The 46,484-nt window shown below is 73.6% G+C and carries 40 protein-coding genes and 6 tRNA genes (1 of these 46 cut by a window edge); 30 read left to right on the forward strand and 16 right to left on the reverse strand.

Features of this window, described 5'->3' with window-relative positions; genetic code table 11:
• On the forward strand, positions 1 to 1,152 hold the final stretch of the coding sequence (locus ACWGKI_RS04290; RefSeq protein WP_452184961.1) for a hypothetical protein. It extends 1,983 nt beyond the left edge of the window; the window shows 1,152 of its 3,135 coding nt (coding positions 1,984-3,135); its start codon lies beyond the left edge, outside the window; the stop codon is at positions 1,150 to 1,152.
• Positions 1,153 to 1,186: 34 nt separating this feature from the next.
• Here the strand turns inward: ACWGKI_RS04290 and ACWGKI_RS04295 are convergent, their stop codons facing one another.
• Positions 1,187 to 2,137: a GlxA family transcriptional regulator gene (locus ACWGKI_RS04295; protein ID WP_452184963.1), complete on the reverse strand. Its 951-nt coding sequence runs from the start codon at positions 2,135 to 2,137 to the stop codon at positions 1,187 to 1,189.
• 123 nt (positions 2,138 to 2,260) lie between these two features.
• On the opposite strand from ACWGKI_RS04295, the gene ACWGKI_RS04300 reads away from it, so the two are divergent.
• From ACWGKI_RS04300 to ACWGKI_RS04345, 10 genes are all read left to right on the forward strand, one after another.
• Complete coding sequence (locus ACWGKI_RS04300; protein WP_452184965.1) at positions 2,261 to 2,893, forward strand: isochorismatase family protein; 633 nt, start codon at positions 2,261 to 2,263, stop codon at positions 2,891 to 2,893.
• 111 nt (positions 2,894 to 3,004) lie between these two features.
• Positions 3,005 to 4,066 carry a LacI family DNA-binding transcriptional regulator gene (locus ACWGKI_RS04305; RefSeq protein ID WP_452184967.1) on the forward strand — a complete coding sequence of 354 codons (1,062 nt, stop codon included), beginning with the start codon at positions 3,005 to 3,007 and terminating at the stop codon, positions 4,064 to 4,066.
• Positions 4,067 to 4,224: 158 nt separating this feature from the next.
• Positions 4,225 to 5,535 carry an ABC transporter substrate-binding protein gene (locus ACWGKI_RS04310; RefSeq protein ID WP_452184969.1) on the forward strand — a complete coding sequence of 437 codons (1,311 nt, stop codon included), beginning with the start codon at positions 4,225 to 4,227 and terminating at the stop codon, positions 5,533 to 5,535.
• A 70-nt stretch (positions 5,536 to 5,605) separates the two neighbouring features.
• Positions 5,606 to 6,490, forward strand: a complete 885-nt coding sequence (locus ACWGKI_RS04315; RefSeq protein WP_452184971.1) for a carbohydrate ABC transporter permease — start codon at positions 5,606 to 5,608, stop codon at positions 6,488 to 6,490.
• A gap of 4 nt (positions 6,491 to 6,494) precedes the next feature.
• Complete coding sequence (locus ACWGKI_RS04320) at positions 6,495 to 7,394, forward strand: carbohydrate ABC transporter permease (protein WP_452184973.1); 900 nt, start codon at positions 6,495 to 6,497, stop codon at positions 7,392 to 7,394.
• Positions 7,395 to 7,396: 2 nt separating this feature from the next.
• Complete coding sequence (locus ACWGKI_RS04325; RefSeq protein WP_452184975.1) at positions 7,397 to 10,015, forward strand: family 78 glycoside hydrolase catalytic domain; 2,619 nt, start codon at positions 7,397 to 7,399, stop codon at positions 10,013 to 10,015.
• Positions 10,012 to 11,049 carry a family 43 glycosylhydrolase gene (locus ACWGKI_RS04330; RefSeq protein ID WP_452184977.1) on the forward strand — a complete coding sequence of 346 codons (1,038 nt, stop codon included), beginning with the start codon at positions 10,012 to 10,014 and terminating at the stop codon, positions 11,047 to 11,049. Before ACWGKI_RS04325 ends, ACWGKI_RS04330 begins: the two co-directional genes overlap by 4 nt.
• Before the next feature lie 166 nt (positions 11,050 to 11,215).
• Complete coding sequence (locus tag ACWGKI_RS04335; protein WP_452184979.1) at positions 11,216 to 11,662, forward strand: hypothetical protein; 447 nt, start codon at positions 11,216 to 11,218, stop codon at positions 11,660 to 11,662.
• Positions 11,663 to 11,671: 9 nt separating this feature from the next.
• Entirely contained in the window at positions 11,672 to 12,772 is a 1,101-nt protein-coding gene (locus ACWGKI_RS04340) for a sensor histidine kinase (protein ID WP_452184981.1), read from the forward strand.
• Positions 12,769 to 13,413 (forward strand): response regulator, encoded by a 645-nt coding sequence (locus tag ACWGKI_RS04345; RefSeq protein WP_452184983.1) that lies wholly within the window; start codon positions 12,769 to 12,771, stop codon positions 13,411 to 13,413. The genes ACWGKI_RS04340 and ACWGKI_RS04345 overlap by 4 nt, the downstream gene beginning before the upstream one ends.
• Positions 13,414 to 13,473: 60 nt before the next feature.
• On the opposite strand, the gene ACWGKI_RS04350 is transcribed toward ACWGKI_RS04345, so the two are convergent.
• A tRNA-Val gene (locus tag ACWGKI_RS04350) sits at positions 13,474 to 13,545 on the reverse strand.
• Positions 13,546 to 13,606: 61 nt separating this feature from the next.
• Positions 13,607 to 14,473 carry an aminotransferase class IV gene (locus tag ACWGKI_RS04355; RefSeq protein WP_452184985.1) on the reverse strand — a complete coding sequence of 289 codons (867 nt, stop codon included), beginning with the start codon at positions 14,471 to 14,473 and terminating at the stop codon, positions 13,607 to 13,609.
• A 163-nt stretch (positions 14,474 to 14,636) separates the two neighbouring features.
• Here ACWGKI_RS04355 and ACWGKI_RS04360 point away from each other — a divergent pair, with 163 nt between their 5' ends.
• Both ACWGKI_RS04360 and ACWGKI_RS04365 read left to right on the forward strand, forming a co-directional pair.
• Positions 14,637 to 15,131 (forward strand): hypothetical protein, encoded by a 495-nt coding sequence (locus ACWGKI_RS04360; protein ID WP_380241224.1) that lies wholly within the window; start codon positions 14,637 to 14,639, stop codon positions 15,129 to 15,131.
• Positions 15,132 to 15,144: 13 nt separating this feature from the next.
• Positions 15,145 to 16,710, forward strand: coding sequence for a multicopper oxidase family protein (locus tag ACWGKI_RS04365; protein WP_452184987.1), 1,566 nt, complete (start codon positions 15,145 to 15,147; stop codon positions 16,708 to 16,710).
• A gap of 7 nt (positions 16,711 to 16,717) precedes the next feature.
• On the opposite strand, the gene ACWGKI_RS04370 is transcribed toward ACWGKI_RS04365, so the two are convergent.
• Entirely contained in the window at positions 16,718 to 17,317 is a 600-nt protein-coding gene (locus tag ACWGKI_RS04370; protein WP_452184989.1) for a dihydrofolate reductase family protein, read from the reverse strand.
• Between the two features lie 29 nt (positions 17,318 to 17,346).
• Positions 17,347 to 18,498 (reverse strand): chorismate-binding protein, encoded by a 1,152-nt coding sequence (locus ACWGKI_RS04375; protein WP_452184991.1) that lies wholly within the window; start codon positions 18,496 to 18,498, stop codon positions 17,347 to 17,349.
• Between the two features lie 146 nt (positions 18,499 to 18,644).
• On the opposite strand from ACWGKI_RS04375, the gene ACWGKI_RS04380 reads away from it, so the two are divergent.
• The 3 genes from ACWGKI_RS04380 (at position 18,645) to ACWGKI_RS04390 (ending at position 18,925) form a co-directional block, all read left to right on the forward strand.
• Positions 18,645 to 18,717 (forward strand) — tRNA-Gly (locus ACWGKI_RS04380).
• 54 nt (positions 18,718 to 18,771) lie between these two features.
• Positions 18,772 to 18,842 (forward strand) — tRNA-Cys (locus ACWGKI_RS04385).
• An 8-nt stretch (positions 18,843 to 18,850) separates the two neighbouring features.
• Positions 18,851 to 18,925 (forward strand) — tRNA-Val (locus tag ACWGKI_RS04390).
• Between the two features lie 29 nt (positions 18,926 to 18,954).
• Here ACWGKI_RS04390 and ACWGKI_RS04395 read toward each other — a convergent pair.
• A complete protein-coding gene (locus tag ACWGKI_RS04395; protein WP_452184993.1) occupies positions 18,955 to 20,199 on the reverse strand; it encodes a threonine/serine ThrE exporter family protein in 1,245 nt (414 codons plus the stop codon).
• A 396-nt stretch (positions 20,200 to 20,595) separates the two neighbouring features.
• On the opposite strand from ACWGKI_RS04395, the gene ACWGKI_RS04400 reads away from it, so the two are divergent.
• From ACWGKI_RS04400 to ACWGKI_RS04415, 4 genes are all read left to right on the forward strand, one after another.
• Positions 20,596 to 20,668, forward strand: a tRNA-Gly gene (locus ACWGKI_RS04400).
• Between the two features lie 41 nt (positions 20,669 to 20,709).
• Positions 20,710 to 20,784: transfer RNA gene (locus tag ACWGKI_RS04405), tRNA-Val, on the forward strand.
• Positions 20,785 to 20,906: 122 nt separating this feature from the next.
• Complete coding sequence (locus ACWGKI_RS04410; protein WP_452184995.1) at positions 20,907 to 21,233, forward strand: DUF2277 domain-containing protein; 327 nt, start codon at positions 20,907 to 20,909, stop codon at positions 21,231 to 21,233.
• A 10-nt stretch (positions 21,234 to 21,243) separates the two neighbouring features.
• On the forward strand, positions 21,244 to 21,570 hold the full coding sequence (locus ACWGKI_RS04415) for a hypothetical protein (RefSeq protein WP_452184997.1): 327 nt from the start codon (positions 21,244 to 21,246) through the stop codon (positions 21,568 to 21,570).
• A 20-nt stretch (positions 21,571 to 21,590) separates the two neighbouring features.
• Here the strand turns inward: ACWGKI_RS04415 and ACWGKI_RS04420 are convergent, their stop codons facing one another.
• Positions 21,591 to 21,827: a hypothetical protein gene (locus tag ACWGKI_RS04420; protein WP_452184999.1), complete on the reverse strand. Its 237-nt coding sequence runs from the start codon at positions 21,825 to 21,827 to the stop codon at positions 21,591 to 21,593.
• A 209-nt stretch (positions 21,828 to 22,036) separates the two neighbouring features.
• On the opposite strand from ACWGKI_RS04420, the gene ACWGKI_RS04425 reads away from it, so the two are divergent.
• Complete coding sequence (locus tag ACWGKI_RS04425) at positions 22,037 to 23,683, forward strand: hypothetical protein (protein ID WP_452185001.1); 1,647 nt, start codon at positions 22,037 to 22,039, stop codon at positions 23,681 to 23,683.
• Between the two features lie 23 nt (positions 23,684 to 23,706).
• On the opposite strand, the gene zapE is transcribed toward ACWGKI_RS04425, so the two are convergent.
• Positions 23,707 to 24,792: a cell division protein ZapE gene (zapE, locus tag ACWGKI_RS04430; protein ID WP_452185003.1), complete on the reverse strand. Its 1,086-nt coding sequence runs from the start codon at positions 24,790 to 24,792 to the stop codon at positions 23,707 to 23,709.
• Between the two features lie 38 nt (positions 24,793 to 24,830).
• Between zapE and ACWGKI_RS04435 the strand changes: the two genes are divergently transcribed.
• Positions 24,831 to 25,625 carry a dihydrofolate reductase family protein gene (locus ACWGKI_RS04435; protein ID WP_452185005.1) on the forward strand — a complete coding sequence of 265 codons (795 nt, stop codon included), beginning with the start codon at positions 24,831 to 24,833 and terminating at the stop codon, positions 25,623 to 25,625.
• 37 nt (positions 25,626 to 25,662) lie between these two features.
• The gene (locus ACWGKI_RS04440; protein ID WP_380245195.1) at positions 25,663 to 26,160 is read left to right on the forward strand and encodes a hypothetical protein; all 498 of its coding nucleotides are present in this window, start codon (positions 25,663 to 25,665) and stop codon (positions 26,158 to 26,160) included.
• A gap of 103 nt (positions 26,161 to 26,263) precedes the next feature.
• Here ACWGKI_RS04440 and ACWGKI_RS04445 read toward each other — a convergent pair whose 3' ends face one another.
• From ACWGKI_RS04445 to gndA, 3 genes are read right to left on the reverse strand one after another with little or no spacing between them, the layout of a single operon-like run.
• Positions 26,264 to 27,538, reverse strand: a complete 1,275-nt coding sequence (locus tag ACWGKI_RS04445; RefSeq protein ID WP_380243673.1) for a carboxylate--amine ligase — start codon at positions 27,536 to 27,538, stop codon at positions 26,264 to 26,266.
• A complete protein-coding gene (locus ACWGKI_RS04450; RefSeq protein WP_452185007.1) occupies positions 27,535 to 28,869 on the reverse strand; it encodes a carboxylate--amine ligase in 1,335 nt (444 codons plus the stop codon). The genes ACWGKI_RS04445 and ACWGKI_RS04450 overlap by 4 nt, the downstream gene beginning before the upstream one ends.
• Positions 28,870 to 28,876: 7 nt before the next feature.
• Positions 28,877 to 30,313, reverse strand: coding sequence for an NADP-dependent phosphogluconate dehydrogenase (gene gndA, locus ACWGKI_RS04455; RefSeq protein WP_452185009.1), 1,437 nt, complete (start codon positions 30,311 to 30,313; stop codon positions 28,877 to 28,879).
• Positions 30,314 to 30,527: 214 nt separating this feature from the next.
• On the opposite strand from gndA, the gene ACWGKI_RS04460 reads away from it, so the two are divergent.
• The 5 genes from ACWGKI_RS04460 to ACWGKI_RS04480 all read left to right on the forward strand — a co-directional run bounded on the left by ACWGKI_RS04460 (position 30,528) and on the right by ACWGKI_RS04480 (position 37,402).
• Complete coding sequence (locus ACWGKI_RS04460) at positions 30,528 to 31,166, forward strand: DUF3000 domain-containing protein (protein WP_452185011.1); 639 nt, start codon at positions 30,528 to 30,530, stop codon at positions 31,164 to 31,166.
• Positions 31,163 to 32,395 carry an HRDC domain-containing protein gene (locus tag ACWGKI_RS04465; RefSeq protein ID WP_380243677.1) on the forward strand — a complete coding sequence of 411 codons (1,233 nt, stop codon included), beginning with the start codon at positions 31,163 to 31,165 and terminating at the stop codon, positions 32,393 to 32,395. Before ACWGKI_RS04460 ends, ACWGKI_RS04465 begins: the two co-directional genes overlap by 4 nt.
• Before the next feature lie 267 nt (positions 32,396 to 32,662).
• Positions 32,663 to 33,913, forward strand: coding sequence for a thiolase family protein (locus ACWGKI_RS04470; protein WP_380243678.1), 1,251 nt, complete (start codon positions 32,663 to 32,665; stop codon positions 33,911 to 33,913).
• Between the two features lie 3 nt (positions 33,914 to 33,916).
• Positions 33,917 to 36,100, forward strand: a complete 2,184-nt coding sequence (locus ACWGKI_RS04475; protein ID WP_452185014.1) for a 3-hydroxyacyl-CoA dehydrogenase NAD-binding domain-containing protein — start codon at positions 33,917 to 33,919, stop codon at positions 36,098 to 36,100.
• A gap of 198 nt (positions 36,101 to 36,298) precedes the next feature.
• Positions 36,299 to 37,402 carry a carboxylate-amine ligase gene (locus ACWGKI_RS04480; protein ID WP_380243680.1) on the forward strand — a complete coding sequence of 368 codons (1,104 nt, stop codon included), beginning with the start codon at positions 36,299 to 36,301 and terminating at the stop codon, positions 37,400 to 37,402.
• A 12-nt stretch (positions 37,403 to 37,414) separates the two neighbouring features.
• Here the strand turns inward: ACWGKI_RS04480 and ACWGKI_RS04485 are convergent, their stop codons facing one another.
• From ACWGKI_RS04485 to dxs, 5 genes are all read right to left on the reverse strand, one after another.
• Positions 37,415 to 38,170 carry a PIG-L deacetylase family protein gene (locus ACWGKI_RS04485; protein WP_452185016.1) on the reverse strand — a complete coding sequence of 252 codons (756 nt, stop codon included), beginning with the start codon at positions 38,168 to 38,170 and terminating at the stop codon, positions 37,415 to 37,417.
• Positions 38,171 to 38,241: 71 nt separating this feature from the next.
• Positions 38,242 to 39,111 carry a pyruvate formate-lyase-activating protein gene (pflA, locus tag ACWGKI_RS04490; protein WP_452185018.1) on the reverse strand — a complete coding sequence of 290 codons (870 nt, stop codon included), beginning with the start codon at positions 39,109 to 39,111 and terminating at the stop codon, positions 38,242 to 38,244.
• 1 nt (position 39,112) lies between these two features.
• Positions 39,113 to 41,368, reverse strand: coding sequence for a formate C-acetyltransferase (gene pflB, locus ACWGKI_RS04495; protein ID WP_452185020.1), 2,256 nt, complete (start codon positions 41,366 to 41,368; stop codon positions 39,113 to 39,115).
• A gap of 99 nt (positions 41,369 to 41,467) precedes the next feature.
• Positions 41,468 to 42,133, reverse strand: a complete 666-nt coding sequence (locus ACWGKI_RS04500) for an HAD family hydrolase (protein ID WP_380243684.1) — start codon at positions 42,131 to 42,133, stop codon at positions 41,468 to 41,470.
• A gap of 67 nt (positions 42,134 to 42,200) precedes the next feature.
• Positions 42,201 to 44,093 carry a 1-deoxy-D-xylulose-5-phosphate synthase gene (gene dxs / locus ACWGKI_RS04505; RefSeq protein ID WP_452185023.1) on the reverse strand — a complete coding sequence of 631 codons (1,893 nt, stop codon included), beginning with the start codon at positions 44,091 to 44,093 and terminating at the stop codon, positions 42,201 to 42,203.
• A gap of 194 nt (positions 44,094 to 44,287) precedes the next feature.
• On the opposite strand from dxs, the gene guaB1 reads away from it, so the two are divergent.
• Together guaB1 and ACWGKI_RS04515 are read left to right on the forward strand one after the other, a co-directional pair.
• Positions 44,288 to 45,736: a GMP reductase gene (gene guaB1 / locus ACWGKI_RS04510; protein ID WP_380243686.1), complete on the forward strand. Its 1,449-nt coding sequence runs from the start codon at positions 44,288 to 44,290 to the stop codon at positions 45,734 to 45,736.
• Between the two features lie 4 nt (positions 45,737 to 45,740).
• Entirely contained in the window at positions 45,741 to 46,445 is a 705-nt protein-coding gene (locus ACWGKI_RS04515; protein WP_452185025.1) for an NUDIX hydrolase, read from the forward strand.
• Positions 46,446 to 46,484 lie beyond the last annotated feature (39 nt).

A 46,484-nucleotide genomic window follows, 5' to 3' on the forward strand; every position in this document is an offset into this window, starting at 1 on the left:
CGCGCCGTGGTCGCCGGCACCGATCCGGCCACGTGGCGGGACCCCGCCCTGCGCGAGCAGTTCCTCGCGGCGCTGGACTACGAGGTCGACCTGTTCACGGTCCTGGCCGACTACCGCGACGTCGTCCTCCAGCACGGCCGCTGGCTGGACACCGGAGCGTCTGACGCGCGAGGGGCGTGGGCGTCGGCGCGCGACGCCTACGAGTCCTCCCGCGCCCACCACGTCGAGACCTACGGCGACGACCTCTTCCTGCCCGCGTACACGTTCACCGCGGCCGACCTCGGCATCGAGCGCGCCGCCCGCGACCTGCCGGTGGCCTGGGTCGCGCGGGTCCTCGGGCTCCTGCTCGTGGTCGCCCTGCTGCTGGGCACCGAGCCCGGGCAGCGGCTGCTGGCCCGGGGGCGGTCCAGGCGCGGCGCCACCGCCCTGCGCGCCCTGTGGCTCGGCGCCACCCGGCCCTGGCGGGTCGCGCCGCTGGCCGCGGCCGCGACGCGCACCGATCGCGTCCTGGTCTGGACGCTCCCCGCCGCCGCCCTGGTGCTGAGCCGCGTGGCGTACACCTGGGCGCTGGGGTGGGTGCACCTGGTCCTCGTGCTCGGCGCCTGGGTCCTGTTCGTGGCGGTGCTGCAGGCTCTCGTCGGCCGGGGCGCCGCGTTCGCGGTGGCGGGCGCCGTCGGAGGCGCCGCGGTGCTGCGGACCGTCGTCCTGCTGGTCGCTCTCTCGTCCACCGGACCGGGCGGCTACTGGTACGGGCTGTGGGCGGACCCGACGTCCCGCGCCGTGTACGTGACGATCGCGTTCGCGGCGTTCTGCTGGGTGGTCGCCGCCGCCTGGTTCGCGCTGCGCTCCCTCGGGCTCGGACCGGCGGCGACCGCCGGACGCGTGCTGCTCGCGGTGTCGGCTCCGGTGCTGGTCGGCGGGATCGTGGTCGGCGCCATCGGGCTGGAGACGGTCCTGACGGCCTGGAACGACCAGATGATGGTGCTGCCGTGGGGGCTCTCGCGGATCCTCGGCCTCACGGTGCACCTCGGCATCCCGGTGAACCTGCCGTGGGTGACCGCGGGCCTCGGCGCCGCGATCATGACGGCCGGGGCGCTGCTGGTGGTCGCCGCCGCCGTCGTCGGGTCCAGGCGCGCGCGTCGCCGTTCCTGACCGCCGCCCCGGGGCACCTCGGCCGCAAGAAAGCTCACGACCCCGCTGTCGCGAACCTGGTCCGGTAGGACGTCGGCGTGGTGGAGAACCGTGCGGCGAAGTTCTGCCGGAACGTGACCACGCTGGCGAAACCGCACGCTGCGGCGACGCGACCGATCGGGAGCCCCGTGGTCTCCAGCAGTCCACGCGCCTCGTCGAGGCGGCGGTCCAGGACCCACCGCGCGGGCGTCATGCCGGTCGACTCGGCGAAGCGACGCGAGAAGTGCCGCGGGCTCATGCACGCCCGCTCGGCGAGCCGGTCGACGGACAGGTCTTCGTCGAGATGTTCCAGAGCCCAGGTCACGGTGTCGTGGAGCGGGCCGGGGTCGTCGCCGGGCAGCGGACGTTCGATGTACTGCGCCTGGTCGCCCTCGCGGTGCGGCGCGATCACCAGACGCCGCGCGACGTCCGCGGCGACCGCCGCGCCGAGCCGCTCGCGCACGACGTGCAGGCAGGCGTCGAGCCCCGACGCGGTCCCGGCGGACGTCAGCACGTCGCCGTGGTCCACGTAGAGCGCCTCGGCCCGGACGTCCACCCGCGGGTAGCGCCGCGCGAGCTCGGCCGCCGCCGCCCAGTGCGTGGTCGCGGTGCGCCCGTCGAGCACGCCGCTGGCGACCACGGGGAACGCGCCCAGGCACAGGCCGACGATCCATGCGCCACGCTCGTGCGCCCTGCGCAGCGTGCCGACGAGCGTGTCGTCCGGATCGGGGTACTCGGCAGGCCAGGAGGGCAGGACGAGCAGGTCCGCGGTCTCGGCCGCCTCCGGTCCGTGCAGGTCTCCCACCGACAAGCCCTCCGAGGTCAGCACGGGCCGTGCGTCGTCGCTCCAGACCGTCGTGGTCCAGCCGGCCCCCGGCTGCTGGCGGGACGCCTCGCCGAACACGAGCAGCGGCGACGCCAGGTGGAACGCCGTGATCCCGTCGAAGGCACGAACGGCTACTCGCATGGGCATGTCCTGATCTCATCGACAGTGTGCTTGTCTGCCACTCACGCTAGCGCCCTCGAGACCACGACAGTGGGACGCGGCGGCGCGACCTCGCGCCGCACCGCCCCACGAAGGAGAACGCCAGTGCCTGTCCCCCGCCGCGCCCTCGTCGTCGTCGATGCCCAGCAGGAGTACTTCGACGGCGGAGCCCTGCCCGTCCAGTACCCGCCGCGTGAGGGCTCGCTCGCCCGGATCCTCGAGGCCCTCTGCGCCGCCGACGCCTCGGACGTCCCCGTCGTCGTCGTCCGCCACGAGCTGCCCGCCGGCTCGCCGGTGTTCGCCGCGGGCTCGGCGACCTGGCAGCTGCACCCCGAGATCGAGCGGCGAGCGGCATCAGCCGCCGCCCGTGTGACGAAGAGCTACTCGAGCATCTTCGCCGGCACCGAGCTGGAGTCCTGGGCCCGCGAGCACGATGTCGACACGCTCACCCTGGTGGGCTACATGACGAACAACTGTGTGCTCGCGTCGGCGGCCGCCGCCGAGCCGCTCGGGCTCACTGTGGAGGTGCTCTCCGACGCGACCGGCGCCGTCGACCTCGCCAACGAGGCCGGCACGGCGCCCGCCCGCCAGGTGCACGAGACCCTCATGACTCTCCTGCACTCCAACTGGGCTCGCGTGGCCGACACCACGACGTGGGCCGCCGCCGTGAAGAACGGGCACGAGCTCGAGGGCAGCGACCTCGGCACGTCCGCCGCGCAGGGGCGGTCCGCCCGCTGACCTCTCTCCGGCTCGGACAGCTCGTCGACTGCTGGATGGTGCCGTCCGGTGTGCCGAGGCGCGGGTAATCTTCGTGACGACGACGGAGAGCACGTGGGCGAAGGAGCGACGGTGGGCACGAGGCACGCGCCGAGCATCTCGGACGTGGCGCGCGCGGCCGGGGTGTCGATGGGCACCGTCTCCAACGTGCTCAACGGCACCGCCCGCGTCGCCCCCGCGACACGCGAACGCGTCGAGGCCGCCATCGCCAGCCTCGGGTTCGTCCGGAACGGGGTGGCGCGTTCGCTGGCCGCCGGGCGCAGCACCACCCTCGGGTTCGTCATCATCGACCTGTCCAACTCCTACTTCCTCGACATCGCGCGCGGCGCCGAGGAGGCGGCCGGGACGGCGGGCTTGAACCTCTTGCTGGCCAACTCGGACCTGTCGGAGGACAAGCAGCGGACCTACTTCGACCTGTTCGTCGAGGAACGCGTCGCGGGGATCCTCATCGCGGCAAACCACGGATCCACCCAGGACCTGCACCACAGTGCCCGCGGACTGCCCGTCGTCCTGGTCGACGCCCCCGGGGACCACTCGGACATCTGCTCAGTGGTTCCGGACAACGAGCTCGGCGGGTACCTGGCCGCCTCGCACGTCATCGAGCAGGGCCGCACCCGGCTGCTGTTCGCCGGGACCACCGAGCTCGTGCCGGTACGCGACCGGCTGGCCGGCGTGGAGCGCGCCGTCGCCGAGCATCCCGGCGTCTCGCTCGAGGTCGAACGGACCCACGACGTGCGCGTGGAGGACGGCCGGCGTGTGGGTGACGAGATCGCCGCACGCACCGCGGACCTGCGACCGGATGCGGTCGTGGCGGCGGCGGACCTGCTGGCGCTGGGCGTCCTGCAGTCGGTCCTCGTGGGCTCGTCCCTGCGCGTCCCCCAGGACCTCGCGATCATCGGTTACGACGACAACCGCGCGGCCTGGGACTCGACGATCCCGCTGTCGACGGTGCGCCAACCGGGCGAGGAGATCGGCCGGGAGGCGACCAAGCTCCTTCTCGAGGAGATGAACGCCGCGACGTCGCCCGGGCACCGGCACCGACTCGTGACCTGCCAGCCGCAGCTCATCGCTCGCCCCAGCACGGTGGGCTGGGCGGCGCGGCAAGCGATCACCGTGCGCCCCACGCCCGGATAACGATCGGGCAACGAACGATTGACAGCCGGCGGACCTCTCCGCCATCGTGTCACTGAAGCGATTCAACGTCGCGCTTCGGATCAGCATTGAAGCGGTTCAAGAACACCGTCTGGCGCCGCGATGAAGCGCTCCAAGATGGACCCTTTCAAGGAGGAAACGTGTTCACTACCCAGCGAGTCAGCCGCATCACCGCGGCCGTCGCGACCGCAGGCATCTCCGCGCTCGCCCTGACCGCCTGCTCCGGCAGCGACTCCGGCGGCGGCGCCGGCGCTGGCAGCGACGAGTTCACTTACCTCGGCTCCAACGACAACACCACCATCGTCGGCACGCTCAAGTCGCTCGCCGCCGACCAGTGCTCCGCCGAGAACGACGCGGCCCCCCTCACGCCGGACGCCATCGACGGTTCCAACTGGGACCAGCAGATCCAGCTCCTCGCGGGCCAGGACGCCCTGTCCAACATGTCGATGGCCGGCGGCACCCCGACGATGATGCAGGAGCTCATCGACGCGGGCCAGGTGGTGAACCTCAGCGAGGAGCTCGCCGACCTGGGCGTCGAGGACAAGGTCCTGCCCGCTGCGGAGTCCACCATCAAGGCGCTCTACGGGTCCGACGACCTGTACGCCCTGCCCAGCGAGTTCAACATCGAGGGCTTCTGGTACAACAAGCAGATCCTGGCCGACAACGGCATCGAGCCGCCGCAGACCTGGGACGACCTCGTCGCCGCGGCCAAGAAGCTGGACGCCGCCGGCGTGCAGCCGTTCATCGCCGCCGGCCAGGACGGCTGGCCGGTCACCCGCCTCGTCGGCAACTACATCTTCCGTGACCTCGGTCCTGACGCGCTGCAGAAGGTGGCCGACGGGGAGGCCTCCCTGACCGACCCGGAGTACGTCGCGGCTGCCGATGCCGTCGCGGACCTGGGGCGCGCGGGCTACTTCGGCGACGCCGCCGGGTCGATCGACTACAACACCTCGCTCAGCCAGTTCCTCACCGGCAACGGCGCCTTCCTCTACATGGGCTCCTGGGCCGTGGCGAACTTCAACGACCCCGAGCAGAACCAGATCGGCGTCGACAACATCGGCTTCGCACCGTTCCCGGCGGTCGAGGGGGGCGCCGGCAGCATCGACGCGGTGCCCGCCAACGTCGGCATCCCCGTCATGTTCACCACCGCCCAGTACGGCAAGGCTCAGAAGGACTGGCTCGGCTGCGTCGCAGAGAACTACGGACAGACCGCCCTGGACGAGTTCGGCCAGGTCACCGGCTTCGAGGTCACGAAGGCCGAGGGCCAGAGCGACCTGACCACCCTCGTCCAGGACACGATCGCCGACGCCCCCAGCTCGGTGCTGTGGTTCGAGGCGCTCTTCTCGCCGGAGGCGACCACGGTCAGCCAGAGCAACGGCGGCGGACTCGCCACCGGCGACCTCACCGGCCAGGAGTTCATGAAGCTCGTCCAGGACGCCAGCGGCAACTGACCACCGCCGCGCGGGGGGTGGACACGTCCGACGCCCTCCACCCCCCGCACCGATCACGGAGAGCCCACCCATGCGACAAGTCCTCGGGGACCGCCGCGCCGTCGCGCTGCTGCTCGGTCCCGCACTCCTCGTCTACACCCTCGTCATGCTCGTCCCGATCTTCTGGTCGGTCGGCTACACCTTCGCCGACGGCAACGCCATCCGCGGATTCGAGTTCGCCGGACTCGGCAACTTCGTCAAGTTCTTCGGTGACCCCACCGCCCACGACGCTGTCCTGTTCACCATCAGGTACGCACTCGTGCTGACGATCCTGCAGGTCGGCCTCGGCTACGCGCTGTCGCTCCTGTACGTCTTCCACCTCAAGCGGTCCTCGGCGGTGGTCCGTACCCTCGTCTTCTTCCCGGTCATCCTGCCCACCGTGGCCGTCGCGCTGCTCTTCCGGCGCTTCTTCGAGGCGGCACCCACCGTGGGACCGGTCAACACGATCATCCAGGCCCTCGGTGGCCCGAACATCGACTGGTTCGGCGACCCGACCGCGGCATTCTGGGTGATCATCCTGCTGGATCTGTGGCGCTCGATGGGGTTCTACGCCGTGCTGCTCTTCGCGGGCGTCGTCGAGATCCCTGACGAGGTCATCGAGGCCGCACGGATCGACGGCGCCGGCGGGTGGCGCCTGGTGCGTTCCGTCGTCGTCCCGCTCTCCGCGCCGGTCCTGATCTCCGCCGTGATCTTCTCCATCAACGGCACCCTGAAGGTCTTCGACACCATCGTCGCGCTGACCAACGGCGGGCCCGGCAGCTCCACCACGCCCCTGACGGTCTACATGTTCCAGACCGCGTTCAGCTACGGCAACTACGGGTACGGCTCCACCATCGCCCTCATGCTGACCATCCTCTGCCTCGTCGTCACCGTCGTGATCTTCAACTCGACGCGCCGCGACCTCACCAAGGGGTGACCCGATGACCACCGACACGCTGCGCACCCCGCAGCTCACCCCCGCGCCCACCGTCACCCGTCGGCCCCGGCGCGCCCGCCGCACCCTGCGGAACCTGCCCGTCCACATCGGCGTCACGCTGCTGCTGATCGTCGTGGTCTACCCGCTGGTGTGGCTGCTCCTGGGCTCCTTCAAGACGCAGAACGAGTTCCTCTCCGCCCCGTTCTGGTCCCTGCCCCAGCAGTGGAGCCTCGACAACTACGTGGAGGCGTTCGTCGGCGGCGGGCTGGCCGGTTACATCGTCAACTCCGTCCTCGCCGTCTTCCCGTCCCTGGCCCTGATCGTGCTGCTCGGCACCGCGGCGGGGTTCGCGCTCGAGGTCATGGTGTGGAAGGGCCGCGGCCCCGTGCTGCTCCTCTTCCTCGCCGGGATCATGGTCCCGGTCCAGATGATCCTGCTCCCGCTGTTCACGATCTACTTCAACCTGGACCTCACCGGCACCCTGTGGCCGCTGATCATCACCTACGTCGCCATCGGCATGCCGTTGACGGTGTTCATGATGGCGACCTACTTCCGCGCCGTGCCTCGCGAGGTCTTCGAGGCGGCCACCATCGACGGCGCGAACGTCTACCGGTTGTTCTGGTCCGTCGGCCTGCCCCTGGTGCGCAACGCCGTCTTCACCGTGGCGCTCGTGCAGTTCTTCTTCCTGTGGAACGACCTGCTGATCTCGATGACCTTCGTCAACAGCCCCGGACTGCGGACCATCCAGGTCGGACTGCTCAACTTCACCGGCTCCTACGGCTCGGTGGACTACGGGCCCATGTTCGCGGCGATCTCCGTGAACGTGCTGGGCACGCTGCTGCTGTACCTGTTCCTCAACCAGAAGGTCATGAAGGGCCTCACAGCAGGCTCGGTGAAGGGATGACGATGCGCACCACCACGCCACGCGTGGAACACCGTCGCGACGGGTTCGGTCTGGGCACCTCGGTGCCACGACTGAGCTGGACCGTCGAGGGCGGCACCGGGACCCAGGCTCGAGCCGACGTCGAGGTCGTTCGGCACGGACGGCGCGAGACCGCCGTCGTGCACGGGCCCGACCAGGTGCTGGTCGACTGGCCGTTCGCCCCCCTGGCCTCCCGCGAGCAGGTCGCCGTGCGGGTGCGGGTCACCGCCGACGACGGCACCGTCGCACGCTGGAGCGATTTCCTGACCATCGAGGCCGCCCTGCTGGACCGAGCCGACTGGAGGGTCCCGCTGGTCGTGCCGTCGCCGAGCGCGATGCGCGGCGTCGGCCCGCGCCCCGCCCATCTGCTCCGTGCCCAGTTCACCGTGGAGCGGACCCCGGTGCGCGCGCGCCTCTACGCCACCGCGCAGGGGGTCTACCGCGCCGAGCTGAACGGCGCCGAGGTCGGCGACCAGGATCTCGCGCCCGGATGGACCAGCTACGACCACCGGCTGCGTACCCAGACCTACGACGTCACCCCGCTCCTGAGGTCCGGTGACAACGCCCTCGGCGTCGAGATCGCCGACGGCTGGTTCCGCGGCCGGATCGGGTTCGACGGCGGCGTGTGGGATCTGTACGGGTCGCACCTGGGCCTGGTCGCCCAGCTCGAGCTCACCGACACCGACGGTGCGGTGCGCATCGTCGACCTGGACTGGCGGACCACGGCCGACGGCCCGACCGTCGCGACGGCGCTCTACGAGGGCGAGACGTACGACGCGCGCCGCCACGACCCGGCCTGGTCGCTCGCGGGGTTCGACGACACGACCTGGCGTCGGCCCGAGATCCGCCCGCTCGGCTCGGTCACGGCGCGGCTCGAGCCGGCGGTCGGAGACCCGGTCCGGCAGGTCGAGCGACTCGCCCCGGTCGCGGTGGAGCGCCGCGCCAACGGGCGCATCCGGCTCGACTTCGGGCAGAACGTCTCCGGACGCGTGGAGATCCGGGTGTGCGGGGCGGCGGGCGCGACGGTGCGGCTCCATCATGCCGAGGTGCTCGAGAACGACGAGCTCGGCACCCGTCCCCTGCGCACGGCCACGTCGACCGACACCTACGTCCTGCGTGGCGAGCCGGGAGGCGAGGTCTACCAGCCGCGGTTCACGGTCCACGGCTTCCGTTACGTGGAGCTGGAGGGCTGGCCCGGAACGTTCCAGCGCAGCGACGTGCATGCCGTCGTCGTGCACACCGACATGGCACGCACGGGCTGGTTCGCCGCGAGCGACCCGCTGCTCGAGAAGCTGCACGAGAACACCGTGTGGTCGATGCGGGACAACTTCGTCGACCTGCCCACCGACTGCCCGCAGCGCGACGAACGGCTGGGCTGGACGGGCGACATCCAGGTATTCGCCCCAGCCGCGACCTACCTGTACCGCAGCGGCGGGGTGCTGGACAGCTGGCTGCGCGACGTCGCCGACGAGCAGGGGCCGGGTGGGTCCGTCGAGGGCGCACCCGACGGTGCGGTGCCCAACTTCGTGCCGTGGGTGCCGTGCGGCTTCCCGTCCGACTCGACCGCAGCCTGGGGCGACGCGGCCGTCGTCGTGCCCTGGACCATGTACGAGCGCTACGGCGACGCCGGCATCCTCGCCCAGCAGTTCGACTCCATGTCCGGGTGGGTCGACCACCTCGCCTCCCGTGCCGACGACGACGGGGTGGTGCGGTCCGGGTTCGGCCTCGGCGACTGGCTCGACCCGGCCGCGCCGCCGGACGATCCTGGAGCCGGCCGCACCGACAAGCACCTCGTCACGACCGCCTACATCGTCCGGTCGGCTCGGCTCCTGGTCCAGGCCGCCGAGGTGCTGGGCCGCGATGACGTCGCGGCCCGCTACCGCAAGGTCGGCGAGCGGTCCGCTGCCGGCTTCCGGACCGCCTACGTCCTGCCCGACGGACGCCTGGCCCACGAGTCGGTCACGGGCTACGCGCTCGTGATCGCGTTCGGCCTGCTGGCCGACGACGGGCAGCGCGAGGTCGCGGGACGCCGGTTGGCCGAGCTCGTCCGGGACGGTGACCACCGCATCCAGACCGGGTTCGTCGGCACGCCGATCGTCTGCGACGCCCTGGCCGACACGGGGCAGATGGACACCGCCTATCGGCTCCTGCTCGAGCGGGCGTGCCCGTCGTGGCTCTACCCGGTGACGATGGACGCCACCACGATCTGGGAACGGTGGGACTCGATGCTCCCGGACGGGAGGGTCAACCCGGGCGACATGACCAGCTTCAACCACTACGCCCTCGGCGCGGTGGTGGACTTTCTCCATCGCGTGGTGGCCGGCCTCGCACCCGCCGCCCCGGGCTACCGGCGCGTCCGGGTCGCACCGCGGGTGGGCGGCGGGCTGACCAGCGCCTCGGCGCGCCTGGACAGCCCGTACGGTCGGATCGAGACCGGTTGGACGCGGCGGGGCGACGAGGTCGAGGTCCTCGTCGAGGTGCCGTTCGGTGTCCGGGCCGACGTCGTGCTGCCCGACGGCGCGACGCACGAGGTGGGAGCGGGACGGCACGTGTGGACCGCCGCCGTGATCGAGGACGTACCCACCGTGGAGGAGGCGCGATGAAGGACGCGATCACGCCCGGCGAGGTGTGGCTCGACACCGACGGCAAGCGGATCCACGCCCACGGAGGCTCGATCATCACCGTCGGTGACACGTTCTACTGGTACGGCGAGAACAAGGAGCTCTCGACGCCGGGCAGCGGAATCTGGCACTGGGGGGTGCGCTGCTACTCCTCGACCGACCTGTACCGCTGGACCGACCGCGGGCTCATCGTGCCGCCGGAGCCGGACGACCCGGACTCGCCACTGCACCCCAGCACGGGCATGGACCGGCCGCACATCGTCTACGACGAGAGCACCGGGCGGTACGTGTGCTGGCTGAAGGTGATGTCCAAGGGATCGGTGCAGCGGTCCACCGTCCTGGTCGCCGACGACATCCTCGGGCCGTACCGGCGCGTGCGGTCCGGCCTGCGCCCTCTCGGGATGAGCGCCGGGGACTTCGACCTCGTCGTCGACCCCCACGACGGCAAGGGCTACTACATCTTCGAGCGGGTGCACTCGGAGATGATCGTGGCGGACCTGAGCGACGACTACACCGACGTCACCGGGTACTACTCGACGCACTTCCCCCAGCCGCAGCCGCCGCTGGTGCGCGAGGCGCCGGCGTACTTCCACCGGAACCGCAAGCACTACCTCCTCACCTCGGGCACCACCGGCTACTACCCGAACCCGTCGGAGGCGGCCGTGGCGGACACGTACCACGGCCCCTGGACCGTGCTCGGGGACCTGCACCCCACCGACACCGACCGGAACTCCTTCCGGTCGCAGATCAGCTCGGTCTTCAAGCACCCGGGCAAGGAGGACCTGTACATCGCCCTCGGCGACCGGTGGCTGCCCCGGTACACGGCGGACTCGTCCGAGGCGATCACCGCCTTCACCGAGCACTTCGCCCCGGGAAGGGACGGTGACGAGCCCATGGAGGAGTTCGCGCACGTCGACCCCTCGGTCGCCGACTACGTCTGGCTGCCGATCCGGTTCGACGGGGATCGCCCCGTCATCGAGTGGCACGACGAGTGGCGCATCGAGGACTACGCCTGAGGTCCACGCCACCACCCGCCGCGTGCTGCTCGCCGTCGCGGCGCCGTGGGCCGTCGGTTGCCGGCGCCAGCCGTCCTCGCGGTCCGTCCCGGCACCAGCCGATCGATGGTGAGGTCGCACCGATCGGTCGATCCACGGTGACGGCCCCCGCACGCAGCATGAGGGCATGACCCAGAACCTTGCCGCCGCTCACGCTGCCGCCGATCGTGTTGCGGCCGATCTCGCCCGCCGCGCCGCCTTCCGCCCGATCCTGCGCCTGCTCGTCGCCTTCCTCGGGCTCAGCGCGACGATGATCGTCGCCCTGATCGTCACGACGCTGCTCGTCGGGCCCGTCGACGTCGCCGTGTGGATCCGGTGCTCGTTCGTGCTCGCCAGCGCGATCGTGCAGCTCCTGTTCGCCCGCGGCGCGGCCCGCGGCTCGCGTGCCTCCTGGGCACGTCTCGCGATCATCGCGCCCGTCATCGTGGTCGCGGTCGTCGTGGTCGTCTCGATCCCAGACTTCCTGCCCGCCTGGGTCCGCGTCGAGCAGGCCGTGTGCGGCGCGATCGTGCTCCCCGTGGCGGTCCTCGCGCTGCTGCCGCGCGTCCGCACCCTGTTCCCCCGACACGCGTAGGGTCGGGCCGTGTCCGCACTGCACCCGCGCTGGCGCGTCGTCCTCACGACGACGCCGTACGTCCTGCTCGGCGTCCTGGCGCTGTTCACCCTCGTGATGCAGTGGGGCCAGTGGGCGCAGCTCGGCCCGACGCTGGCGCTGTGCGCCGGCACCGCCCTGTGGGTGCTGGTCCTGCGCGACCTGCCGTTCGGGTGGCACGGGCACCCGACGACGAGCGCCGTGCTCGTGGGCGGCATGATCGTCCTGAACCTGCTGCTCGTGCTGCGCGACGGCTGGTTCGGGTTCCTCACCGTGGCGACCTTCTCGTTCGCGTACTCGATGGTCCCGTGGCCGTGGGAGCTGCTTCCCGTCGGCGCCACCGCGGTCGTCGCGGGCTGGGCCCAGAGCTCGGGCTTCGGGCACGACACCGTCGGCATCGTCGCGACGGCAACCGTGGTCACGCTCAACGTCGTCGTGATGTGCGGGCTGTCGTGGGGCCTCAGCCTCGCCCAGCGCCAGACCCAGCAGACCGCCACCGAGGCTGAGCGAGGGCGACTCGCCCGCGAGATCCACGACACCCTCGCGCAAAACTTCGCCGGCATCGTGACGCAGCTTCAGGCGGCGGAGCAGGCGGTCGACGACGGCACGCGAGCAAGGCACACGGATGCCGCGCTCGCGCTGGCACGCGACGGCCTCGCCGAGGCCCGCCGCTCGGTGCAGGCGCTCAGGCCGCCCGCCCTCGACGCCACCCGACTGCCGGAGGCGCTCGCGAACGTCGCACGCACCTGGTCCGCCCGCACCGGTGTCCCCGTCGAGGTCGTCACCGGTGGCGGCGCGCAGCTGCGCACCGAGACCGAGGTGGCCCTGCTGCGCACGGCGCAAGAGGCGCTGGCGAACGTCGACAGGCACGCGGCGGCGCACCGCGTGTTGCTCGAGCTGCGCACCGTCGGCGGCCGCGCCCGGCTCGAGGTGCGCGACGACGGCTGCGGCTTCGACGCATCCGCCGACCCCGCCGGCGCCGGCTACGGCCTGCTCGCCATGCGCGAGCGCATCGAGTCGCTGGCCGGCGCGCTCGTCGTGGAGTCCCGGCCCGGGCTCGGCACCGCTGTGCGCGCGGAGGTGCCCGCATGAGCGGTCACGTCGCAGCGCCCGTGCGCCTGCTCGTCGCCGACGACCACCCGGTCGTGCGCGACGGGATCGTCGGCATGGTCGCGACCGACCCCGGGGTCGAGGTCGTCGGTGAGGCGTCGGACGGCTCCCAGTCGGTCGCCCTCGCGCGCGTGCTCGACCCCGACGTCGTGCTCATGGACCTGCGGATGCGCGGCATGGACGGGGTTGCCGCGATCCGCGAGTTCGGCCGGCTCGGCATCCGCGCACGCGTCGTCGTGCTCACCACCTACGACGCCGACGCCGACGTGCTGCCCGCCATCGAGGCGGGGGCGACTGGCTACCTGCTGAAAGACGCACCGCGGGACGAGTTGCTGCGCGCCATTCGCGCGGCCGCGGTCGGCGACGCGGTGCTCGCGCCCTCGGTCGCGTCGCGGCTCGTGCGCAGGGTGCGCTCGCCGGAAGCATCCGTTCTCACTCCCCGCGAGCTCGAGGTGCTCGCGCTCGTCGCCGACGGCACGACGAACCGCGCCGCCGGAGAGCGCCTGCACCTCAGCGAGGCGACGGTGAAGACGCACCTGATCAGCATCTACGCCAAGCTCGGGGTCGGCGATCGCGCGGCCGCGGTCGCCGTGGGGTTCCGGCGCGGCCTGCTCGAGGGGTGAACGCGACAAGAAGGCCCTCCGACCAGCGCTTCTGCTGGTCGGAGGGCCTTCTCTCGCGGGTGGGCGATACTGGGTTCGAACCAGTGACCTCTTCGGTGTGAACGAAGCGCGCTACCACTGCGCCAATCGCCCGGTGCGTGGACGATATTAGCCACAGATCGGGCGGCGGACCAAACCGGCGCCTCCGGCACCGTCAGGGGTCGAGGCGCTCGCGGCAGTTGCGCTCGAACACCTCGCGCGCGGCGCGGGACACCTCGCCCACGGCGACGTCGGCGCCGTCGAGCCACACGACGGGCTGCACGTTGCGCCCCGAGGACGTGAGCGTGAGCTGCGACCGGCCCTGGGTCACCTCGTCGAGGACGGTGAACGGCAGCTCGCCCTCCTTCGCCTCGCGCACGGGCAGCCCCTCCTCGGCCGACCACTCCAGCACCAGGGCACGCGTGATGCCGGCGAGGCACCCGGACTCGAGGGTGGGCGTGACCAGCTCGCCGTCCCGCTCGACGAAGACGTTCGACCCGGTGCCCTCGCACAGGTCGCCCACGGTGTTGGGCAGGATCGACTCGTCGCCGCCCTTGCGCACGGCGTCCGCGAGCGCCACGACGTTCTCGGCGTACGACGTCGTCTTGAGGCCGGCGACGGCGGACCTCTCGTTGCGCGGCCACGGCGAGCGGGCGGAGCGCGAGGTCGGGGCCATCGCCGAGTCCTGCACGGCGACGACGACCGTCTGCGGGGCGTCGACCCGCCCGGACCCGAGCGGGCCGATCCCTCCGGTCACGGTGATGCGCAGGCGGCCGTCGAACGGGCCGTCGGCCCGCACGGCCTCGGCGAGGACGGCGGCCACGCCGTCGCGCACCTTCTGCTCGTCGGGCGCCGCGAGGCCGAGGCCCTGCGCCGACCGCGCGAGCCGCCGCAGATGGCGGGTCAGCGCGAACGCCTGCCCGTCGAAGACCGTGCACGTCTCGAAGACGCCGTCCCCGACCGTGATGCCGTGGTCGACGGCGCTCAGCGCCGCCTCTCCCTGACCGACAAGGCGGCCCTCCGCCCAGATCACCAGACTCATGAGGGCCAGTGTGCCGGACGTCGCACGCCTTCGGCATGATCCTCGTGCCCCCAGTTCACCCGCGCGTTCACCCCGGGTGGTCGTATCGCGTGCGGGGCGGGCGCCTCACCATCGGAAGGAGGGGCCGCGACGGCGCGGCCCCGGTGACTTCGAGGTGATCTCAGTGAGACAGGTCTTCCGCACTCTGGCGTACGTCGTCGCCGCGGGCGTCGTCGTGCAGGCCGCCGTGATGGTCTATGCCGTCGCCGGGCTGGGGCTGTTCATCGACGACGGCGGCGTGCTCGACCAGGCCGCGATGGAGCAGAGCGGTTCCGGACCGTCGCTGTTCCCGGAGGAGGTCGGGTTCATGCTCCACGGCGTGAACGGGACGATGGTGCTGCCCGTCGTCGCGATCCTGACGCTCGTCGCGTCCTTCTTCGCCGGAGTCCGGGGTGCCTGGCGGTGGGGGCTCGCGATTCTGCTGCTCGTGGTGCTGCAGGTGACGCTCGGCCTGGCCGGGCACAGCGTCCCGTTCCTGGGCGCGCTGCACGGCGTCAACGCGCTCCTGCTGTTCGGCGTCTCTCTGTACACCGGGTGGCGGGTCGCGGCGCGCGGCAGGCTGCCTGGCACGGCGCCCGCTGCGACCGGCGGCGCGCCGGTCGAGGGCCTCGCGTCCTGAGGGCGGCGGGACGATGACGGCGCGTGCGTCCGCGATCCTGCGGCGCGTCGTCGCGGTCCTGCTCGCGGCCGCCGTCCTCGTCCCGCTCGCGCTGCTCTGGCAGACCAGCCGGGTCCCGGGGAGCTTCTCGGTGGCCGACGCCGGCGCACCCGAGCGCGGCAGCGGACCGCGCGTGACCAGCCTCGACGCTCATGGTGGACATGGCGGCCACGGCAGCGATGGCCGCGACCGCGGCCATGGCGCCTCGGCGGCAGCAGTAGGCGTCGACGAGCTCACCGCGCCGTCGGGACCGGCGGACGTCCGGCTCACCCTGACGGCGCGGTCCGAGCAGGTGGAGATCGCGCCGGGTGTCACGATCGACGCGTACACGGTCAACGGGTCGACGCCCGGCCCGACCGTGCACGCCACCCAGGGCGACCTCGTCGAGGTCCGGTTCGTCAACGAGAGCGTGCCCGGCGGCGCCACGCTGCACTGGCACGGTGTCGACGTCCCGGGTGCCGCGGACGGCGTCGCGGGGGTGACGCAGGACGCCGTCCCCGTGGGCGGCTCGTTCACCTACCGGTTCGTCGCCGCCGACGCGGGCACCTACTGGTACCACTCGCACCAGGTCTCGCACGAGCAGGTCCGCAAGGGTCTCCTCGGCGCCGTGGTGGTCAGCCCCGACCCGGCTGCGGAGGTCGCGGGCGGTGCGCAGGTGGCGCGCCTGCTCGCCACGGCCGTCGACGTGCCCGCGCTCGTGCACCAGTACGGGGCTCGTCGCACGGTGCAGGGCACCACCGGCGACCTGCCGGTCGAGGTGTCCCCCGGCCGGGCCGCGCGGGTCCGCGTGGTCAGCACCGACAACGGCAGCCTGCCGGTCTGGGTGAGCGGCGCCTCGTTCCGCCTCCTGGCGATCGACGGGTCCGACGTCCACGAGCCGCCCGAGGTGCACGACCAGGCCGTCGTCGTACCCGCGGGGGGCCGCGCCGACCTGCTCGTCGTCGCCCCCGCGGACGGGTCGGCCGCGCGGGTCGAGCTCGGCGGCTCCGCCGGCGTGGTCGTCGGACCGGCGGGCGAGGAGCGTGCACCGGAGCCTCGGCCGACCACGACGCTCGACCCGTTGTCGTACGGCACGCCCGCCCCGCTGGGCTTCGACCCCCAGGACGCGACGCGCAGCTTCCCGTACGTCATCGGCCGGGCGCCGGGCTTCCTCGACGGCAAGCCCGGGCTGCACTGGACGGTGAACGGCCACACCTACCCGGACGTGCCCATGTTCACGGTCGCCGAGGGCGACGTGGTCCGGATGCGGATCGACAACCGCAGCGGGGAGCCGCACCCGATGCACCTGCACGGCCACCACGTCGTCGTGCTGTCCCGCGACGGCGTGGCGGCGAGCGGCAGCCCGTGGTGGGTGGACTCGCTGGAGGTCGGCGACGGCGAGGTCTACGACATCGCCTTCGTCGCCGACAACCCCGGCATCTGGATGGACCACTGCCACAACCTGCCGCACGCGACGGAGGGCCTCGTCGCGCACCTCATGTACGAGGGGGTCACGACGCCGTACCTGCTGGGCCACGACACCGGCAACGTCCCCGAGTAGCGCCTGGTCAGCGACGCAGCACGAGATGCGTCACCTCGGGGGTGACCCGGCCTCCGGCGGCGCGCAGCGCGTGGTTCCCGACGCCGTCGAACAGGCGCACACCCTCGACCCCGAGGACGACGGGCGCGATGTGCAGGCGCAGCTCGTCGACGAGGTCGGCGGCGAGGAACTGCCCGACCGTCGTGGCGCCACCGGCGATGGACACGTCCCGGTTGCCGGCGGCCTCGCGTGCGCGGTCGAGCGCCTCCTGCGGGCCGCCCGTCACGAAGTGGAAGGTGGTGCCGCCGTCCATCTCCAGCGGTTCGCGCTCGTGGTGGGTGAGCACGAAGACGGGCGCGTGGTACGGCGGGTCCTCGCCCCACCAGCCGCGCCAGCCCAGGTCCCACTCCCCGCGCCCGGGGGTGAACATGTTGCGGCCCATGATGAAGGCGCCCGCGGCCGTGATGGCGTCGAGCTCGGCGCGGTGGGCGTCCGCGTGGTCGAACATCCACGCGTGGATCTGCTCCCCGCCGCCCACGCCGTCCCCGAACGGCTGCTCCAGGTTCTGGTTGAGCCCGGCCGAGTAGCCGTCGAGGGAGATCCCGATGTCGCACGTCACCTGTGTCATGCCCGTCCGACGTCGGCGGACGCCGGAACTCATCGGTCGACGGGCACGGGAGGCGGCACCTCGGGGGACGACGACGCGAGGCCGACGAGGCGCGCGGCCTTGAGCTCGGTCTCCTGCCACTCCTTCGCGGGGTCGCTGCCCCACGTGATCCCGGCGCCGGTGCCGAAGCGCAGGACGCCGCCGCCGGGTCCGTCGGTCCACCAGAACGTGCGGATGCCGACCGCGAGCTCGGCCCGTCCGGCGTCGCCGTCCACCCAGCCGACGGCGCCGCAGTACGGGCCACGGGCCACGGGCTCCAGCTCCGCGACGAGGCGCAGCGCGGACGACTTGGGCGCGCCCGACACCGACCCGGGCGGGAACGTGGCCTCGAGCGCCCGTCCCCAGCGGCCCGGCCCGTCCAGGTCCGGGTCGAGCCGGCCCTGCACCCGCGAGACGAGGTGCACGAGGCCGGGGTGCTCCTCGACGGCGAGCAGGTCGGTGACGTCCACCGTGCCGGGGCGGCACACGCGCTGCAGGTCGTTGCGCACGAGGTCGGTGATCATGACGTTCTCGGCCCGGTCCTTCGCCGTGAGCCCGTCGGGCGTCCGGGCGGTGCCCTTGATCGGTCCCGAGGCCAGGACAGGGCCAAGGAGGGACAGGTACAGCTCGGGCGAGGCGCTCACCACCCAGACGGGGTCGAGCCCGCTCGACGCCGGGACGTGCACGGCGGCGGCGTACGGGGCGGGGTTGCCGGCGGCGAGCCGAGCGGCCAGGGCGGCGGCGTCCGGCTCGACGACGCCGTCCGGCGTCGCACCGGCCGGGAGGGGAGCGGAGAGCACACGGCAGACGTTGACCTGGTAGACGTCCCCGCGCCGTACCCGCTCACGGACGGTCCCGACCGCGCGCACGTACGCGTCCCGGTCCATGGAGGTGCGCCAGTCCGACGGCGCCGGGCCGTGCCAGTCGTCCGTCCGTGGGGGCGCGGGGCGCGAGGGCTCGGCGGCGACCTCCGCGAACCGCCACGCGCGTGCACGGCCGCCCCGGCGTGTGGTGCCGTCGCGGCCGAGGTCGGCCTCGAAGTCGACGACGACGAACCACAGGCCCTCGTCCAGCCGCTCCGGCTGCTCGGCGAGGTCGACGCACTCGACGGCGCGCGTCGCGCGGCGTCCGGCGAACGTGGCCCAGGAGGTCGGCGCGGTCACAGGAGCACGCTAACGGCTCCGGCGCGGCGACCAGCGTGGCGCCGGGGAGGCACCGGCGAGGCGATTGGACGGACCGTCAAGGGTCCACTAATGTTTGGGGCGCGCCAGAACGGCGGTCACCGCAAGGTGTCCAAGTTCCTGGTCGTGCGGATGTGGCTCAGTTGGTAGAGCATCACCTTGCCAAGGTGAGGGTCGCGGGTTCGAGTCCCGTCATCCGCTCGGAGGCCCACTCTCTGATCGACTCGCGATGAGCGTCGGGAGAGCACGTCTCAAGGTGGGTTGGCCGAGAGGCGAGGCAGCGGCCTGCAAAGCCGTATACACGGGTTCGAATCCCGTACCCACCTCGCAGCATGGGCGATTGGCGCAGCGGTAGCGCGCTTCCCTGACACGGAAGAGGTCACTGGTTCGATCCCAGTATCGCCCACCAGCACGACGAAGCCCCTGACCGGCCCCCGGTCAGGGGCTTCGTCGTCCTTGGGCACGGAGGGGACGCCGCAGGCTCTGGGTCAGCGTCGACGCCTGCCGCGACACGGCGGTGCCCGTCATGATCCCGAGCGCGATCGCGAAGAGCGCCAGCACCAGGTCCACGAGCTCGGTGACAGCCTGCGCACCGGACGTGGCCACCTCCGAGATCCCGATGAAGCCCAGCGAGCCGGGCACGAGCAGCCAGAAGCCGGGCAGCGTCGTCACGAGCCGCGACGGGCCCGTCCGTGCCCGCGCGACGACCCGCGCCACGACGACCAGCACGAAGCCGCCCAGGAAGCCCGAGAGCTGCGGGGACAGCAGCACCGCCCCCACGGCCTGCGCGACGAACGCCGCGTACAGGGTCAGCGCGATCCAGCCCAGCGAGCGGCGGGGCGCCGACGAGTACAGCACGTCCCCGCAGGCCACGAGGGCCACGCCGACGTACGCGACCCAGGCGGGCAGGGGCGCCCCCGCCACCGGCTCCGGGGTCCCGGCGGCCGCCACGCCGGCGACGACGCCGAAGGCGAGGAGGAGCAGCTGACCGAGCCCGTGCACCAGCCGGCTCGCGCCCGACACCACCTGGTGGTGCGTGAGCTCCATGGTGGCCGTGGTGAGCGCGGCGCCGGGCAGCAGGCTGACCAGGGGCGGCGCGACGAGGTCGACGAGGCTGGCGTCGACCAGCGGGTCGACGACGCCGATCGCGAGGACCGTGACGAGGAACGACGCGAGGACGGGCAGGGCGTTCGCGAGGGCGCTCCCCCGCGGCACGCTCACCTGCAGGACGCCGACGACGAGCCCGAGGGCCGCGACCCCGACGACCGAACCGGCGGTGGGTTGCTGGCACAGGGCGAAGCCGACGGACAGCAGGACGTGCCCGAGCACGGCCACCACGGGACCGAACCGGGCCGGCGCCGCGGCGATCTCGGCCAGCCGCATGCGCGCGTCCCGCAGCGACACGCGCGCCGCGGCCACGTCCTCGACGAGCGTGTCGAGGGCGCCGACCTGGTCCAGGTGGAAGCCGAGCCCCGTCGAGCTCTCGTAGTAGGTGCGCACGTCGTCCGGCTCGTCGACCTGCACCAGCACGCCCGTGGGCACGACGAACGCGCGCACCTCCGCCTCGCCGCGGGTCCGCGAGACCTGGCGGAGCGCGTCCTCGACCTCGTTCGTCGCCTGCCCCGCGTCGAGCAGCCCGACGCCGAGCTCGGTGAGGAGCGGCACGAGGTCCGGGTCCACCACATGCCGGGGCGCAGGCTGCGGCCGACTGGCGGGACCGCCTGCGTGCAGGACCGCGGCGAGACGCTCCCGCCAGTCTCGTCGCCGCGGCGGGGCCGGCTCCCCGCCCTGGTCCTCGCCCATGCGTCTCCGTCCTCGCCCCGCGCCGACGTCGCCTCGGACGCACGCGCCCGCTCGCAGCATCAGGCCTGACGGCGCGGAGCGCGAGCGCAACGGGACAGATCGTCCGGACGACAGCGGACGACCGACGATCTACAGCCGAGCGACAGAAGAGCGACAGAGGGCGACCGGCACGGCGTCGCAGGTCACACGGCCGCGATTGGACCAGCCCGCCCCTGGCCGGGTAATGTTCCTCAGGCGCCGAGAGGCCGGGGGGAAACCCCGGAGCTCCTTGGTCGCGCGGATGTGGCTCAGTTGGTAGAGCATCACCTTGCCAAGGTGAGGGTCGCGGGTTCGAGTCCCGTCATCCGCTCCGAGCTCTGCATTCCCGTCTCGGGAGCGCAGCAGCCGTTTGGGCGATTGGCGCAGCGGTAGCGCGCTTCCCTGACACGGAAGAGGTCACTGGTTCGATCCCAGTATCGCCCACCAGCACGAGGCCGCCCCGGACCACCGGGGCGGCCTTCGTCGTTCTCCACCCGCTTCCCGAGCCGACTGCTGCCGGCCGGCCTCGCCCGTCGCCCTCGACACCGTCGCGGCGTAGCGTCAGGACCATGTGCCGCAACATCACGACCTTGCGGGGGCTCGAGCCGCCCGCCACCGACGAGGAGATCCGGGCCGCCGCGGAGCAGTTCGTCCGCAAGGTGACGGGCGTCCAGCGATCCGCGGGCCCCACCACGCGCGAGCCCTGCGAGGAGGCCACCGCCGAGATCGCCGAGATCGTCACGCGCCTGCTGGGAGAGCTCCCGGCCCGGCGCCAACCTCCGAAGACGGTGCCGCCGCTGCGCCGCGAGGAGGTCCAGGCCCGCATCGCCGCGCGCCAGGCAGCGCGCGAGGAGCACGAACGGATGCACGAGCTCGGCATCGCCCACACGCACTAGGCTCGCCCGCGTGAACCACGCTTCGCCCGCCCCTGTCGACGAGCCCGTCGACGAGCCTGCCGCTAGCTCTCCCGACCCGGTCTCCGCGACCATGCACCGGGCCAAGGCGGCCGCGCGGGCGTCGCACGTCACGGTGGGCCAGGTGCGGCACGTCGCGGGCGGCGTGGTGGAGATCGACTGCTCGTGCGGGATGGTGCTCACCAACGGGCCGGACTGGTCCCTCGACGAGCACATCCGCCTGCACCGCGCGGAGGCCCGCTACGTCGCGCTGAGCCGCGTCGCACCCGCCGGGATGCCGCGGCTGGTCCCCGTCGGAGCGGACCGCCTCCCCCGCTGAGGCGCAGCGCGGCCCTGCGGTCAGAGCTCGTCGGGGTCGTCCCAGGACACTCCGCTGGAGGCGCCCTCCATGGGGCCGTGCTCGGCCGCCGTGAGGGACGTCGGCGCCTTCGCCGCGTCGCCTCCCGCTCGCGCGTCGCCGAGCCGGTCGTCCTGCGGGCGGCGCCGGGGTGCCAGCCGCGCCTGCGAGGCGATCGACTCGTCCAACATGTCCTTCACTGTCGCCGGGGTGACGGCGTCCGTGTGGTGCGTGCTCATGGGCCCAGGTCTAGCAGCAGCCGCGCCGGCCCGCCTGCGCTTGGCACAGTATTTTTGTCCAAGATCACCCGCGTCATGGCCGCCGCCTCCGCGCCTGCACGTGCCCCGGACACCTCCTGACGGGCGCGTGCACGCTGCGCCGGTGCGCGCGCAGCCAGCCCCCGGACCACAAGCCGCGTGGACGGGTGCCCGTGGCTAGAGTGTCGGCCGTGACCGCTGCCGAGCCTGGCCTCGCCGACAGGGCGGCGCCCGGCCCCCCGCCCCCGCTCCCGCGCACGCAGGACCGCTGGCCGGGGCCCCGCCCCGTCGTCTGGGCCCCGCGTGCCCACACGGTCGAGGTGGTCCTGTCAGCGACGGGCGACCGGCTGCCGCTGCGCCTCGTGGGCGCGCACGAGCCCGGCTACTGGCGCGCCGACGACGAGCTGGCGGTCGGCACCGACTACATGTTCTCGATCGACGGCAGGGCTCCGGTCCCCGACCCGTGCAGCACCTCCCTGCCGCACGGCTTCCACGGGCCGTCCCGCGTGCTGGATCCGGACTTCCCCTGGACGGACGACGCCTGGCACGGCGCCGACCTCGGCGTCGGAGCCCTCCTGCGGGTCGACATCTCGACGTTCACGCCCGAGGGCACCCTCGACGCCGCCGCAGACCGCCTGGCGGACGTCGCGGACGCCGGCGTCGTCGGCGTCGAGCTCTCCCCCGTCGCCGCGTTCGACCCGGAGCGCGGGCCCGTCGGGGGCGTCCGCCTCTTCGCCGTGCACGAGCCGTTCGGCGGACCGCGCGCCCTGCAGCGGTTCGTCGACCGCGCGCACGCGCACGGCCTCGCCGTCGTGCTCGACGCCCCGCACCGCTGGGCCGTCGCCGACCGGCTCGGCCTGCACGCCTTCGGCCCCTATGCGGCCGGGTCGCGTATCGGCCCCCGCACCGGGGCCAGGCCGAGCCCCGCGGGCTCGGACAGCCCGCGCCTCAACCTCGACGGGACCGGCAGCCGGGGACCGCGAGACTTCCTCGTGGCCGACGCCGAGCGGTGGCTGCGCGACTTCCACGTCGACGGCCTGCTCCTCGACGTCGAGGCCCTCGTCGACCGCTCCGCGGTCCCGTTCCTCGGCGAGCTCGCCGAGGACGTCCACCGCCTCGGCGAGCGGCTCGGCCGTCGCGTCGCCCTCCTCGTGGACGGGCCGGGGCGCAGCGACCGGCTGACGACGGTCGTGCACGACATCCTCGCCGCCCCGGGTGACGACGACCGCGCCCAGGACCTGCGCAGGCTCGCCCAGGAGGTCTTCCCACCCGCGTCCGACGCGCCCTGGCGCCCGCCGAGCCTGCGCCGCGCGCACCGCGCCACCCAGCGCGCCGCCTCGGTGCTCGTCCGCGACCTCACACGGCTCCCCGCCGCGAACCGGTCCGTCCCGTGGACGCCCGACGCGCACGAGGCCGACCTGGCGGCGGCGGTCGTCACGGACGACGACCGGGCCTGCCTGCTCACCTTCGCGATCCTCGCCGGCACACCCCCGGTGCTCGACACCGAGCACGTGCCCGTCCCCGCCCGGGACGCGCGCACACGGCGGCTCGTGGCGTGGACCCGGACCCTCGTGGCGCTGCGCCCGGCGGCGTCGGCCGACCGCGACCAGGCGGTGGAGGTCCGGACCGACGGGACGACGCTGCTCGGGCTGCGTGGCCGTACCGTCGTCGCGCTCGTCACCGGCACGGAGGGAGCGACCCTCGACGTCACCGAGCTGCCGGAGGACACCCGGCTCGTCGCTGCCTGGGACCCCGACGGCACGGCGTACGAGGGCGGCAGCCTGCGCCTGCCGCCCCGGTCGCCCGCGGTGCTGCACACCGGCCCGCTCGAGCCGTAGCCGGCCCGGCGGCGAGGTCGCGGTCAGGCCGCGAGGCGGCGCCCCTCCTCGGCGAGCGCGCCCAGGCGCGAGAGCGCCCGGAAGTACTTCTTGCGGTAGCCGCCGCGGAGCATCTCCTCGGAGAACAGGTGCTGACCGGCGTCGCCGGCGAGCAGGACGGGCACGTCACGGTCGTAGAGGCGGTCGACGAGCACGACCAGCCGCAGCGCCACCTCCTGGCGCTGCACGGGCCGCACGCCGGTGAGCGCCACCAGCTCGACGCCGTCTAGCAGGGCGCCGTAGCGGCTCGGGTGCACGGTGGCGAGATGGGCGAGCAGGTCGTCGAACTCGTCGAGGACCGCGCCGGGCCGGGCGGCGGCGGCGCGCGCCACGACGTCCGCGGCCAGCGCCTCCGACTCCGTGACCACCGCGCGGTGGCGGTAGTCCTTGCCGTCCACCCGCAGCACCTCGAAACGTGACGAGAGCGCCTGGATCTCGCGCAGGAAGTCCTCCGCGGCGAAGCGGCCCTCCCCCAGCGCCTCGGGCAGGGTGTTCGACGTGGCGGCGAGGGCGACGTCGCGGTCCGCGAGCTCGCGCAGCAGGCGGGACATCAGCACCGTGTCGCCCGGGTCGTCCAGCTCGAACTCGTCGATGCAGACGAGCCGACGGCTGGCCAGCGCCTCGACGGTCGGGAGGAAGCCGAGGGCGCCCACCAGGTTCGTGTACTCGACGAACGTGCCGTACGCGACCGACCCGTCTCCCAGCGCGGCCGTGACCTCGTGCGCCAGGGAGGTGAGCAGGTGCGTCTTGCCGACGCCGAAGCCACCGTCCATGTACACCGCCGGGGCGGCCTTGCGACGCCCGAACAGCGCCTTGAGGCCGGACGCGCGCGCCGCCGTGATCTCGCGGGCGACCTCCTGCAGCCGGGCCGGCACCGTCGTCTGGCTCGGGTGCGCCGGGTCGGCGCGGTACGTCGAGAACCGGGCCTGCGCGAAGTGGCGCGGCGGCACGAGGTCCGCGAGCAGCCGGTCCGGCGAGACGGTCGGGCGGACGGCCGACAACGACGGCACCGAGCCCTCCCGGGGGCCGGGAGTCGGGGGCGTCGCGGCGGTGTCCTGCGTGAGCGTCACGACCGTCAAGGCTACGCCGCGTCAGTACGCTGGCCGCTGTGAGATCTGCCACGACGCCGCTGGACCTGCTCGTCCCCGGTCCCGAGCACCTGCCCCCCGACCCGGCCGAGACCCGGCTCGCCGCGCTCTACGAGACGCCTGCGGGCACACCGTCCGTCCGGGCCAACATGGTCGCGACGGTCGACGGCGGGGCCTGGGGCGCCGACCACCTGTCCGGGTCCATCAACGACGACGCGGACTGGCGCGTGTTCCGCGTGCTGCGCGCGGCGGCCGACGTCGTCCTGATCGGCGCCGGCACGGCGCGGCACGAGGGCTACACGGCGCTCGACCGGCCCGCCGGCCTCGCGTCCGCCGCCGAGCAGCCCCTCGAGCTCGCGCTGGTGTCGCGCTCGGGCCGGGTGCCGCAGCAGCTCACCACCGGCGACCGGCCGCCCCTGGTCCTCACCGGCGCCGCCGGGGCCCGGACCGCGGCGCGGATGCTGCCCGCCGACCGCGTCCTGGCGCTGCCTGCGGCGCACGACCCGGACGAGGTCGACCTCCCCGCCGGCCTCGCCGCGCTGGCTGACCGAGGGCTCGCGCGGGTGCTGTGCGAGGGCGGGCCGACGCTGCTCGCCGCGATGCTCGCGGACCACCTGGTGGACGAGCTGTGCGTCACGACCAGCCCGCTGACCGTGGGGCCCGGGCCGTCACGGATCGTCGCCGCCCCGCCGCACGGCCCCGTCGACACGCCCGCCGGGGGCGTCCCGGCGGCCCCGCCGGCGCCCGCGCGGCTCGCGCACCTCCTGCACGCGCCGGGCACGGGCACCCTCCTGGCGCGGTGGCTGCTGCGCTGACCTCGCGCGCGGCGCACCGGATGACTACGGTGCAGGCATGCCGACGACCGTCGTCCTCACCGAGGACGCCCTCACCGACGCCGACGTGGCGCACATCCTGTCCCTGCACGACGACCAGGCCGAGCGCTACCGCGTGCTCGTCCCCTCGGACACCGACCGCAACGTCGTGGCCGCGATCATCGACCACCTGTGGGTGGGTGAGCTGCGCGAGGCCGGGCAGGACCTCGTCGGCAAGGAACCCACCACCGCCGAGGCGCGGGTGACCGCCGCCGACCGCCTCGCACGGTCGCTGGCCGCGCTGCGCGCGGCCGGGGCCGTGGCCGACGGCGAGGTCACCGACGAGGACCCGCTGCCCGCGCTGAGCGCGGCGGTCACGGCCGAGGGCGGGCCGGAGGGCGTGGCGGACGTCGTCGTCGTCACCTACCCGCACGTGGTCGCGGACACCTTCCGGTCCGACTGGGCCTCCCGCGCCCGCGAGCACCTGCACGCGCCCGTGCTGCACCTGTACGCCGGCACCAGCGAGATCGGCGACTGAGACCGACCCGGCAGTCCCCACGACCCCGGACGACCCCGGACGAGCACGACGGGCCCGCACCCTGCGCAGGGTGCGGGCCCGCCGTGTCCTCGGTGTCCGGGCGTCAGAAGCCGGTGCCGGTCGGCTCCGGGTACCACTGCCGGAACTTGCGCACCTGGTTGACCTTCGCGGCCGCGACGTACGCACGCCGCTTGGCGCCACCGTCCGCGGACCAGTAGGCGAGCGGGTGCGCCGTGTCCGGCGCGAGGCGGCGCACCTTCGCCCGCAGCCCGTCCTCGCGGACGTACCGCAGCAGCAGGCTCGTCGGCAGGATCGAGTAGAGCACCTCGCGGGTCACGACGACCGGCTCGAGCGCCACCCCGTCCACGTGGTCGGCGACGACGAACCGCGCCACGTTGGCGCCCGCCGCGGTGACGTAGTAGTTGTTGCGGCCGATGCGGGGGTTGACCTCGAAGAAGGCGAACTGCCCGTCCCGCGGGTCCACCTTGATGTCGAAGTTGGCGAAGCCGCGGTACCCGGTCGCCGCCAGGAACGCCCGCGCCTGGTCGAACATCGCGCCCAGGTCGCCCGTGATCATGGCGGCCGGGTTCCCGAGCCCGTTGGGCGTGTGCTCCTCGAGCAGGACGTGCGCGCCGGCCATGAGCGTGGCCACGCCGTGGGCGTCGACGTACGCGGTGATGGAGCGCATCTGCGTGTCGTCGCCGGGCACCAGCTCCTGCGCCACGAACCGGCCGCGGAACCCTGCCTCCCGCAGGCGGCGCCACAGGTCGTCGAGCTCGGCCTGGCTGCCGATCTCGAACACCTTGCGCTTGCCCGGGAACTCGACGTCCTGGTAGTCCGCGCTGCTCGCGGCCTTCGCGATGAGCGGCCAGCCGACGTCCACCGGCACGGGCTGCCACGACGGGTCGGCGGCGTCCGCGAAGTCCTGCACGATCGTGCGGGGCACGGCGATGCCCACCTTCTCGGCGAGCTCGGCGAAGGTCGCCTTGTCGCTGATGGCGTCCAGGAGCGCCTCGTCGAGGAACGGCACCACGTAGCCCGCGGCCTCCAGCTCCGCACGGTGGCGCACCACGGTGCGCACGAGCCAGTCGGAGTTGGCCAGGAGCAGCAGGCGCCGCCCGGGGTCGGCCGCGAGCGTCTCGGCCGCGACCTTCAGGGCGGCGTCGACGAGCTCGCGGGGGTCGTGGCTGTCCGCGACCTGCACGGTGCGCAGGATGCGGGAGTCGGCGATCGGCCCGGGCACCAGGCCCGAGACGACCGTCGACGTCACGCCGTACTCCTCGTGGAACGCCCGGGCGAGGGCGTACACGCCGATGTCCCCGCCGAGGATGACCGGCGCGAGCTCGGGCCGGGGATCCGGGGCAGAGGTGCGGCTCATGCGCTCACCCGGCCGGGCGCGCCGTCGGGCGTGTTCGTGGCGTGCACGCGCCGCAGCTCGTCCAGCGGGTAGTGCTGGCGGTACTTGCGCCAGTGGTTGACCAGCGCGGTGAGCACGTACAACCGGCGCCGCGGCGACGCGTCCGCCTTGTAGCGCAGAGGGTGCACGGTGCGGTGCGCCCGCATGAGGCCCACGACGCGCGCACGCAGCGCCGGGTCCAGCACGTAGGAGCGCAGCAGCCGGTGCGGCACGACGGCGTAGAGCACCTCGCGGTCCGCGGTCACCGGCTCCCGGCGCACGCCGCGCACCACGTCGTCCACGAGCACCTCGGCCACGTTCTGGCCCCCGGCGGTGACGTAGTAGTTGTTGCGGCCGATCCGCGGGTTCTGCTCGAAGAACTTGAACACGCCGTCGCGCGGGTCGAGCTTCACGTCGAAGTTCGCGAAGCCGCGCCAGCCCGTGTGCTCCAGCAGCCGCTGCGCGGCGTCGAGGATCGGGTCGATCCGCTCCACGATCATCGCCGACGGGTTGCCGCGGGTGGCCGGGGTGCGCTCCTCGAGCAGCACGTGGGCCGAGGCGCGCAGGGTCACGCGCCCGCTGCTGTCGGCGTACGCGGTGACGGACCGCATCTGGGTGTCGTCGCCCGGGATCATCTCCTGCACCAGGAAGCGGCCCCGGAAACCCGCCTCGCGCAGGGAGATCATGAGCCGGTCCAGCTCCGCGGGCGTGGCGATCTCGAAGATCTTCTTCTTCCCCGGGAACGTGACGCCGTGGTAGTCGGCGCTGCTCGCCGGCTTGGCGATGACCGGGAAGTCGAAGGCGACGGGCGCCGGCTGCCAGCCCGCGTCGTCGGCGCCCGCGAAGTCCTGGATCACCGTGGCAGGCGTCGGGATGCCCAGCTCGGCGCAGGCCGCCGCGAACTCCGCCTTGTCGGAGATGCGGTCGATGAGCGCGACGTCGGCGAAGGGCACGACGTACCCGGCACCCTCGAGCTCGGCGCGGTGGTGCACCAGGGTGCGCACCGCCCAGTCCATGTTGGTGAGGGCGACGAGCCGGTCGGTCGAGCCCGAGCCGACCTGCGTGGCGGCGAGCTCGCGCAGCGTCGCGACGATCTGCTCGGGCTCGCTGCCGGACAGCACGACGTCGATGATGCTCGAGTGCGCGATCGGACCGGGCTCGGCGAACGCGACCACGGTGGTGCGCACGCCGTACCGCTCGTGGAACGCCCGTGCGAGGGCGTACACGCCGATGTCGGACCCGACGATGACCGGTCGGAACCCGGGGGTGTCCGCGGCCGGGCCGGTGGCCGGGCTGCTGGGGGTGGTGCTCACGGTGGCGTCAGGCCTCCTGCTCGGTGCGGTCGCCGGACCACTCGGTGTGGAACGTGCCGTCGCGGTCGGTGCGGCGGTAGGTGTGCGCGCCGAAGAAGTCGCGCTGCGCCTGGATGAGCGCGGCGGGCAGCCGCTCGGCGCGGACGCCGTCGTAGTACGCGAGGGACGACGAGAACGCCGGCGTGGGCACGCCGTTGAGGGCGGCCTGCGCGACGACGCGACGCCACGCCGCCAGGCCGTTGGCCACCGCGTTCGTGAAGTACTCGTCGGCGAGCAGCAGGGACAGGTCGGCGTCCCGCTCGTACGCCTCGGTGATGCGGTTGAGGAAGCGCGCGCGGATGATGCAGCCGCCGCGCCAGATGCGGGCCATGGCGCCGCGGTCGACGTCCCAGCCGTACTCGGCCGAGGCCGCCGCGATCTGGTCGAAGCCCTGGGAGTAGGCCACCACCTTCGACGCGTACAGCGCGAGCCGGACGTCCTCGATGAACGCGTCGCGGTCCGTGACGTCCCAGGTGCCGGCGTCGGCGGGCAGCGCCGCGCGCCCGGCCTCGCGCTGGGGCACGGAGCCCGACAGCGCGCGGGCGAAGGTCGCCTCGGCGATGCCGGTGATCGGCACGCCCAGGTCGAGGCCGTTCTGCACGGTCCAGCGGCCGGTGCCCTTCTGCTCGGCCTGGTCGAGCACGACGTCGACGAAGGCGCTCCCGGTCGCCGCGTCCACGTGCTGCAGCACGTCGGCCGTGATCTCGATGAGGAACGACTCGAGGTCGCCGGTGTTCCAGTCGGCGAAGATCTGCCCGATCTCCGCGGCGGAGGCGCCCAGCCCCTGCTTGAGCAGGTCGTAGGCCTCGGCGATGAGCTGCATGTCGGCGTACTCGATGCCGTTGTGCACCATCTTGACGAAGTGGCCCGCACCGTCGGGGCCCACGTAGGTGCAGCAGGGGGTGCCGTCCACCTTCGCGGAGATGTCCTCGAGGATCGGGCCGAGGCTCGCGTAGGACTCGCGCGTTCCGCCGGGCATGATCGACGGGCCGTTGAGGGCACCCTCCTCGCCGCCCGACACGCCGGTGCCGACGAAGTGCAGCCCCTTCGCGCTCAGCGCCTTCTCGCGGCGGATGGTGTCGGGGAAGTGCGCGTTGCCGGCGTCGACGACGATGTCGCCCTCCTCCAGCAGCGGGACGAGCTCGTCGATGACGGCGTCCGTGGCGGCCCCGGCCTTCACCATGATGACGACCTTGCGGGGACGCTCGAGCGACGCGACGAAGTCCGCCATCGACTCGGAGGGGACGAAGTCGCCCTCGTGCCCGGCCTCCGCGACCAGCGACTCCGTCTTCGCGTAGGACCGGTTGTGCACGGCGACCGTGTACCCGTGCCGCGCGAAGTTGCGGGCGAGGTTGCGGCCCATGACCGCAAGTCCGGTCACGCCGATCTGGGCACGAGCTGTCATCGTTTCCCTGCTTCCGTCGGTTCTCGGTCGGTCCGGCGTCGTCGGGCGTCGTCGGGCGAGCGGCGAAGGAGCCGGCCCGCCCCGGCCCGGGGAGCCGGGACCAGCGTAGTCGGCGCGGCTCACGAGGTGTACGGACCATCACGATCCGGACACGACCGGCGTCGTGCCGCGTCGCTTCCCCGGCTGACGCCCCGAGCACCGTACGGTGGCAGACGTGACCGGCGATCGCACGGGTGACCCCAGGCAGGATTCCAGGCAGCCGCCCGCACCCTTCGCGGCCGCGCTGGCGTCCTTGCGCGAGCGACGGCTGCGCGGCGAGGTGCACCTCGCGGAGATCCCGGGGCCGACGCGCATCGCCCCGTGGTCCGTCGCCCTGGAGGGCGAGGTCGCGGAGCCCGACGGCGAGGAGGTCGCGACGGGCCGGTTCGTCGTCCTGCACGACCCGGACGGGCAGGAGACCTGGCAGGGCACCTTCCGGGTCGTCACGCTGGTGCGCGCCACCCTCGAGCCCGAGCTCGCGGCCGATCCGCTGCTCGCCGACGTGGCCTGGACCTGGGTGACCGAGGCCCTCGGCGCCGCGCGGGTCGAGCCCGTGGCCCTCGGCGGCACGGTCACGCGCGTGCTCTCCCAGAGCTTCGGCGCGCTGGGTGCGACGCCCGACGCCGTCGACCTCGAGATCAGGGCGTCGTGGACGCCCACGGACACCGAGCTCGGCGCCCACCTCGCGGTCTGGGCGGACCTGATGGCCACCGCCGGCGGCCTCCCGCCGCTCCCCGACGGCGTCACCGCGCTGCCGTCCCGTCCGGCGCCTCGCACCCGGCCCTCGTCGCGACCGCATACCGTGGGCCCATGAGCTCAGCAGTTCCCGCGTCCGCCGCTGCCGACGTCGTCCCCCTCACCGAGCCCGCGGGCGGTGTGGGGCGCGTCGTCGACACGCCGGCGGCGTTCGACCGCGTCGTCGAGCGCTTCGGGGCCGGCACCGGACCCGTGGCCGCGGACGCCGAGCGGGCGTCGGGCTACCGGTACGGGCAGGCCACCTACCTCGTGCAGGTGCGCCGGGAGGGTGCCGGCACGGCCCTCATCGACCCGGTCGCGCTGCCCGACCTCTCGCCCCTGGGCGAGGCGGTGGGCGACGCCGAGTGGGTGCTGCACGCCGCCTCGCAGGACCTCCCGGGCCTGGCGGAGCACGGGCTGCGCCCCGCGCGGGTGTTCGACACCGAGCTCGCCGCGCGCCTGCTGGGGCTGGAGCGCGTCGGGCTCGCCGCCGTCGTCGCCGAGCTGCTCGGCCTCGGCCTGGCCAAGGAGCACTCCGCGGTCGACTGGTCCACCCGGCCCCTGCCGGAGGACTGGCTGCGCTACGCGGCGCTCGACGTCGAGGTGCTGGTGGACCTGCGCGACCGGCTCGCCGAACGGCTGGACGCCGACGGCAAGGCGGAGTGGGCCGCGCAGGAGTTCGAGGCCGAGCGCACCGCCGCTCCCCCGGCCCCGCGCGTCGACCCGTGGCGGCGGACGTCGGGCACGCACACGCTGCGCGACCGTCGTCAGCTCGCCGTCGTGCGCAGCCTGTGGCTGGCGCGCGACGCCAACGCCCGGGCCCGCGACATCTCCCCCGGCCGCGTCCTGCCCGACCGCGCCATCGTCGCCGCGGCCCGCGCCCTGCCCCGCACCGTGCCGCAGCTCGTGGCCCTGCCCGAGTTCGCCGGCAAGGCCACCCGCCGTCGTGCGCCGGCCTGGCAGCAGGCGATCGACGAGGCGCTGGCGCTGCCCGACGACCGGCTGCCGAGCCAGCGCGGCCCCCGCACCGACGGGCCCCCGCAGCCGCGCACCTGGGCCGACCGAGACCCGGTCGCAGCGCGCCGGCTCGCCGGCGCCCGCGAGCTCCTCACGACCATGTCCGGCGACCTGCACGTGCCGGTCGAGAACCTGCTCCAGCCCGACGCCCTGCGCCGCCTGTGCTGGACGCCGCCGGACCCGGCCCGCGCCTCCGAGATCGCGGAGTTCCTGCGCGGGCGTGGTGCCCGCCCGTGGCAGATCGACCTGGTCGCCGCCCCGCTCGAGACCGCGTTCGACACCGTCTCCTGACGCCGCACCTGTCAGAACCAGGTGGGCCTCTGGCACCACCTGGTTCTGACAACCTCCCCGCCCCCGCGGTTGTCAGAACCAGGTCGTGGTCTGGCCGGGCGTGGTTCTGACACCTACGGTGAGACCGGGTCTCAGAGTGGTCTATTCTCGTTACCGGTACTCGCGGTAGCGTGTACCTCGGTGCCGGCCTCACGCGGGTCGCGCCCCGTGAGCGGCGTCGCTCGTCGGACGCCGAAGTCCCGACCATCGTCAGTGGATGGAGCTGCCATGACCACCCGGAACCCGGCCCGCCGCGCGCTGCGCGACGTCGTCTTCGTCGAAGGCGTGCGGACGCCGTTCGGCAAGGCCCGCCCCGACGGCCTGTACGCCGAGACGCGCGCGGACGACCTCGTCGTCAAGGCGGTGCGCGAGCTGCTGCGCCGCCACCCCGAGCTGCCGGGCGAGCGCGTGGACGAGGTGGCCATCGCCGCCACGACCCAGCAGGGCGACCAGGGCCTCACGCTCGGCCGCACGGTCGGCATGCTCGCCGGCCTGCCGGCCACCGTGCCCGGCTTCGCCATCGACCGCATGTGCGCCGGCGCGATGACGGCCGTCACGACCACCGCGGCCGGCATCGCCACCGGGAGCGCCGACGTCGTGATCGCGGGCGGTGTCGAGCACATGGGCCGGCACCCCATGGGCTTCGACGCCGAGCCGAACCCCCGCTTCCTGTCGGAGCGGCTCGTCGACCCCGAGGCGCTCAACATGGGCGTCACGGCCGAGAACCTGCACGACAAGTTCCCGCACCTCACCAAGGCACGCGCGGACGCCTACGCCGTGAACAGCCAGGCCAAGTACGCCAAGGCCGTGGCGAACGGCGACGTCGGCCCGGAGCTCGTCCCGGTCGCTGTCCGGTCGACCGAGCAGGGCTGGGGCCTCGCGACGGCGGACGAGCTGCCGCGCCCCGGCACCACCGTCGAGGGCATCGCCCACCTCAAGACGCCGTTCCGCCCCGGCGGCCGCGTCACGGCGGGCAACGCCTCGCCGCTCACCGACGGCGCCACGGCCGCCCTGCTGGCGTCCGGCGACACCGCCGCCGAGCTGGGCCTGCCGGTCGCGATGCGCCTGGTGTCCTCCGCGTTCGCCGGCGTCGACCCGTCGATCATGGGCTACGGCCCGGTCCCGGCCACGGAGAAGGCGCTCGCCCAGGCCGGCCTCACCATCGACGACATCGGCCTGTTCGAGATCAACGAGGCCTTCGCCGTGCAGGTGCTGAGCTTCCTCGACCACTACGGCATCGCCGACGACGACGAGCGGGTCAACCCGTACGGCGGCGCCATCGCCATGGGCCACCCGCTGGCCAGCTCGGGCGTGCGCCTCATGATGCAGCTCGCGCACCAGTTCGCGGCCCACCCCGAGGTCCGGTACGGCATCACCACCATGTGCGTCGGCCTCGGCCAGGGCGGCACCGTGATCTGGGAGAACCCGCACCACGCCGACTACTCCGGCCACACCACCGCCACGGACGAGGAGAACTGACCCATGCCCTCGAACACCACCGAGAACTCCGCCGAGCGCGCCACCGAGCGGGCCGCCGGCGGGGTCCGCGCCGAGCGCGTCACCCACTCGCGCGTGCGCGACGTCGAGCTCCCGGGCGGGGCGGGCACCCTCGCGCTCGTCACCCTCGACAACGGCCTCGACCACACCAAGCCCAGCACCCTGGGCCCCCAGGGCATGGCCGAGCTCACGGCGGCGCTCACCGCGCTGCGGGAGCAGGCCGGCCGCGGCGAGATCGCCGCCGTCGCCGTCACGGGCAAGCCGTACTTCCTGGCGGCGGGCGCAGACCTGCTGCAGGTCTCGACCGTCACCTCGCACGACCAGGCGCTCGAGCTGGGGCGCTCCGGCCACGCCGCCTACGAGCTGCTGCACACCATGGGCGTGCCGACCTTCGCGTTCGTCAACGGCCTCGCCCTCGGCGGCGGCCTGGAGGTCGCGCTCAACTGCGACTACCGCACCGTCTCCTCTGACGCCCCTGCTCTCGGCCTGCCCGAGACCGGCCTCGGCCTCGTGCCGGGCTGGGGCGGCGCCTACCTCGTGCCCCGCCTGGTCGGCATCGAGAAGGCCGTGGACGTCGTCCTCACCCGCCCGGCGGCGCAGAAGCCCTTCAAGCCCGCCGAGGCGGCGCAGATCGGCCTCGTGGACGAGCTCTTCGAGGCCGCGGACTTCCTCGAGCAGTCGATCCTGTGGGCGTCGCGCGTGGTGCGCGGCGAGATCTCCGTGGAGCGTCGCGAGCTCGACCCGCAGCCGGTGTGGGACGCCGTCGTCGCGGCGACCCGCCAGCGGCTCGACGCCGTCGTCGCCGGCTCGCGGCCGGCGCCGTACCGCGCGCTCGACCTGCTCGCCGCGGCCCGCACCGCGAGCCGCGAGGAGGCCTTCGCGGCCGAGGACCAGGCGCTGGCCGACCTGATCATGTCCGACGAGATGCGCGCGAGCGTGTACGCGTTCCAGCTCGTCTCGGGCGGCAAGAAGCCGGCGGGCGCCCCGGACAAGAGCCTCGCCCGCCCGGTCACCCGGGTCGGCATCGTCGGCGCGGGCCTCATGGCCGCGCAGATCGCCCTGCTCGTCGCGCAGCGCCTCGGCGTGCCCGTGGTCATGCGCGACCTCGACGCCGAGCGCGTCGACAAGGGCCTCGGGTTCGTCCGTGCCACCGTCGAGAAGCTCGTCGGCCGTGGGCGGATGACGCCCGAGGCGGCGGCGCGCATCGTCGCCAGCGTGCACGGCACCACCGACATCGGCGAGCTCGCGTCGTGCGACGTCGTCGTCGAGGCCGTGACCGAGGTCATGGGCCTGAAGAAGAAGGTCTTCGCCGAGCTCGAGGGCATCGTCTCGCCGGAGACGATCCTCGCGACGAACACCTCCGCCCTGTCCGTCACCGAGATGGCCGCCGAACTGGCGCACCCGGAGCGCGTGGTGGGCATCCACTTCTTCAACCCGGTCGCCCAGATGCCGCTGGTCGAGGTCGTGCAGGCGACGGAGACCTCCGACGAGGCCCTCGCCACAGCGTTCGCGATCACGAAGAAGCTGCGCAAGACGGCGGTCCTGGTCGCCGACCGCCCGGGCTTCGTGGTCAACCGCCTGCTCGTGCTCGTCATGGGCAAGGTGGTCGAGGCCATCGAGAACGGCACGTCGGTCGAGGTCGCGGACACCGCCCTCGCGCCGCTGGGCTTCCCGATGCCCACGTTCGAGCTCTTCGACCTCGTCGGACCGGCGGTGGGGCTGCACGTGCTCACGTCGCTGCGCGAGGACCTGGGCGACCGGTTCCCGACCTCCCCCGGCCTCGAGAAGCTCGTGGCCGACGGCACCCGGGTGGTCCTCGACCGCCCGGCGCCGGGCCTGCCGAAGCCGGTCGACCCGGCGATCCAGGCCGTGTTCGGCGAGGCGCTCGAGGCAGGGTCGACGGGCCGGCACGGCACCCCGGTGCTGGACGCCGCCGGCGTGCTCGACGCGGTGCTCACGGCACTGACGGTCGAGGTCGGCCACATGCTCGACGAGGGCGTCGTGCTCGGGCCGCAGCAGATCGACCTCTGCATGATCCTGGGCGCCGGGTGGGGCTTCCACACCGGCGGCATCACGCCCTACCTCGACCGCTCCGGATACTCCGAGAAGGTCCTCGGGCGCCGCATCCTGCCGGACGGCGTCGCGAACGTCCCCGAGGCCGTCGCCTGACGCAGGCCGACAGCACCTGACACCCTCCTCCCTCGGGGCGGGGCCGGGCCACGAGCCCGTCCCCGCCCGACGGCCGGTCCCCACCCGGGGGCCGGCCGTCGGGCGTCCTGGGGGGCGTCAGACGCTGCGCGGGACCGGTGGCCCAGCGGTGGGGCGCGGACAGCGTGGACATGTGAGACTTCCCCGGTGAAGCGGACGATGGGTATCGAAGAGGAGTTCCTCCTGGTGGGCGACGACGGGCGGCCCGTCGCCAAGGCGACGGAGGCCCTCGACGCCTCCGACCAGGCAGAGGACGGCGGCCGACGGCCCGCTGACGAGGTGCCCGGTGGTGACCTCGAGGTCGAGTTCATGGAGGAGCAGATCGAGACCGCGACGCACCCGCGCCGCGAGCTCGCCGACCTCGCGGCGGAGATCCGCGCCGGACGGGCGCGCGCGCAGGCCGCGGCGGACCGGGTGGACGCCCGGGTGGCCGCGCTGGCCACCTCCCCGTGGCCCTTCGAGGGCACGACCGTGGCCCGGCTGCGCTACCTGGAGGCGCGGGCGAGGTTCGGGCTCACCGCCCGCGAACAGCTGACCAGCGGCTGCCACGTGCACGTCGCGGTCGCCGACGACGCGGAGGGCGTGGCCGTGCTCGACCGGATCAGCCCGTGGCTGTCCGTCCTGCTGGCGCTGAGCACCAACTCCCCGTTCTGGCAGGGCGAGGACTCCGGCTTCGCGAGCTACCGCTCCCAGGTCTGGGCGCGCTGGCCCACCTCCGGCCCGACGCGGGCGTTCGGCTCCGCCGAGGCGTACCACGAGGCGGTCGACGGCCTCGTCGCCACGGGCACCATCCTCGACGAGAACATGGTCTACTTCGACGCCCGCCTGTCCGCCCGGTACCCGACGGTGGAGATCCGCGTCGCCGACGTCTGCCTCGACGCCGACACGGCCACCCTGCTGGGCGCGCTCGCCCGGGGGCTCGTGGAGACCGCGGCGCGGGAGGCCGCGGACGGCCTCGCGGCGCCCGTGCTGCGCCCGGAGCTGCTGCGCACGGCCTCCTGGCGGGCCGGCCGCTCGGGCCTCGCGGACGACCTGCTGTCCCCGCACACGTGGCGGCCCGCCGGGGCGCACGACGTCGTCGGACAGCTCGTGGCCCACGTCCGGGACGCGCTGGTCGACGCGGGCGACCTGGACGCGGTCACGGACCTCCTGGGCGCCCTCTGGGCCTCCGGGAACGGCGCGGCGCGGCAGCGCTCCTGGCACGCGGCGGACGGCGACCTGCGCCACGTCGTCGACCGTGCGGTCGCGGTGACGCACGCCTGAGGCGCTGCGTCGTCAGTCCTCCCAGCCCATCCGCAGCACCTCGAACGCCGTGGCGTGCTCGACGCCCAGCGCCGGCCCGGCGGCCCTCGTCATCGTGGCGAGGAACTCCGCCGGGTCGAAGTGCTCCCACCCGAGCCCGTCGAGGTACGCGGCGTGGGCACGCAGGGACGCCACCCCGGCGTCGAACGTCGCTGTGACGTCCACGGCGTGCGCCGCGTCCGGCGACCCGGCCACCCAGACCTGGCGCACGCCTCCCCACGGCTCGAGACCCTCGGCCTCCAGCTGGTCGTGGAAGACCCAGCGGTTGCCGGCGTCGCGCACGGCGTCGACGACGGCCCGCCCGGTGGCGATGTGGTCGGCCTGGTTGAGCATGCCGCCGGGGAACGTCTCGCGGTAGTTGCCGGTGATCACCACCTCGGGGCGGTGTCGCCGGACGGCGCCCGCGATCGCCCGGCGCAGCGGCAGGCCGTACTCGACCACCCCGTCGGCGAAGCCGAGGAACTCGACGTCGTCCACGCCGACGGCCCGCGCGGAGGCGACCTGCTCCCCCTCCCGGACGCCACGCGCCTCGGCGGGGTCCATGCCGTCGATGCCCGCCTCGCCGCTCGTCACCATCGTGTAGACGACGCGCTTGCCCTGCCCCGTCCAGCGCGCGACCGCCGCCGCCGCGCCGAACTCCATGTCGTCCGGGTGCGCCACCACCGCGAGCGCCGTCGTCCAGCTCTCGTCGAGGGGGCGCAGCGGGGTGTCGCCAGGCGTCGTCGTCATGCCCACACGCTAGCGAGGGCGGCTGCCCGCCGCGCCTCGACAGGCACCCGGGCGCCCTCCGCGCCAGCTGGTCAGTAGGTCGTGAGGCCGTGGGACCGGAAGACCTCGCGCACGGCCTCGGTCGCCTCGGGGGTGGGCGGCTGCGTGGCCTCGAGCTCGTAGGCGCGGCCGAGCTCCGCCCACTTGTCGCGGGCCATCTGGTGGAACGGGAGCACCTCGACCCGCTCCACGGTGCCCGGCCGCGCAGCCTCGATGTCGGCGGCGTGCCGGGCGACGGCGGCCACGTTCTCGGGGGCGTCGGTGAGGCCGGGGACGAGCACGAACCGCACCCACACGCGCACGCCGCGCTCGGCGAGCCGGCGGCCGAACCGGAGCGTGGGGGCCAGCGAGCGCCCCGTGACGCGGCGGTAGGTGTCCTCGTCCCCCGCCTTGATGTCCAGGAGCACGAGGTCGGTGTCGTCGAGCATGGCGTCGGTGGCGTTCGCGCCGAGGAAGCCGGAGGTGTCGAGGGTGGTGTGCACCCCGAGCTCCTTGGCGCCGCGCAGCACCCGGGCGGCGAAGGCGGGCTGCATGAGCACCTCGCCGCCCGAGAGGGTGAGGCCGCCCCCGGTCGCGGAGAAGATCCCCCGGTACCGGGCCACGCGGGCCAGCAGCTCCTGCGCCAGGACGGGTTCGCCGTCCTTCATCGCGAGCGTGTCCGGGTTGTGGCAGTACAGGCACCGCAGCGGGCAGCCGCTGAGGAAGACCGTCAGCCGGGTGCCGGGGCCGTCCACGGCGGTCACGAGCTCCCAGGAGTGCACCGAGCCGAGCTCGCCCGAGCGCATCAGCGCCAGGCGGTCGGACCGGTCGACGTCGCTGGGGTCGACGGTCTCGATCCCGCGCAGGCCGGCGCCGGCCCGGCGCCGGGAGGGGGCGTCCAGCAGCACCGGGCCGGCAGTCATGTCAGAGCCCCCCGTGGAAGGTCCGCGACAGCACGTCCAGCTGCTGCTCGCGGGTCAGCCGCACGAAGTTCACCGCGTAGCCGCTGACGCGGATGGTCAGCTGCGGGTACTTCTCCGGGTGCTCCATCGCGTCCTCGAGGGTCTCGCGCACGAGGACGTTGACGTTCATGTGGTAGCCGTCGGCGCCGACGGAGGCGTCGAGCAGGCCGGCGAGGTTGGCGACCTGTTCCTCGCGGGTGCGACCGAGGCCGGACGGGACGACGGTGTTGGTCAGCGAGATGCCGTCCTGCGCCTGGTCGTAGGGCAGCTTGGCGACGGACAGGGCCGAGGCGAGCATGCCGTGAGTGTCCCGGCCGTTCATCGGGTTGGCGCCGGGCGAGAACGGCTCGCCCGCGCGGCGGCCGTCCGGGGTGTTCCCGGTGGCCTTGCCGTAGACCACGTTGGACGTGATGGTCAGCACCGACTGGGTGGGCACGGCGTCGCGGTACGTCCGGTGGCTGCGGATCTTGGCCATGAACGACTCGACGAGCTCGACGGCGATGGCGTCGACCCGGTCGTCGTCGTTGCCGTAGGCGGGGTAGTCGCCGTCGATCTCGTAGTCCACGACGATGCCGCGCTCGTCGGCCACCGGGACCACGGTGGCGTGCCGGATGGCCGACAGGGAGTCCGCCGCGACGGACAGCCCGGCGATGCCGCAGGCCATGGTGCGCAGCACGTCCTTGTCGTGCAGGGCCATCTCGAGCCGCTCGTACGCGTACTTGTCGTGCGACCAGTGGATGCAGTTGAGCGCCTCCACGTACGTCTCGGCGAGCCAGTCCATGGTGCGGTCGAAGCGGGCCCGCACGTCGTCGTAGTCGAGCGGGAGGCCCGGTGTGACGCCGGGGAACGCGGGCGAGACCTGCTTGCCCGTCACCTCGTCCTTGCCGCCGTTGATCGCGTACAGCAGCGCCTTGGCGAGGTTGACGCGCGCGCCGAAGAACTGCATCTGCTTGCCGACGGCCATCGGCGAGACGCAGCAGGCGATGGCGGCGTCGTCGCCCCAGGCCGGGCGGATCTGCTCGTCCGACTCGTACTGCACGGCCGACGTGTCGATCGACACCTTCGCGCAGAAGTCCTTGAAGCCGCGGGGCAGGCGCGGGCTCCAGAAGACGGTCATGTTCGGCTCCGGCGCGGGGCCCAGGTTGTACAGGGTCTGCAGGAAGCGGAACGAGTTCTTGGTGACGAGCGGGCGGCCGTCCTCCCCCATGCCGCCGATGGTCTCGGTGACCCACGTCGGGTCGCCGGAGAACAGGGCGTCGTACTCCGGGGTGCGCAGGAAGCGCACGATGCGCAGCTTGATGACGAAGTCGTCGACGATCTCCTGCGCCTCGGGCTCGGTGAGGCGCCCGGCCTGCAGGTCACGCTCGATGAACACGTCGAGGAAGGTCGACGTGCGCCCGAGGGACATCGCGGCGCCGTTCTGCTCCTTCACCGCGGCGAGGTAGCCGAAGTAGAGCCACTGCACCGCCTCGCGGGCCGTGGTCGCCGGGCCCGAGATGTCGTACCCGTAGGACGCGGCCATCTCCTTGAGCTCGCCGAGCGCGCGGATCTGCTCGGCGTGCTCCTCGCGCTCGCGCGCCACGGACTCGCTGAAGGGCTGGACGTCGAGGCCGAGCTTGTCGACCTTCTTCGCGGCGACCAGCTGGTCGACGCCGTACAGGGCGACGCGGCGGTAGTCGCCGATGATGCGGCCGCGGCCGTAGGCGTCGGGCAGGCCGGTGATGATGTGGGAGCTGCGCGCGGCCCGGACCGACGGCGGGTACACGTCGAAGACGCCCTGGTTGTGGGTCTTGCGGTACTCCGTGAACACCTTCCGCAGGTCTGCGTCGACCGGGTAGCCGTACGTCTCGAGGGCGCCCTCGACCATGCGCCAGCCACCGTTCGGCATGATCGCGCGCTTGAGCGGGGCGTCGGTCTGCAGGCCGACCACCAGCTCCGCGTCGCGGTCGATGTAGCCGGGCCCGTGCGCGGTGATGCCCGCCGGGGTGTGCGGGTCGACGTCGTAGACGCCCTTCTCGCGCTCGACGGGGAACATCGCCGAGAGCTTCTCCCACACGCCGGTGGTGCGCGCCGTCGGCCCCGCGAGGAACCGGTCGTCGCCGGTGTACGGGGTGTAGTTGCGCTGGATGAAGTCCCGGACGTCGATGCCGTCGCACCAGGGTCCGGGTGCGAAGCCGGTCCAGGCGCTGGTCGTGGTGGGTGCCGCGTCGGTGGTCATGTGCCCTCCTTGAGGTATGACCACAGCCTATTCGTGAAAGCCTTCACAAGCGATGCCGAGGAGTGTGACGTCGCAGACACCGCCGGCACCCGCCGAAGGTCAGTCCAGGACCGCGCCGGGCGGAGAGGCCGCGAGCGCGAGCGCCTCCCGGGTGGTGGGGGCGACGACGTCCGGCCGGTCCGGGCCGTCCCACGAGCGGCCGTGCGACACCCACGCCGTGCGGGTGCCCGCCGCCCGGCCCGCCGCGACGTCGGCGTGCCCCGCGTCGCCGACCATCCAGACCTGACGCCTGTCGACACCCACGGCGCCGAGCCGCTCCAACGCGATCTCGAGCAGGCGCGGGTCGGGCTTCGCGACGCCCTCCTCCTCGGAGACGACGATCGCGTCGACGTGCGCCTCGAGGCCGCAGCGCGCGATCTTGCCGCGCTGCTGGGCCGACGTCCCGTTGGTCACGATCGCCACGGGGTGCCCGGCGCCCCGCAGCACGTCGAGCGAGAACAGCACGCCGTCGTAGGCGCGCACACGGTCGAGGATGCCGGCCCGGAACCGCTCGATCGCGGCGGGGACGTCGGCGTCCCAGCCGAGGCGGGCGATCAGGACGCGGGCGAGCGCCTCCTTGGAACCGTGACCCCCCTCGTCGACGGCGAGGACGGCGGCGAGGTCGTCGGGGGTGCCGCCGGCCCCGCGGACCTCCTGCGACGCCCAGGCCTCGAACGCCTCCGCGCGGCCCACCAGGGTGTTGTCGAGGTCGAGCAACCAGATCATGACCGGAGGCTAGCGGCCCGGGCCAGACCCGCGCCTGCCGGTCCCGCCGGGGTCCGTCGCGGCGCGCTCAGTCGCGCGCGAGCGCGGCGAGCGTGTCCCGCACGGCGTCCTCGGCCCGCATGCGCTGCTGGGTGAGGACCTGGTCCCGGCTCGCATGGTCGAGGAACGCGACCGGCAGGCCGACGTGCACGAACGGCGTGCGCACGCCCTGCTCCCCCGCCCGCTGCGCGGTCATGGCGCCGACGCCGCCGTCGACCACGCCGTCCTCGATCGTGAGGACGAGGTCGTGCTCGCCCGCGAGCTTCACCAGCGCCTCGGGCACCGGGAGCACCCACGTGGGCGCGACGACGTCGACGGTCAGCCCGTGGGCGGCCAGCGACTCCCCCGCCGCGAGCGCCGTGCCCACCATGGACCCCACGCCGACCACGAGGACCTTCGTGCCCGCCGCGGCGGCACCCGCGCCCGGCGTGTGCCGCGCGACGACGTCCACGCCGTCGAGCTCCTCGACGGCAGGCACGGGGTCGGACAGCGCGCCCTTGGGGTAGCGCACGACGGTCGGGGCGTCGTCGACGTCCACCGCGGCGCGCAGCGCCGCCCGCAGCGTGGGCTCGTCGCGCGGCGCCGCCAGGCGCAGGCCCGGCACGATCCGCAGCATCGCCATGTCCCACATTCCGTTGTGGCTGGCCCCGTCGTCGCCGGTGACGCCGGCGCGGTCCAGGACGAAGGTCACGCCGGCGCGGTGCAGGGCGACGTCCATGAGCACCTGGTCGAAGGCGCGGTTGAGGAAGGTGGCGTAGACGGCGACCACGGGGTGCAGCCCGGCGAACGCCATGCCGGCCGCCGACGTCGCGGCCTGCTGCTCCGCGATGCCGACGTCGAACGTGCGTGCCGGGAACTCCTGCGCGAACGGGGCGAGGCCCACCGGGTGCAGCATCGCCGCCGTGATCGCGACGACGTCGGGCCGGTCGCGGCCGATCTTCACGATCTCGTCGGCGAAGACCTTCGTCCAGCCGAACCGCGACGGCGCGACGGGCAGGCCGGTCTCCGGGTGGATCTGCCCGACGGCGTGGAAGCGGTCGGCGACGTCCTGCTCGGCCGGGGTGTACCCGCGGCCCTTCTCCGTGATCGCGTGGACGATGACGGGGCCGCCGTAGGCGCGGGCGCGCCGCAGGGCGTGCTCCATGGCCGTGACGTCGTGCCCGTCGACCGGGCCGATGTACTTCAGGCCGAGGTCCTCGAACATGCCCTGCGGCGCGACGACGTCCTTGAGGCCCTTCTTCAGCCCGTGCAGCCAGTCGTAGGCGAAGCGCCCGGGAGCACCGGTGCGGTGCAGGGTGCGCTTGCCCCACGACAGGAACGCCTCGTAGCCGCGGGTGGTGCGCAGCGTGTGCAGGTGGTTCGCGACGCCGCCGATGGTGGGCGAGTAGGACCGGCCGTTGTCGTTGACGACGATCACCAGGCGCCGGTCCTGGGACGCCGCGATGTTGTTGAGGGCCTCCCACGCCATGCCGCCGGTGAGGGCGCCGTCGCCGATGACGGCGGCGACGTGCCTGTCCGGGCGGCCCTGGACGGTGTTGGCCTTGGCGATGCCGTCGGCCCACGACAGGGCCGTCGAGGCGTGCGAGTTCTCGACGACGTCGTGCTCCGACTCGGCGCGCGACGGGTAGCCGGACATGCCGCCGGCCTTGCGCAGCGCCGAGAAGTCCTGCCGCCCCGTGAGGAGCTTGTGCACGTACGCCTGGTGCCCGGTGTCGAACACGAGGGTGTCCCGCGGCGACTCGAAGGCGCGGTGGAGGGCGATCGTCAGCTCGACGACGCCCAGGTTGGGCCCGAGATGGCCACCCGTCCGCGACACCTGGTCGACCAGGAACGCCCGGATCTCCGCCGCGAGCTGTGTCGTCTGCTCCGGCAACAGCCGGCGGACGTCCTCGGGCGAGCCGATGCTGCTCAGCAGGCTCATGCGTTCCTCCCCGTTCATAGCCACACCACTCTAGGCGGTCTGCACCGGTGGTCGGCGCCGCCTCGCGGTCCGTCCCCCGCCACGCGCGGTCGCCGCACGGGGTAGTTTCGACCCTGCCGACGGGAACACGTGACCGCCGGCGAGCGTTCGAGGGACGGACGACCCTCCCTCGGCACACTTCTCAGGGGACACCTGTGCGCTTTCTCGACGGGCAGCAGCCCACCACCGACCTCACCTACGGCGACGTCTTCATGGTCCCGTCCCGCTCGGACGTGACCAGCCGCTTCGACGTCGACCTCGCCTCGGACGACGGCACCGGCACCACGATCCCCGTGGTGGTGGCGAACATGACGGCCGTGGCGGGCCGCCGCATGTCGGAGACGGTCGCGCGCCGCGGCGGCATCGCGATCATCCCGCAGGACATCCCCGTGGACGTCGTCGCCGACGTCGTCGCGGACGTGAAGTCCAAGGACCCGATCATCGAGACGCCCGTGGTCGTGGGGCCGACCGACACCGTGTCCACCGTGCTCACGCTGCTGGGCAAGCGCGCGCACGGTGCCGCGGTCGTCGTCCAGGACGGCAAGCCCGTCGGCGTCGTCACCGAGGGCGACTGCGCCGCCGTGGACCGCTTTGCGCAGGTGCACCAGGTGATGTCGGACGACGTCGTCGCGCTCGACGCCGCCCAGCTGGAGGCCGACGGCCTCGAGGCCACGTTCGAGCGGATGCACGCCGCGAAGATCCACCTGGCCCCCGTGATCCGCGACGGCGTGCTCGCGGGCGTGCTCACCCGCAAGGGCGCCGTCCGCTCCTCCGTGTACCGCCCGGCGCTGGACGCCGCGGGCCGCCTGCGGATCGGCGCGGCGGTCGGCATCAACGGCGACGTCGCGGCCAAGACGCGCGAGCTCCTCGACGCCGGCGTGGACGTGCTGGTCGTCGACACCGCGCACGGGCACCAGTCCAAGATGCTGCAGGCCCTGGAGGCCGTGCGGTCCGTCGACCCGCAGGTGCCGGTCGTCGCGGGCAACGTCGTCACGGCCGACGGGGTGCGCGACCTCGTCGCCGCCGGCGCCGACATCCTCAAGGTGGGCGTGGGCCCGGGCGCGATGTGCACCACCCGCATGCAGACCGCCGTGGGGCGCCCGCAGTTCTCGGCCGTGCTGGAGTGCGCGGCCGCCGCCCGCGAGCTCGGCAAGCACGTGTGGGCCGACGGCGGCGTGCGGCACCCGCGCGACGTCGCGCTCGCGCTGGCCGCGGGGGCGTCGCAGGTGATGGTCGGGTCCTGGTTCGCCGGCACCTACGAGTCGCCGGGCGACCTGCACGACGACGGCACGGGCCGCCTGTACAAGGACTCGTTCGGCATGGCGTCCGCCCGCGCGGTGGCCGCCCGCACCGCCGGGGCGGGCTCCGCCTTCGGCCGGGCGCGCAAGGCGCTGTACGAGGAGGGCATCTCCACCGGGAAGATGTACCTCGACCCGCGCCGACCCGGGGTGGAGGACCTGCTGGACGAGATCACGTCCGGCCTGCGCTCGAGCTGCACCTACGCCGGGGCGCGCACGCTGGCGGAGTTCCACGAGCGCGCGCTGGTGGGCGTGCAGTCCGCAGCGGGCTACGCCGAGGGCATGCCGGTCGCCACGAGCTGGTGACGCGGTGACGACCCCGGGGCACGGCGCCCGCGCCGCCCGCGACCAGCTCGTCGAGCTGGCCGCGGACGGGGCCTTCCTGTCCGACTGGGGCTTGGCGCGGGGCGAGGTCGACGCGGCGTCGGCGCGCCCCGCGGCCGTCCTCGTGCTCTTCGGCGTGCTCGACGACCTGGCGGCGGACCACGACGCGCGAGCCCTCGCCGTCGCGCAGGACCTGGACGTGCTGCTCCTGGAGCGGGCCGCCACCCTGCGCTCGCACGCCGGGCAGGTCGCCTTCCCGGGCGGACGGGCGGAGGACGGCGAGACGCCGGTCGACGCCGCGCTGCGCGAGGCGGTCGAGGAGACGGGCCTCGACACCGGCGGCGTCGAGGTGCTCGGCACCCTCGCGCAGCTCCCCATGCCGGTGAGCAACCACCTCGTCACGCCGGTGCTGGCGTGGTGGGCGCGACCCACCCCCGTCCGCGTGGTCGACGTCGCCGAGTCCGCGCACGTCTTCCGCGCCCCGGTCGCGGACCTGCTCGACCCGGCTCACCGCGTGACGACCGTGCTGCGGCGCGGCGGCCGCACCTGGCGCGGGCCGGGGTTCGAGGTCCTGGACGCCGCCGGAGTGCCCCACCTGGTGTGGGGGTTCACCGCCGGCATCCTCGACGCCGCCTTCCGACGGCTCGGGTGGGCCGAGCCGTGGGACCACCGCCGCGAACGCGAGCTCTGACCTCGCTGTGGGTACGAAAAGGGCGGGAATCCTCGACAG

Source organism: Isoptericola sp. NPDC055881 (genome assembly GCF_053615895.1).

Coding starts and splice junctions, on each gene's coding strand:
- ACWGKI_RS04295 (WP_452184963.1), bottom strand. CDS start 2,137: ATGCGAGTAGCCGTTCGTGCCTTCGACGGGATCACGGCGTTCCACCTG.
- ACWGKI_RS04315 (WP_452184971.1), top strand. CDS start 5,606: ATGCGACAAGTCCTCGGGGACCGCCGCGCCGTCGCGCTGCTGCTCGGT.
- ACWGKI_RS04320 (WP_452184973.1), top strand. CDS start 6,495: ATGACCACCGACACGCTGCGCACCCCGCAGCTCACCCCCGCGCCCACC.
- ACWGKI_RS04325 (WP_452184975.1), top strand. CDS start 7,397: ATGCGCACCACCACGCCACGCGTGGAACACCGTCGCGACGGGTTCGGT.
- ACWGKI_RS04330 (WP_452184977.1), top strand. CDS start 10,012: ATGAAGGACGCGATCACGCCCGGCGAGGTGTGGCTCGACACCGACGGC.
- ACWGKI_RS04335 (WP_452184979.1), top strand. CDS start 11,216: ATGACCCAGAACCTTGCCGCCGCTCACGCTGCCGCCGATCGTGTTGCG.
- ACWGKI_RS04345 (WP_452184983.1), top strand. CDS start 12,769: ATGAGCGGTCACGTCGCAGCGCCCGTGCGCCTGCTCGTCGCCGACGAC.
- ACWGKI_RS04355 (WP_452184985.1), bottom strand. CDS start 14,473: ATGAGTCTGGTGATCTGGGCGGAGGGCCGCCTTGTCGGTCAGGGAGAG.
- ACWGKI_RS04365 (WP_452184987.1), top strand. CDS start 15,145: ATGACGGCGCGTGCGTCCGCGATCCTGCGGCGCGTCGTCGCGGTCCTG.
- ACWGKI_RS04370 (WP_452184989.1), bottom strand. CDS start 17,317: ATGACACAGGTGACGTGCGACATCGGGATCTCCCTCGACGGCTACTCG.
- ACWGKI_RS04410 (WP_452184995.1), top strand. CDS start 20,907: ATGTGCCGCAACATCACGACCTTGCGGGGGCTCGAGCCGCCCGCCACC.
- ACWGKI_RS04420 (WP_452184999.1), bottom strand. CDS start 21,827: ATGAGCACGCACCACACGGACGCCGTCACCCCGGCGACAGTGAAGGAC.
- ACWGKI_RS04440 (WP_380245195.1), top strand. CDS start 25,663: ATGCCGACGACCGTCGTCCTCACCGAGGACGCCCTCACCGACGCCGAC.
- ACWGKI_RS04445 (WP_380243673.1), bottom strand. CDS start 27,538: ATGAGCCGCACCTCTGCCCCGGATCCCCGGCCCGAGCTCGCGCCGGTC.
- gndA (WP_452185009.1), bottom strand. CDS start 30,313: ATGACAGCTCGTGCCCAGATCGGCGTGACCGGACTTGCGGTCATGGGC.
- ACWGKI_RS04465 (WP_380243677.1), top strand. CDS start 31,163: ATGAGCTCAGCAGTTCCCGCGTCCGCCGCTGCCGACGTCGTCCCCCTC.
- ACWGKI_RS04470 (WP_380243678.1), top strand. CDS start 32,663: ATGACCACCCGGAACCCGGCCCGCCGCGCGCTGCGCGACGTCGTCTTC.
- ACWGKI_RS04475 (WP_452185014.1), top strand. CDS start 33,917: ATGCCCTCGAACACCACCGAGAACTCCGCCGAGCGCGCCACCGAGCGG.
- ACWGKI_RS04480 (WP_380243680.1), top strand. CDS start 36,299: ATGGGTATCGAAGAGGAGTTCCTCCTGGTGGGCGACGACGGGCGGCCC.
- ACWGKI_RS04485 (WP_452185016.1), bottom strand. CDS start 38,170: ATGACGACGACGCCTGGCGACACCCCGCTGCGCCCCCTCGACGAGAGC.
- pflA (WP_452185018.1), bottom strand. CDS start 39,111: ATGACTGCCGGCCCGGTGCTGCTGGACGCCCCCTCCCGGCGCCGGGCC.
- pflB (WP_452185020.1), bottom strand. CDS start 41,368: ATGACCACCGACGCGGCACCCACCACGACCAGCGCCTGGACCGGCTTC.
- ACWGKI_RS04500 (WP_380243684.1), bottom strand. CDS start 42,133: ATGATCTGGTTGCTCGACCTCGACAACACCCTGGTGGGCCGCGCGGAG.
- dxs (WP_452185023.1), bottom strand. CDS start 44,093: ATGAGCCTGCTGAGCAGCATCGGCTCGCCCGAGGACGTCCGCCGGCTG.